Annotated in this window: 60 protein-coding genes and 1 tRNA gene (1 of these 61 cut by a window edge); 28 read left to right on the top strand and 33 right to left on the bottom strand. The window is 64.0% G+C overall.

What is annotated here, in order from left to right; genetic code table 11:
- Window positions 1–48: 48 nt before the first annotated feature.
- Window positions 49–1,953: a PGF-CTERM sorting domain-containing protein gene (locus tag RBH26_RS09475; RefSeq protein WP_306757983.1), complete on the top strand. Its 1,905-nt coding sequence runs from the start codon at window positions 49–51 to the stop codon at window positions 1,951–1,953.
- A 114-nt stretch (window positions 1,954–2,067) separates the two neighbouring features.
- Here RBH26_RS09475 and RBH26_RS09470 read toward each other — a convergent pair whose 3' ends face one another.
- Window positions 2,068–3,309 carry a digeranylgeranylglycerophospholipid reductase gene (locus tag RBH26_RS09470; protein ID WP_306757982.1) on the bottom strand — a complete coding sequence of 414 codons (1,242 nt, stop codon included), beginning with the start codon at window positions 3,307–3,309 and terminating at the stop codon, window positions 2,068–2,070.
- Between the two features lie 156 nt (window positions 3,310–3,465).
- Window positions 3,466–3,882, bottom strand: a complete 417-nt coding sequence (locus RBH26_RS09465) for a universal stress protein (RefSeq protein WP_306757981.1) — start codon at window positions 3,880–3,882, stop codon at window positions 3,466–3,468.
- Window positions 3,883–4,074: 192 nt separating this feature from the next.
- On the opposite strand from RBH26_RS09465, the gene nrfD reads away from it, so the two are divergent.
- Window positions 4,075–5,424 carry an NrfD/PsrC family molybdoenzyme membrane anchor subunit gene (nrfD, locus tag RBH26_RS09460; protein ID WP_306757980.1) on the top strand — a complete coding sequence of 450 codons (1,350 nt, stop codon included), beginning with the start codon at window positions 4,075–4,077 and terminating at the stop codon, window positions 5,422–5,424.
- Window positions 5,425–5,443: 19 nt separating this feature from the next.
- Here nrfD and RBH26_RS09455 read toward each other — a convergent pair whose 3' ends face one another.
- Window positions 5,444–6,130 (bottom strand): triose-phosphate isomerase, encoded by a 687-nt coding sequence (locus tag RBH26_RS09455; protein ID WP_306757979.1) that lies wholly within the window; start codon window positions 6,128–6,130, stop codon window positions 5,444–5,446.
- Between the two features lie 9 nt (window positions 6,131–6,139).
- Entirely contained in the window at window positions 6,140–6,289 is a 150-nt protein-coding gene (locus RBH26_RS09450) for a hypothetical protein (protein ID WP_306757978.1), read from the bottom strand.
- A gap of 236 nt (window positions 6,290–6,525) precedes the next feature.
- Here RBH26_RS09450 and RBH26_RS09445 point away from each other — a divergent pair, with 236 nt between their 5' ends.
- The 3 genes from RBH26_RS09445 (at window position 6,526) to RBH26_RS09435 (ending at window position 9,021) form a co-directional block, all read left to right on the top strand.
- Entirely contained in the window at window positions 6,526–6,765 is a 240-nt protein-coding gene (locus RBH26_RS09445; RefSeq protein WP_306757977.1) for a hypothetical protein, read from the top strand.
- A gap of 364 nt (window positions 6,766–7,129) precedes the next feature.
- The gene (locus RBH26_RS09440) at window positions 7,130–7,564 is read left to right on the top strand and encodes a plastocyanin/azurin family copper-binding protein (protein ID WP_306757976.1); all 435 of its coding nucleotides are present in this window, start codon (window positions 7,130–7,132) and stop codon (window positions 7,562–7,564) included.
- Window positions 7,565–7,569: 5 nt separating this feature from the next.
- Entirely contained in the window at window positions 7,570–9,021 is a 1,452-nt protein-coding gene (locus RBH26_RS09435) for a sulfite oxidase (protein ID WP_306757975.1), read from the top strand.
- Window positions 9,022–9,115: 94 nt separating this feature from the next.
- Here RBH26_RS09435 and RBH26_RS09430 read toward each other — a convergent pair whose 3' ends face one another.
- Together RBH26_RS09430 and RBH26_RS09425 are read right to left on the bottom strand one after the other, a co-directional pair.
- Window positions 9,116–9,640 carry an FKBP-type peptidyl-prolyl cis-trans isomerase gene (locus RBH26_RS09430; RefSeq protein WP_306757974.1) on the bottom strand — a complete coding sequence of 175 codons (525 nt, stop codon included), beginning with the start codon at window positions 9,638–9,640 and terminating at the stop codon, window positions 9,116–9,118.
- Between the two features lie 183 nt (window positions 9,641–9,823).
- Complete coding sequence (locus RBH26_RS09425; RefSeq protein WP_306757972.1) at window positions 9,824–10,600, bottom strand: hypothetical protein; 777 nt, start codon at window positions 10,598–10,600, stop codon at window positions 9,824–9,826.
- Window positions 10,601–10,702: 102 nt separating this feature from the next.
- Here RBH26_RS09425 and RBH26_RS09420 point away from each other — a divergent pair, with 102 nt between their 5' ends.
- Window positions 10,703–11,824, top strand: coding sequence for an aminotransferase class V-fold PLP-dependent enzyme (locus RBH26_RS09420; protein ID WP_306757971.1), 1,122 nt, complete (start codon window positions 10,703–10,705; stop codon window positions 11,822–11,824).
- Window positions 11,825–11,899: 75 nt separating this feature from the next.
- Complete coding sequence (locus RBH26_RS09415) at window positions 11,900–12,727, top strand: universal stress protein (RefSeq protein ID WP_306757970.1); 828 nt, start codon at window positions 11,900–11,902, stop codon at window positions 12,725–12,727.
- Between the two features lie 49 nt (window positions 12,728–12,776).
- Here RBH26_RS09415 and RBH26_RS09410 read toward each other — a convergent pair whose 3' ends face one another.
- Window positions 12,777–14,816, bottom strand: coding sequence for a PAS domain S-box protein (locus RBH26_RS09410; protein ID WP_306757969.1), 2,040 nt, complete (start codon window positions 14,814–14,816; stop codon window positions 12,777–12,779).
- Between the two features lie 155 nt (window positions 14,817–14,971).
- A complete protein-coding gene (locus RBH26_RS09405) occupies window positions 14,972–15,478 on the bottom strand; it encodes a hypothetical protein (RefSeq protein WP_306757968.1) in 507 nt (168 codons plus the stop codon).
- A gap of 423 nt (window positions 15,479–15,901) precedes the next feature.
- Here RBH26_RS09405 and uvrA point away from each other — a divergent pair, with 423 nt between their 5' ends.
- The 4 genes from uvrA to RBH26_RS09385 all read left to right on the top strand — a co-directional run bounded on the left by uvrA (window position 15,902) and on the right by RBH26_RS09385 (window position 20,807).
- Entirely contained in the window at window positions 15,902–18,865 is a 2,964-nt protein-coding gene (uvrA, locus tag RBH26_RS09400) for an excinuclease ABC subunit UvrA (RefSeq protein WP_306757967.1), read from the top strand.
- Between the two features lie 100 nt (window positions 18,866–18,965).
- On the top strand, window positions 18,966–19,382 hold the full coding sequence (locus tag RBH26_RS09395) for a hypothetical protein (protein ID WP_306757966.1): 417 nt from the start codon (window positions 18,966–18,968) through the stop codon (window positions 19,380–19,382).
- A gap of 237 nt (window positions 19,383–19,619) precedes the next feature.
- The gene (locus RBH26_RS09390; RefSeq protein WP_306757965.1) at window positions 19,620–20,162 is read left to right on the top strand and encodes a GNAT family N-acetyltransferase; all 543 of its coding nucleotides are present in this window, start codon (window positions 19,620–19,622) and stop codon (window positions 20,160–20,162) included.
- Window positions 20,163–20,294: 132 nt separating this feature from the next.
- Window positions 20,295–20,807, top strand: coding sequence for a GNAT family N-acetyltransferase (locus tag RBH26_RS09385; protein WP_306757964.1), 513 nt, complete (start codon window positions 20,295–20,297; stop codon window positions 20,805–20,807).
- Window positions 20,808–20,844: 37 nt separating this feature from the next.
- Here RBH26_RS09385 and RBH26_RS09380 read toward each other — a convergent pair whose 3' ends face one another.
- Window positions 20,845–21,498, bottom strand: a complete 654-nt coding sequence (locus tag RBH26_RS09380; protein WP_306757963.1) for a helix-turn-helix domain-containing protein — start codon at window positions 21,496–21,498, stop codon at window positions 20,845–20,847.
- A gap of 80 nt (window positions 21,499–21,578) precedes the next feature.
- On the opposite strand from RBH26_RS09380, the gene RBH26_RS09375 reads away from it, so the two are divergent.
- The gene (locus tag RBH26_RS09375) at window positions 21,579–21,962 is read left to right on the top strand and encodes a cytochrome P450 (protein WP_306757962.1); all 384 of its coding nucleotides are present in this window, start codon (window positions 21,579–21,581) and stop codon (window positions 21,960–21,962) included.
- Window positions 21,963–21,978: 16 nt separating this feature from the next.
- Entirely contained in the window at window positions 21,979–22,410 is a 432-nt protein-coding gene (locus RBH26_RS09370) for a cytochrome P450 (RefSeq protein ID WP_306757961.1), read from the top strand.
- 23 nt (window positions 22,411–22,433) lie between these two features.
- Here the strand turns inward: RBH26_RS09370 and RBH26_RS09365 are convergent, their stop codons facing one another.
- Together RBH26_RS09365 and RBH26_RS09360 are read right to left on the bottom strand one after the other, a co-directional pair.
- Window positions 22,434–23,732: a ribonuclease R family protein gene (locus tag RBH26_RS09365; RefSeq protein ID WP_306757959.1), complete on the bottom strand. Its 1,299-nt coding sequence runs from the start codon at window positions 23,730–23,732 to the stop codon at window positions 22,434–22,436.
- A 233-nt stretch (window positions 23,733–23,965) separates the two neighbouring features.
- A complete protein-coding gene (locus tag RBH26_RS09360) occupies window positions 23,966–24,259 on the bottom strand; it encodes a hypothetical protein (RefSeq protein ID WP_306757958.1) in 294 nt (97 codons plus the stop codon).
- Between the two features lie 122 nt (window positions 24,260–24,381).
- On the opposite strand from RBH26_RS09360, the gene RBH26_RS09355 reads away from it, so the two are divergent.
- On the top strand, window positions 24,382–24,861 hold the full coding sequence (locus RBH26_RS09355; RefSeq protein ID WP_306757957.1) for an RNA-binding protein: 480 nt from the start codon (window positions 24,382–24,384) through the stop codon (window positions 24,859–24,861).
- Window positions 24,862–24,920: 59 nt separating this feature from the next.
- A complete protein-coding gene (locus tag RBH26_RS09350) occupies window positions 24,921–25,463 on the top strand; it encodes a hypothetical protein (RefSeq protein WP_306757955.1) in 543 nt (180 codons plus the stop codon).
- 174 nt (window positions 25,464–25,637) lie between these two features.
- On the opposite strand, the gene RBH26_RS09345 is transcribed toward RBH26_RS09350, so the two are convergent.
- The 3 genes from RBH26_RS09345 to RBH26_RS09335 form a co-directional block, all read right to left on the bottom strand.
- Window positions 25,638–26,612, bottom strand: a complete 975-nt coding sequence (locus RBH26_RS09345; protein ID WP_306757954.1) for a TIGR03560 family F420-dependent LLM class oxidoreductase — start codon at window positions 26,610–26,612, stop codon at window positions 25,638–25,640.
- Window positions 26,609–27,970 carry a bifunctional hydroxymethylpyrimidine kinase/phosphomethylpyrimidine kinase gene (gene thiD, locus RBH26_RS09340; RefSeq protein WP_306757953.1) on the bottom strand — a complete coding sequence of 454 codons (1,362 nt, stop codon included), beginning with the start codon at window positions 27,968–27,970 and terminating at the stop codon, window positions 26,609–26,611. Before thiD ends, RBH26_RS09345 begins: the two co-directional genes overlap by 4 nt.
- Before the next feature lie 122 nt (window positions 27,971–28,092).
- Entirely contained in the window at window positions 28,093–29,157 is a 1,065-nt protein-coding gene (locus RBH26_RS09335; RefSeq protein ID WP_306757952.1) for an AIR synthase family protein, read from the bottom strand.
- Between the two features lie 123 nt (window positions 29,158–29,280).
- On the opposite strand from RBH26_RS09335, the gene RBH26_RS09330 reads away from it, so the two are divergent.
- From RBH26_RS09330 to RBH26_RS09320, 3 genes are all read left to right on the top strand, one after another.
- Window positions 29,281–30,177: a dihydrodipicolinate synthase family protein gene (locus tag RBH26_RS09330; protein ID WP_306757951.1), complete on the top strand. Its 897-nt coding sequence runs from the start codon at window positions 29,281–29,283 to the stop codon at window positions 30,175–30,177.
- A gap of 106 nt (window positions 30,178–30,283) precedes the next feature.
- On the top strand, window positions 30,284–31,387 hold the full coding sequence (locus tag RBH26_RS09325; protein ID WP_306757950.1) for a putative sulfate/molybdate transporter: 1,104 nt from the start codon (window positions 30,284–30,286) through the stop codon (window positions 31,385–31,387).
- A gap of 259 nt (window positions 31,388–31,646) precedes the next feature.
- The gene (locus RBH26_RS09320; RefSeq protein ID WP_306757949.1) at window positions 31,647–32,120 is read left to right on the top strand and encodes a hypothetical protein; all 474 of its coding nucleotides are present in this window, start codon (window positions 31,647–31,649) and stop codon (window positions 32,118–32,120) included.
- Between the two features lie 216 nt (window positions 32,121–32,336).
- Here the strand turns inward: RBH26_RS09320 and RBH26_RS09315 are convergent, their stop codons facing one another.
- Complete coding sequence (locus RBH26_RS09315) at window positions 32,337–32,888, bottom strand: XTP/dITP diphosphatase (protein ID WP_306757948.1); 552 nt, start codon at window positions 32,886–32,888, stop codon at window positions 32,337–32,339.
- Window positions 32,889–32,993: 105 nt separating this feature from the next.
- A complete protein-coding gene (locus RBH26_RS09310; protein ID WP_306757946.1) occupies window positions 32,994–33,284 on the bottom strand; it encodes a DUF5808 domain-containing protein in 291 nt (96 codons plus the stop codon).
- A gap of 168 nt (window positions 33,285–33,452) precedes the next feature.
- Here RBH26_RS09310 and RBH26_RS09305 point away from each other — a divergent pair, with 168 nt between their 5' ends.
- On the top strand, window positions 33,453–33,686 hold the full coding sequence (locus RBH26_RS09305) for a DUF2892 domain-containing protein (RefSeq protein WP_306757945.1): 234 nt from the start codon (window positions 33,453–33,455) through the stop codon (window positions 33,684–33,686).
- Window positions 33,687–33,702: 16 nt separating this feature from the next.
- On the opposite strand, the gene RBH26_RS09300 is transcribed toward RBH26_RS09305, so the two are convergent.
- The 3 genes from RBH26_RS09300 to RBH26_RS09290 form a co-directional block, all read right to left on the bottom strand.
- Window positions 33,703–35,331, bottom strand: coding sequence for a bifunctional N(6)-L-threonylcarbamoyladenine synthase/serine/threonine protein kinase (locus RBH26_RS09300; RefSeq protein WP_306757944.1), 1,629 nt, complete (start codon window positions 35,329–35,331; stop codon window positions 33,703–33,705).
- A gap of 126 nt (window positions 35,332–35,457) precedes the next feature.
- Window positions 35,458–35,592 (bottom strand): 30S ribosomal protein S27ae, encoded by a 135-nt coding sequence (locus tag RBH26_RS09295; protein ID WP_306757943.1) that lies wholly within the window; start codon window positions 35,590–35,592, stop codon window positions 35,458–35,460.
- 1 nt (window position 35,593) lies between these two features.
- The gene (locus RBH26_RS09290) at window positions 35,594–35,911 is read right to left on the bottom strand and encodes a 30S ribosomal protein S24e (RefSeq protein ID WP_306757942.1); all 318 of its coding nucleotides are present in this window, start codon (window positions 35,909–35,911) and stop codon (window positions 35,594–35,596) included.
- Between the two features lie 156 nt (window positions 35,912–36,067).
- On the opposite strand from RBH26_RS09290, the gene RBH26_RS09285 reads away from it, so the two are divergent.
- Together RBH26_RS09285 and RBH26_RS09280 are read left to right on the top strand one after the other, a co-directional pair.
- Window positions 36,068–37,345, top strand: a complete 1,278-nt coding sequence (locus RBH26_RS09285) for a PQQ-binding-like beta-propeller repeat protein (protein WP_306757941.1) — start codon at window positions 36,068–36,070, stop codon at window positions 37,343–37,345.
- Between the two features lie 2 nt (window positions 37,346–37,347).
- Entirely contained in the window at window positions 37,348–38,142 is a 795-nt protein-coding gene (locus RBH26_RS09280; protein ID WP_306757940.1) for a hypothetical protein, read from the top strand.
- Window positions 38,143–38,279: 137 nt separating this feature from the next.
- On the opposite strand, the gene RBH26_RS09275 is transcribed toward RBH26_RS09280, so the two are convergent.
- On the bottom strand, window positions 38,280–39,308 hold the full coding sequence (locus tag RBH26_RS09275) for a hypothetical protein (RefSeq protein WP_306757939.1): 1,029 nt from the start codon (window positions 39,306–39,308) through the stop codon (window positions 38,280–38,282).
- Window positions 39,309–39,521: 213 nt separating this feature from the next.
- Here RBH26_RS09275 and RBH26_RS09270 point away from each other — a divergent pair, with 213 nt between their 5' ends.
- The 3 genes from RBH26_RS09270 to RBH26_RS09260 all read left to right on the top strand — a co-directional run bounded on the left by RBH26_RS09270 (window position 39,522) and on the right by RBH26_RS09260 (window position 41,130).
- On the top strand, window positions 39,522–39,764 hold the full coding sequence (locus RBH26_RS09270) for a hypothetical protein (protein WP_306757938.1): 243 nt from the start codon (window positions 39,522–39,524) through the stop codon (window positions 39,762–39,764).
- 428 nt (window positions 39,765–40,192) lie between these two features.
- Window positions 40,193–40,330: a hypothetical protein gene (locus tag RBH26_RS09265; protein ID WP_306757936.1), complete on the top strand. Its 138-nt coding sequence runs from the start codon at window positions 40,193–40,195 to the stop codon at window positions 40,328–40,330.
- Window positions 40,331–40,584: 254 nt separating this feature from the next.
- Window positions 40,585–41,130, top strand: a complete 546-nt coding sequence (locus tag RBH26_RS09260) for a hypothetical protein (protein WP_306757935.1) — start codon at window positions 40,585–40,587, stop codon at window positions 41,128–41,130.
- Window positions 41,131–41,520: 390 nt separating this feature from the next.
- Here RBH26_RS09260 and RBH26_RS09255 read toward each other — a convergent pair.
- The 11 genes from RBH26_RS09255 to RBH26_RS09205 form a co-directional block, all read right to left on the bottom strand.
- Window positions 41,521–41,592, bottom strand: a tRNA-Ala gene (locus tag RBH26_RS09255).
- Between the two features lie 83 nt (window positions 41,593–41,675).
- On the bottom strand, window positions 41,676–42,032 hold the full coding sequence (locus RBH26_RS09250) for a hypothetical protein (protein ID WP_306757934.1): 357 nt from the start codon (window positions 42,030–42,032) through the stop codon (window positions 41,676–41,678).
- Between the two features lie 140 nt (window positions 42,033–42,172).
- On the bottom strand, window positions 42,173–42,865 hold the full coding sequence (locus RBH26_RS09245) for a rhomboid family intramembrane serine protease (protein WP_306757933.1): 693 nt from the start codon (window positions 42,863–42,865) through the stop codon (window positions 42,173–42,175).
- Window positions 42,866–42,997: 132 nt separating this feature from the next.
- A complete protein-coding gene (gene rpsJ, locus RBH26_RS09240) occupies window positions 42,998–43,306 on the bottom strand; it encodes a 30S ribosomal protein S10 (RefSeq protein ID WP_004215311.1) in 309 nt (102 codons plus the stop codon).
- The gene (gene tuf / locus RBH26_RS09235; RefSeq protein ID WP_306757924.1) at window positions 43,307–44,569 is read right to left on the bottom strand and encodes a translation elongation factor EF-1 subunit alpha; all 1,263 of its coding nucleotides are present in this window, start codon (window positions 44,567–44,569) and stop codon (window positions 43,307–43,309) included.
- Window positions 44,570–44,807: 238 nt separating this feature from the next.
- The gene (locus RBH26_RS09230) at window positions 44,808–45,755 is read right to left on the bottom strand and encodes a homoserine dehydrogenase (RefSeq protein WP_306757923.1); all 948 of its coding nucleotides are present in this window, start codon (window positions 45,753–45,755) and stop codon (window positions 44,808–44,810) included.
- The gene (locus RBH26_RS09225) at window positions 45,752–46,339 is read right to left on the bottom strand and encodes an amino acid-binding protein (RefSeq protein ID WP_306757922.1); all 588 of its coding nucleotides are present in this window, start codon (window positions 46,337–46,339) and stop codon (window positions 45,752–45,754) included. The genes RBH26_RS09230 and RBH26_RS09225 overlap by 4 nt, the downstream gene beginning before the upstream one ends.
- Window positions 46,340–46,546: 207 nt before the next feature.
- Window positions 46,547–46,936, bottom strand: coding sequence for a NifU family protein (locus RBH26_RS09220; RefSeq protein WP_306757921.1), 390 nt, complete (start codon window positions 46,934–46,936; stop codon window positions 46,547–46,549).
- A gap of 55 nt (window positions 46,937–46,991) precedes the next feature.
- Window positions 46,992–48,236: a hypothetical protein gene (locus RBH26_RS09215; protein WP_306757920.1), complete on the bottom strand. Its 1,245-nt coding sequence runs from the start codon at window positions 48,234–48,236 to the stop codon at window positions 46,992–46,994.
- A 557-nt stretch (window positions 48,237–48,793) separates the two neighbouring features.
- Entirely contained in the window at window positions 48,794–48,991 is a 198-nt protein-coding gene (locus RBH26_RS09210) for a hypothetical protein (protein WP_306757919.1), read from the bottom strand.
- Between the two features lie 149 nt (window positions 48,992–49,140).
- A complete protein-coding gene (locus RBH26_RS09205; protein ID WP_306757918.1) occupies window positions 49,141–50,118 on the bottom strand; it encodes an ROK family protein in 978 nt (325 codons plus the stop codon).
- Between the two features lie 142 nt (window positions 50,119–50,260).
- Here RBH26_RS09205 and RBH26_RS09200 point away from each other — a divergent pair, with 142 nt between their 5' ends.
- A complete protein-coding gene (locus RBH26_RS09200) occupies window positions 50,261–50,719 on the top strand; it encodes a hypothetical protein (protein WP_306757917.1) in 459 nt (152 codons plus the stop codon).
- 129 nt (window positions 50,720–50,848) lie between these two features.
- Here RBH26_RS09200 and RBH26_RS09195 read toward each other — a convergent pair whose 3' ends face one another.
- Both RBH26_RS09195 and RBH26_RS09190 read right to left on the bottom strand, forming a co-directional pair.
- Complete coding sequence (locus tag RBH26_RS09195) at window positions 50,849–51,313, bottom strand: universal stress protein (protein ID WP_306757916.1); 465 nt, start codon at window positions 51,311–51,313, stop codon at window positions 50,849–50,851.
- 168 nt (window positions 51,314–51,481) lie between these two features.
- Entirely contained in the window at window positions 51,482–51,946 is a 465-nt protein-coding gene (locus tag RBH26_RS09190) for a universal stress protein (protein ID WP_306757915.1), read from the bottom strand.
- Between the two features lie 100 nt (window positions 51,947–52,046).
- On the opposite strand from RBH26_RS09190, the gene RBH26_RS09185 reads away from it, so the two are divergent.
- From RBH26_RS09185 to RBH26_RS09175, 3 genes are all read left to right on the top strand, one after another.
- Complete coding sequence (locus RBH26_RS09185) at window positions 52,047–52,787, top strand: SDR family oxidoreductase (protein WP_306757914.1); 741 nt, start codon at window positions 52,047–52,049, stop codon at window positions 52,785–52,787.
- 58 nt (window positions 52,788–52,845) lie between these two features.
- A complete protein-coding gene (locus tag RBH26_RS09180; RefSeq protein WP_306757913.1) occupies window positions 52,846–53,538 on the top strand; it encodes a DUF2071 domain-containing protein in 693 nt (230 codons plus the stop codon).
- Window positions 53,539–53,680: 142 nt separating this feature from the next.
- Window positions 53,681–53,799: the 5' portion of a YqcI/YcgG family protein gene (locus tag RBH26_RS09175; RefSeq protein ID WP_306757912.1), read on the top strand. It continues 679 nt past the right edge of the window; the window shows 119 of its 798 coding nt (coding positions 1–119); it begins with the start codon at window positions 53,681–53,683; its stop codon lies off the right edge, out of view.

The following is a 53,799-nucleotide window of genomic DNA, read 5'->3' as shown; positions in this document are numbered from 1 at the left end:
GAATGTTAGGAAAAGCTATAAATTGATGCGCTCGCCACTAGTCGACCGATGTTAGATAAACCTCCGCGTCACGCGACCAAGCAGTTGCTTACTGTCGTGATGGCGCTCGTACTGGTAACGTCGATGTTTGCCGGCGTTGCCGTCGCACAGGAATCGCCGCCCGAAGACGAAATCGCGGACGAAGTCTACGTCAACGACGAGGGTGACGCCGTCCTCGTCTACGAGGACGACGCAACTGGGACCGGAACCGGTGAGTTCGGCGTCGACGTCGCCGAAGGCGTCGTGTATATGATGCTCACCGACGAGATCGAGGACGACGTGTCGGCTGCGTTCGATCTGTGGGTCGATACCGACAGCGTCGAGGGATCGACCGACGTCGCCGTCGACCGACCCGACGAGATCGAGGAGTTCTCGATGGACGCTTCGGGCGTTCAGACCGACGAAGAGTCGACATTCGATGCCGACCTCGATCTAACCGTCGACGTCGAGGACGATCCGGAAGCCCAGTCCTTCGAGAAAGCGACGACCCAAGGGACGATCGAGTCGAGCGTCGATCGCTTCTCGACGAGCGGTGAGTACGCCCTCGAGACGGATGTCCCACACGAGATGCCGACGGAACGGACCGACGTCTCGCTGGCCGGCACGAGCGGTGACTACACCCTCAAGGTCCACGACGAGCGAGCGCTCATGCCGTTCGAGGTCGACCAGTGGGAAACCGAGACGGACGCACAGGAGACCCTCGAGCAACAGTTCGGCTCGATCGCCGCCGAGCTCGGCGGTGAGGCGGACGTGACGATTCACGAGCACAGCCTCGAGGAGGCCGCCAGCGGCGAACAGATCCTCGACGTCGACTACACGATCGAGTACGAGGGCCTCGACGAACTCGACCAGGAACTCGCGACCGAACTCGCGAACGATCCTGAAGCCGATCTCACGCAGGCCGAGGCCGAAGCGTTCGTCGATTCCGTCTTCGACCTCGAGTTCGATCCGATCGAACTGCGCCACGTCGACGACGGCGGAACGATCGACGGCGAGTGGGACGTCGATATCGGCAACATGGCCCCACTCACCGAGCAGTCGGTCGCGCTCATGGAAGCCAGCGACGACGGCGAACTCGAAGAGACTGGTGTTCTCGACGACCTCCGTGCACAGATCGAGGCACAGGCAGAAGCCGACCTCGTCCAGACCAGCGAGTGGGACGGTGAACTCAAACAGGACGGCCCCGAGACGATGACGTTCACTGCGACGATCAGCAGTGACGCCGACAACTGGGAGGTGTACGTCGACGAACTCGAGGATCGTGGCGTCGAACAGGAGTTCGATCTCACCTTCGAGGGCCACGGTGAGACGGTCGGTGACGATATCGAACTCGAATTCGAACTCGAAGTCGGTCAGGACGACCTCTTCGATTCCGCACTCACGGCGATTACACAGGACCTCGAGGACGACCCGACCGTCGGTGACTCCGAACTCGAGTTCTGGGAGGCGTTCGACGATGCCGGCTTCGAGGTCGCTGGACTCGACGTCGATGCGACCGACGGGACGATGACGGTGACCGCCGGCGCGGAGTTCGACGATCTCGACGCGTTCCAGGAGGCACTCGAAGACGAGTTCTACGGACTGTCAGTCAACCATATCTACGGTGAAGCATCCGAGGAGACCGAAAGCACCTACCTCTACGTCGACGGTATGGTCGACAGCGAGCCGACCGAGGCCGACGTCGAGGCGATCGAACTCGTCGACGACGAGACGGCGATCCACCTCGATGCGACGCTGGACGATCACCCGCGACTCGACAGCGACGCTGCAGCGGAGTTCCTCGGCACCGACGAAGACGAGGAGGAACGTGCCGATGACGACGAAGACGAAGCCGACGACACGATCCCAGGCTTCGGTGTGGCGGTCGCAGTCCTTGCGTTACTTACGGCCGCGTTGATGCAGCGCCGGAACTGATACTGTTGGACAGCACTATTCGATGATCGGTCGCGAGTTCGCGACCGACGGCTCACTGACTGTTGTCCGACAGTATGACAGGGTCAATATTTTCCGAATACCGCAAAGCGGCGACTACAGGAAGCGAGAGAGGTCCAGTTGCTGTTTTGCAAACTGGGCGAGCATCGGCAGATCGCCAGGTTCGAACAGCCTTACGAGAGCGGGGATGTTACCGCGATTGGCCTTGGCCAGGACCTCCTCGTCGAGTCGCTCGAGGTCGCGCATGAACTGATCGTAGCGCTCGTTCGGTGCGAGATACAGCAGTTGGGTCATCAGCAGGCGCTTTCGCTGGTTCGGCGCGACGTCGCGGTGCCAGAGTGTGTCGTAGATTTCGAGGTTCTCGGCGGTCGGCTCGATGCCGTGTTTCAGACAGCTATCGGCCGCGACGGCAGCGACGCGGCCGGACTGCATGCACTTGTTGATCCCTTCACCCCAGAGCGGATCGACCGTCGGGACGGTGTCGCCGATGGCCATGAACCGGTCGGTGTGCATCTGCCCCGGCATCTGGACGTGGGCCGAACCGCGGTGCATCTTCCCCTCGAGTCGCTTGGCGTCGGCGAACCGCGGATCCGTCTCGAGCCAGTGCTCGAGGTAGTCGTCGACCGTGTAGCCGTCTTTGGCGTATCGCTCGTGGTACTGGTTTTGGATGTAACAGAGTCCGACCTTCGCCGTGTCCTCGCCGGTGTGGAAGATCCACGAGTAGCCACCGGGCGCGATTTCGTGGTCGAGGCGGAGCATCATCGCGTCGCTTACGTCCGCGAACCCGGGACGGTCGACGTCGACGCCTTCGAACTCGTACTCGATTCCGATCGCGTGATTCTTGCGTTTCAGATCGACGACGCCGAGTTTCTTCGCCAGCGGTGCGGACGGCCCGGTCGCATCGATCACGATGTCGGCGTAGATCTCCTCGCTGCCGTTGTACTCGACGCCGACGATCTCGCCGTTCTCCATGATCGGTCCCGTGACGCGGGCGTCGAACCGATACTCCGCGCCGTCGGCGCGGCTGTCCTCGACGAGGAACCGCTTGAAGTCGCCGAACTCGAGGACTGCACCGGCGTGTTCTTTCACGTAGTGGTTCATCGGCGACTCGAGGACGACTTTCTCGGTGTACTGCATCACGACCTCGTCGGGGATGCCAAAGGAGGCCATCATGGAGTGGAACGTCCCCGCGGTCGACTTGTTGCTCTGGCGCGGGAACTCCTCTTCCGACTCGGTCTCGAGGACGACGACGTCGTAGCCCCGGCTCGCGAGGTCACGCGCACACTGGCCACCCGCCGGGCCAGCACCGGCAATCACTACATCGTAGCGGTCGTTCATACCGTCGAAACTGTTTCGGAGCCTCATTAGTTTGTTCAGTCGCGGTTGAGTCTCTACTTTCGAACAAATATTATATATTATATGTCAGCAGAGAGTTATAGAACCGAACGGTGAGCGACGGCTTTCTCGAGTCGAAACGCTTGCCGCTCCTCGGTGTTACCGGACGATCGTCACTGGCACCGGCGACCGACGGGCGATCCGCTCGGCCACGCTGCCGAGTAGGACCCGCGAGACGCCTGATCGGCCGTGGCTGCCGACGACGACCCGATCGACGTCGCGTTCGCTTGCGTACTCGACGACGGCGGCCGCGGGCTGTCCGGTCAGTAGTTCCGTCCCGATCTCGACGTCGTGTTCTGCTCCACGTCGACGAGCCCGTTCGAACAGTTCGGTCGCGCGCTTGCGGCGCCGATCACGGATCGTCTCACTGCCGAGATGTGCAGCCTCGCCGTAACCGCTCTCGCTCGGATCGACGACGTGGACGACGACGATGTCGGCCTCGGGATGTTCCGTGAGTGCGTACTCGAGGGCCGCCCAGCTGGGTGCCGATTCGTCGAGACCGACCAGGAGTTCCATATCGACAGTTCGCGGAGCGAACACTTTAGTGTGGTGTGTTACCAAATGTCAATATACGGCGGACGAGAACTGAAATACCCGAGAACGCCCGGTGTAAACCACCGTCCGTTGGGGAACTGAGCCGTCGTGCTTGCAAGGCCAACGGATGGACTAATGCACGTCGCCGGAATACCCTTGTGAAGCCCTGACACGATGAGTACGAAAACGCCACGAAAGGCCGACATCCTGCGGCCGATACAGAACACGTCGTCGAAATACTTCATCCTGACCGGCGTTGCGGGGCTCGCGTTCGCCCTCTTCCTGGTCGGTTGGCTCTACCAGCTCTACCAGGGGATGGTTGTGACCGGCCTCTCGGACTGGGGGACCGGCGGCGGCGTGACCTGGGGACTGTACATCGGTGCGTTCATCTGGTGGGTCGGAATCGCTCACGGCGGGATCATCCTCTCCGCGGCGGTTCGACTGCTCGGCATGGAACGGTACATGCCAGTCGCTCGACTGGCCGAGTTGCTGACGCTCGCCGGTCTCTCCGCGGCCGGCTTCTACGTGATCGTTCACATGGGTCGTCCCGATCGGATGGTCACGAGCGTCCTCGGCCACTACCACATCACGGTCCACAATTCACCGCTGGTGTGGGACGTGACCGTCATCACGGCCTACTTCGTGCTGACGGCGACCTACCTCGCACTGACGATCCGATACGACGTCACCCGACTGCGCGACCAACTCCCCGACCGATTCGAACCGCTTTACAAACTGATGACGATCGGCTACACCGAGAAGGAAGACCAGATCGTCCAGCGGATGGTCTGGTGGCTCGCGCTGGCGATCATCATCATGGCGCCGCTGTTGCTCCACGGCGGTGTCATTCCGTGGCTGTTCGCCGTGATCCCGACCATGCCTGGCTGGTTCGGCGCCGTGCAGGGACCGCAGTTCCTTACCATCGCACTCACGTCGGCGATCAGCGGTGTGATCCTCCTCTCGTATGCCTTCCGCTGGGCGTACGACTGGGATCACATCATCACGGACGACATCTTCCGCGGACTCACGCTTTGGCTTGGCTTCTTCAGCCTGCTGTTCCTCTGGCTGCAGCTCCAGCAGATGACTACCGGCACCTTCGCCGCCCCGATCGACGCGACTCAGATCACGATCGCGACGCTGACCCATCCGATCTACATCCTCTCGATGGGACTCGTCGGCATCGTGTTGGCTTACATCTTCGCTCAGACGATCCGTCCGGCGCTGTTTACGAGGATGCGAGCCGTCGCCTGCGGCGTCGCCGTCCTCACTGCGACGCTGCTCGAGAAGATCCTCTTCGTCGTCGAGGGCTTTATGTACCCGACGATGGACGTCTACGGCGCAACCCCCGGTGAGTACTTCCCGAGTCTCATCGAGTTCGCGTCGATCCTCGGGACGATCGGCATGGTGGTGTTGTTCTTCCTCAGTATCGCCAAAGTCATCCCCGTCGTCGAACTCCACGCGATAGAGCACCTCCAGGAGAAACAGGAACACGGGCGGGAACACGAACCGGCGAGACACGACTGAGTTCGTCTCTCGCCGTCGTCTACTCCAGTTTATCCGGGACAGCGTCTGCGATCGACCGCAGCCACGCCTCGAGATCGTCGGCCGCAAGCGCCGCCGAGGCCGCGCCCGTCGCGTCGACCCCACAGTCGAACGCCCGCTCGACGTCGTCGGCGGTTCGAACGCCGCCGCCGACGAACACCCGTGTTCGCGACCCCTCGCGTTCGACCATCTCGACGAACGCCTCGAGTCGGTCGGGATGGGTTCGGATCAACCCCTCCTCGCTGGCGATGTCGTCGGGGCGTTCGAACAGGAGACAGTCGGGATCGTACGCCAGCGCGGCCCGTCCCTGTTCGCGGCTGTTCACGCAGACGATCGATTCGAGACTACACTCGCGACAGCGATCGATCAGCCGTGGGACGTCGCCGAACGTGGCCTCGTTTTGTGGGTGGTTGACGAAGACAGCGTCTGCACCAGCGGCGGCGACAGCCTCGAGGGTCGGCGTTCCGAGCGCGGCGTCCTCGCCGTGTCGTGCCGACTGGGCGACGACCGGCAGGTCGGTCCGGTCGGCGACGAGACGGACGTCGGTCGGCTGTGGGGCGATGGCAAAGCGCGTTCCGGTGGCCGCACCGACGCGTTCGATCGTCTGTGCGAACGCCAGCCCGTCCTCACCGACCGTCTCGGCGGCCGTCTTGAAGTTGATCAGAAAAAAGGGGTACTCGAGTGCCATCGCTGGCGGTCACTCCGAGTAGCCTTCTTGTAAGAACGCTCCCTCGGTCTCGTAGATCGTAAGCAGTTCCTCGAGGAACTCCTCGTAGGATTCGCCCTCCTCGCAGTGGTTGTCGAGTCGTTCCCTCATGTCGTCGCTGATCTCGATGGTATGTGGCATGGATGAGAACTGAACCTCCACCCGTACCGTCGGTGGCAGATACCATATAGTCCGGGGTCGGGTCCGCAGTCGAGGGGGTGATACGAACTGCTGTCCCGATGTCCCGCCGATCGCCAGGCCGTCGGCAATTGGCGGTCAGTGACGACAGGAGACCGTATGAGAGGGTGCCGTCGGCCGGACGTTGGCCGGCACAGGACGGCCGGAACGGTATCACGGTCGTCGTGATACCACCGACTATGACGGCACCACTAACCGACGACGAGGTCGGCAAGACGGTCGTCGACGCAGAAGGGAAGGAACTCGGAATCGTCGCGAAAGTCGAGGATCGACGCGCCTACGTCGACCCCAACCCCTCGATCGCCGAACAGCTCTTGGCGTCGCTGGGCGTCGAAGGCGACGAGGAGGAGGACTACGTCGTCACGGAGGACATGCTCGAGTCGGTCGGCGACGAGATCAGGTTGCGCGGCGACCTCTGATACGGGTTGCTGTAACGATGTACCGGCGCAACCCCAGCCCGGGTCGCGGTTACGCCGGCAATGACGTACAGTAACCCGTATGAGACGGGCCGCGTACTCTTTTTTCGGAGGCCCACAAACGGGTAGTCGTCTGTACGAGTTCTCGTCTCGAGGACGATACCCAAACGCTCCCACTCGAGATCAGTCTCGCATATCGAGTGTCATAGCTTCAGGTAAAATTATCCACTACTTCGGAGATCCATAACCAGAATAAGTTACATAAGAGAGAATATCGAACGAAATCGCTTATCTACAAGATTTTGTTGCCGCTATCTGTGGTTTGATCTTCGAATGCAAGGTAAGGGTATGTGGTATCGTGTCACACATGTTCGGTCGCAGACGGTTTTTAGCGGGTACCACCGCGATCGGTGTTGCCACACTCGCAGGGTGTAGCGGGGACGAAACGGAAGACGACGGCGAAGAGAACGGCGGTGACGACAACGACGAGAATCGGGTCATCGTCGCACCGGACGGAGACTGGCGATTCGAGCCGGAGGAGTTGACGATTTCGGTCGGCGAAACCGTAACCTGGTACTTCGATGCACCGGGCCACAACGTCACGTCACACCCGGACGCGTCGGACCAGAACGAAAACCCGGACGACGCGGAACCGTTTGCCTCCTACGAGGGAGACAGCCACTCTTCACTAGACGAGGAGGGGACCGAGTTCGAACACACGTTCGAGACGCCGGGTGAGTACGTGTACGTTTGTGAACCACACGACGGGAGTATGATCGGCACGATTATCGTCGAGGAATAACGCTCATGTCTACGGAACATACACCGAACGAGCGAGCGAACGGATCGGGCACCGAAAACGGATCAACGACGGATACGAAACGATTCCTGAAGCGACGACGGTTCATGGCGACGGCGGGTGCCGTCGCCGGCGTCGCCCTCGCGGGCTGTTCAGCCGACGAGGACGGGGAGGCCGACGCGGACGAAAACGGCGACGACGACGGTGACGACGACGACGAGGCACTCGAGCGAGGGACGACGGAGTACTTGGAGGACGCGTATCCGGGACTCACGGTACACTCCGCAGATCCGGAGAACGGGGAAGCCGCCGAGCGGGAGACGTATATGAACTACATCACGCCGGCAGAAGAACACTTCATCAGGAACCGCTATCTCTCGCCGGATATCGACGAGGACGACCACGAGGTCGAACTCAGACTCGGCGACGAAACAGTCGAACTCTCGATGGAGGAGATCAAACACAGCTATTCCACCGAGTCGGTCGCTCACACGATGCAGTGTACCGGAAACGGGCGCTCGTATTTCGAGCCCGAAGTCGGCGGCAACCCGTGGGCGTTCGGCGCGGTCGGCAACGCCATCTGGACGGGGACACCGGTCAGCGAGATCTTAGCGGAGTACGACGCGGACACCAGCGACGGGATGTGGCTGATGGCCGCCGGCGACGACGTCCCAAGCGAAGACGATCAAGTGTTCGCCCGGTCGATCCCGATGCAGAAGGTGATGGAAGACTGTCTCCTCGCCTACCAGATGAACGGGCAGGACCTGACTATCGAACACGGCCATCCGGTCCGACTCCTCGTTCCTGGCTGGTACGGCTGTAACAACATCAAGTGGCTCTCCGAACTGGAGGTCATGGACATGATGATGTACGGCGACGAGTGGGAGCGCTACTACAACTGGCAGCAAAACTCCTACCGGATGGAAACCGGCGGCCGAGACGCCGAACACCACGAGGAAATCGAGGAGTTCGACACGAGAGAGCAGATGGACCTCGCCGCTGAAGATGCCCATCCGCTGGCGTACGCGTACGATCAGCTCGTAAAGTCCGTAATCGGCTATCCGGGCGAGGATGCGACCGTCTCCCCGCGAGCAGCGGACGGCCGGGTCGAAATCGTCGGCGTCGCGTGGGCCGGCGACGACGCCGTCGAAGTGGTCGAGATCTCGACCGATGGCGGCGAGACCTGGGAGAACGCCGAACTCTTCACACCCGAGATGTCCGGCGTCGACGACAGCGGCTCGTGGCAACAGTTCCGGTATCTGTGGAATCCCGAGGAAGACGGCGAGTACGTGATCTGCTCGCGTGCGACCGACGAACTCGGTCGCACACAGCCTCGAGAGGTCGCCCACGAGGACGACGAACTCGAGACGATCGAGAACGACGCGTTCCCGTGGGAAGCCGGCGGCTACGCAAACAACGCCTACTGGCCACACCGCGTAGAAGTCGACGTCGAACTCTAGTGGCGGCCCACGCCTGATATGCTGGGCCGAGCCATGTCGTGCGGGTCGGTTCGACCCAGCAGTCGACGGGTGGAACGGTACTAGCGTTCGGACGCTACTCGCGGCGGCGTCCGGCTTTCTTTTCCCAGTTTCTCGCCGACTCCTCGCCGGGCTTGCCGTGAACGTCGAGGAGATCGACGTCGATCTCGAGTCGTTTGCCCGCCAGTTCGTGGTTGAAATCGACGACGACGGTGTCGTCGGTGACGTCCGTGATCCAGCCCGACTGACCGTCGGCGGTCGTCACCAGCGTCTCGGATTCGATCGAACCGTCTGTACGCTCCTCGATTACGTCCCGCGGGAACGTCTCGACTTTCGACGCCGATCGCTCGCCGAACGCCTCCGCCGGATCCGCGAGAACCGTCGTCGAGTCGCCGGCTGCCTCGAGTTCGCGCACCGCGTCGGTGAGTGCCGGCACGACGTCGTCGTCGCCGACCCGGAACTCGAGCGGTTTGTAGTCACGATTGGCGTGATAGATCCCCTCGCGCCGTGCCGTGTCGACGTCGGTCGTATCCATGACCGTCCCGTCGTCTGCCAGCCGCGCCGTGTAGTGGACAACGGCGATCTGACCCGTTTCGACCATGTGCCACCTATTGTCGCTCCAACTGTAAATATTCGGTGTGTCAACATACCACCCGTCGTGTTCGCTCACGTCCGCTCGTCGCAGGGCGTGGCCGCGTGCGTCGAGAGACGGCTCGTCTCGAGTGAGCCCGGGCGTTCGCGCTCGAATCGGTACCGCCATCGGGATCGCTTCGCGGCTGGGACGCTACTCGAGAGACTGCTCGCGCCAGGTCGTCCAGTCGTAGAGACGCTCGAGTTCGCCGCCCTGCTGGCGGATGGCGACGGCGGTGTTGAACAGGAAGGCGGCGACCAGCGTCGTCCCGACGATCCAGGCGGCGTCGGCGAGTGCCCCGTAGCCGTCGACGTAACTCGTCACCAGATCGACACAGACAATACCGGCGACGACCACGATCGCCGGCAACAAGTGACGAGTCAGTGCAGCAAGCGTCGTTCCCTCGTGGACGCGGACGGTCTGGACGCCGTAGAAGATCGCCCACGCCGAGGTGAGGATCCAGCCGACCGTGACGACCGGTCGCGTCCAGTCGGTGTCGACGAGGAACGTCCCCCACCACGCGGCGACGAAGATCGCGATGACCGCGTAGTCGGCCCAGGCAGGCAACAGCCGCGAACGGTCACTCCCGGTCCGTTCGGCGTGGTACATCGCGCGGATTCCGACGGTTAGAAAGAGAATGAAAAACAACACGGCGCCTTCGACGAACAGCGAGAGCGGGTCGGGCTCGAGCAACAGGGTGCCGACGCCGGCGACGGCGTAGACGATCGCGGCACCGATACCGAGAAAGAGATACCACTGTGCGTCGGTGACGTCGGCCGCGAGGACGTCACGGACGTAGACGAACGTATAGTACAACAATACGATCGCTGCGATCCCGATCGCGAGGTACGCAAACAGCTGTCCGATCGCAACCGTCGTCGCGGGGTCGCTGGCGTCGAACGTGATTGACGGCACCGAGGCTGGTATCATCAGGTTCGAGTGACAAGCGGACCGAATAAAAGTCCACCCCTCAGTTACCGGTCGGCGAAAGCGCAAGTGTATATAACACGGTCGCCGACGAACGGCCACGCGATGACACCACTGGAACTCCGCGAGACGATTCCCGCCCTCGAGTCCGGAGCCTACCTCAACTGGGGGGCCGGCGGTCCGAGTCCGCGCCACGTCGTCGAAGCGGCCGAATCGACTCTCGAGCACCACGAGTACGACGCACCGACCGCCGAGGGACAGTATCCGGCCGCGTTCGACGCCTACGACGACGGTCGCGAGGCGGTCGCCGGACTGCTCGGCGCCACGCCGGCCGAGATCGCCCTCACGGAGAGTACGACCGACGGAATCAACCGCGTCGCTGGCGCACTCGAGTGGGACGAAACCGACGTCGTCGTTCGCACCGACCTCGAACACTCCGCGGGGATCCTTCCCTGGCAACGACTGGAGCGTGAACGCGGGGTCGACGTCCGCGTCCTCGAGACGGAACGCGGACGGCTCGATCTCGAGGCCGTGAAAGCGGTGGCCGACGACGCGACGCTGTTCTGTGTGAGTTCGCTCACGTGGACCCACGGCACCCGGCTGCCGATCTCGGAACTCGTCGAGATCGCCCACGACGCCGGCGCGCTCGTCCTGGTCGACGCCGTCCAGACCCCCGGCCAGCGACCGATCGACGTCAAGGAGTGGGGCGCCGACTTCGTCGCCGCTGCGGGCCACAAGTGGCTGGCTGGCCCCTTCGGCTCCGGGTTCCTCTACGTCCGCGAGGGTCTCGAGTGTGAACGGGCGCTCGTCCCGGCCGCGATCGGGTATCGCAGCGTCACCGCGGAGAACGCCGCCGAGTACGAACTCGAGGCCGGGGCGCGGCGCTTCGAGGTCGCGACCGCCAGTCCCGCCCCTCACGCCGGGCTGGCCGCAGCGATCGAGCGACTCGAGTCGATCGGGCTCGCAGCGATCGAAACACGGATCGAAACGCTGACCGACCGACTCAAAGGCGGGCTCGACGACGAGCAGCTACTGAGTCCACGCGAGTTCGAGTCAGGGCTCGTGACGATCGACGTCGACGATCCGGAGACGGCCGTCGAGCACCTCTCGGAACGGGGAATCGTCCTCCGATCGCTTCCCGGTCCCGACGCGATTCGGGCGTCGGTTCACGCGTTCAACACACGCGAGGACGTCGATGCGTTACTCGAGGCGCTTCGAACAGTCTGATACGATACGTTGCGTTGGAGTCTCTTGGAAGGCAAGAAGGGATAGTTGTAAGTCGCGTTGCCGTGATCGTAACGTATGTTCGATCGGATCCTCGTGCCAACAGACGGGAGCGGCCCGGCGAACGCGGCACTCGAGTACGCCGGCGAGATCGCGGCCAGGGAGCAGATAACGGTCCACGTGTTGTACGTGACCGATCCGGACGAGGATTCGGCCGTCGCCAGCGAGCAGCTGGCCGAGAGTCGCGAGTGGGCCGGCGACGATACCGCCCCGATCATCGACGACGTCGAGACCGGCGATCCACAGTCGGCGATCCTCGATTACGCGACCGACAACGACGTCGACGCGATCGTTATGGGGACACGAGGACGACAGGGCGTCGGTCGGCTGCTGCTTGGCAGCACGACCGAATCAGTCGTCCGCGAAGCGCCCGTCCCCGTCCTCGTCGTTCGGGGTGCTGCCGAAGTCAGACGCCGCTATCCTCTCGAGACGATCCTCGTGCCGACCGACGGCAGCCCCCACGCCGAGGCCGCACTCGAGCAGGCAGCGGTCGTGGGGAGACACCACGACGCGACCGTCCACCTGCTTTCGGTCGTCGACGTGAGCCCGGCCGCACTCGACGAGCGCGACGACCTCCGACTCGAGCGACTCGAGACTCACGCCGAAGACGTCGTCGACGAGGGAGTCGCGACGGTCGAAGAGATGGGTGCCGACGCGACGGGGGCCGTAAAACACGGCTCGACACACCGCGTGATCCGGTCTGCCGCGGACGACGTCGGCGCGGATCTCCTCGTGATGGGAACCCACGGCCGGAGCGGGCTCGATCGGCTCCTGCTCGGTAGCGTCACGGAGCGCGTGCTCCGACGGGCGCCGGCGCCGGTACTGACGGTCCGCCAGCGGGACTGATACGGACTGCTGCGCTCAACGATCGTCCGGCATCGGGAACCGACGCTCGTCACCGACCGTCGACGAACTCCGAGGCGATCTCGAACCGTGCACCGCCTTCTTCGCTGTCGGTGATCTCGAGCTCCCAGCCGTGGGAGTCGACGATCGTCGTCACGATCGAGAGACCAAGCCCGGTCCCGTCGGCCGTCGAGTAGCCTGTCTCGAGGACCCGTTCTCGCTCCGATTCGGGGATGCCGACGCCGGTGTCGGCGACGTAGAATCCGTCGTCGGTGACGCCGACTCGGACCGTCAGCTCGTCGGCCGCGGTCGTCTCCGCCGTCGGCTGTTGCGTACTCGTCGAACTCGAGCCATGCTCGACGGCATTCCGACGAGTGTGTGAGTCGGGGGTCGTCGAGCCGTGCTCGACGGAGTTTCGAAAGAGGTTCTCGAACAGCTGCTGGAGCCGCCCCGGATCGGCCAGTACGCGTCGATCACAGGCGAGTTCGAGCGACGCGCCCTGCGGGTCGACGTTCTCCCAGGCTGTCGCAGCGACGTCGGCCAGCGAGACCGGCCGTGGATCGTCGATCTCCCGGCCCTCGCGGGCGAGCCACAGCAGATCGTCGATGATCGTCGCCATCCGCTCGTGGGCCTGCACGACGGCGGCGAACGACTCTTCGTCGCCGGTCTCGCGGGCACGCTCGAGTTCGCCCATCGCGACCGTCAGCGGGTTTCGCAGATCGTGAGAGACGACGCTGGCGAACTCCTCGAAGCGCTCTTTCTGTCGCTCGAGTTCACGTTCACGGCCGATGCGATCGAAGGTCGCCTCGAGGCTCGAGGCGACGATCCGGACGAGCATGACGTCGGTTTCGTCGAACGCCGCCGTCGTCTCGGAGCCGACCAGCAAGACGCCGTGATCGCCGATCGGAAGGACGATCTCGCTGCGGATCGGCGTCTCGGCGTCGTAGACGTCCGGCGCCTCCCGGACGTCGTCGTAGATCGCCGCCTCACCGCGCTCGAAGACCCGCCAGGCGATGCCGTCGCCTGGGCTGAACCGGGGTACGGTCTCGAAGAGGTCGACAGCGGGATCGGAGAGGGCTGCCGGCCGGAGCCACTCGCTCGTCTCGTCGTAGAGGAAGACTCCGTTGAGTTCGATATCCAGGAGCTCCTCGAGGTGGGTCGTCGTCTGGATCGCGACCTGTTCACGGCTCGTCGCTTCGAGCCACTCGCCGACGGCCTCGTGGAGCCGGCGAAGCTGAGACTCGCGGCGCTTCTGTCTCGTGATATCGGCGTTGACGGCGACGAAGTTGACGATTTCGCCGTCCTCGTCCGTGATCGGCGCGATGGTCTGGTTGACGACGTACTCCGCGCCGCTTTTGTGCCGGTTGACGATCTGATTTTCCCAGACGCCGCCCTCGAGGATCGTCCCCCACAGCTCGGCGTAGAACGCTCGGTCGTGGACGCCGGATTTGAGCAGTCGTGGCGTCTCGCCGATCGCTTCGGCGGCGCTGTAGCCGGAGACGTCCTCGAAGGCAGGGTTGACGTACTGGATCGTTCCGTCGGGATCGGTGATGTAGATCGAGTGGCCCGCCTGCTCGACGGCCTGGCGGAAACTCCGGAGCCGCTGAAGCCGCCGCTTTCGCTCGGTCACGTCGACGACGGAGCCGTCGGCTGGATCGTAGACCGCAATGGCGTCGTCTAACGCGTCGAGAATCTCATAGCAGTCGCCGTCCAGACGCGTCGACGTCGATTCGAGTGCCCGCTCGAGGCGTTCGACGAGTGTCTCGTGACCGTCGGCCCGTCGCACGTAGTCAGTGGCTCCCACCCCCAGCGCGTCGCTTGCGAGTCTTTCCGATCCCTCCGTCGGGAAGACGACGATGGGAAGCGACGGACACCGATCGCGGATGCGTTCGATCGCGGCGACCGCGTCGAGGCCCGGTTCGGCGTGGCCGACGACGACGCCGTCGACCGCAGTCGACTCGAGTGTCGAAAGCGCCTCCTCGAGGTCCGACACCGACGTGACCGCCCGATCGGGAAACGCACGGGAGAGCACAACGGCGACGTCGTCAGGTCGCGTCTCCGCGGCGACGAGACGGAGCAGCCGACCCGTCATCGATCGGCCTGGATCTCCGTCGACTCGAGGGCGTCGAGTGCGGTCGCCACACTGAGCGGCTGATCCATGTTCGATACGCTAGTCACTGGAGTGATGGGTAATAACGGTTGTTGCCAACGACGATCGAAGCGCACTCGCCGGTGGCGGGGCGACGCCTACTCGTCGGCAGACTCCGAGTTGGTGGCAGCCTCGACCATCGTCTCCCGTTCCTCGAAGTACGCCGGCGCGTCGCGGTCGGCCTCGAACTCCACGACACGAGTCAGTGCCTCGTCGCCGTCGTCGACCTCGGTCTGTAGCTCCGCGGCGAGTTCCGTGTAGTCCGCAGCCAGGTCCTGGAACGCCTGCATTCGCGTTTGTTTCGCCTGAACGAGCAGTTGTTTCTCCTTGACCTCACGCTCCCGGTCCTCGAACGTATCGAGATCGAGCCCGTTTTCGCCCCCGTCGGGTCCCGCCGGCGTCGAAGGGCCGTCCGTTCCGGGCGTCGCGTTTGCGTGATCCTCGAGTTGCCCGCGGAGCTCGGCCATCTCCTCGTCGATTTCGGCCAGTAGGGCGTCGGCTTCCTCTCGCATCGTCTCGACGCGTCCCGAGAGCAAACCGGCCTGCGTGTGACAGTAGTCGACGACGTCGTCGACCGGCAGCTCGGACCCAGTGTCGTCGGTCATACACGACCGTTCGGGCTTCCGACCGAAGTCAGTTTGGTCCGATCGCACCGAGTCCCGATACACGGTTTCGCTATGGCTACCATCGTTTCCGGTCCTCGCGTCCGGTGTGACGATCGAGCTGTGGCTGATACTGTCGGACAGCAGTCACTGAAGAGAATTCGCCGGACGGAAGCGGCAAATTCTCACAATAGTTCTGTCCGACAGTATGATCGGTCGCCGCGGCGGATCGGGAGAGGGATCGCGGCCCGCCGCGAGTGACTGACCGCCTCGCCTGCGCGCGATGGGACGTTGGTGCAGAGATTTGCTAGCAGAGAGCACGCTATTCGGTTTTCAGACCCGTTAAGTCGTTCCGGCCACTGACTCAGTCACAGTGAATCGAGTACCGCGTCGCGCAACCACCCGATCACGATTCATCACCAAATCATGAGCAAAGACACCATCGAGGTACGAGGTGCGGAGGAACACAACCTCAAGGACCTCGACGTCACTATTCCCCGCGAGGAGTTCACCGTCGTCACCGGTCTGTCGGGGTCGGGGAAGTCGTCGCTGGCGTTCGAGACGGTCTACGCCGAAGGCCAACGACGCTACATCGAGAGCCTCTCGGCCTACGCCCGGAACTTCCTGGGCCAGATGGACAAACCACAAGTCGAGACCGTCGAGGGACTCTCGCCGGCGATCTCGATCGATCAGAAAAACGCCGCGAACAACCCCCGCTCGACGGTGGGGACCGTCACGGAACTCCACGACTATCTTCGTCTCCTCTATGCCCGCGTCGGTACACCCCACTGTCCCGACTGTGGCCGCGAAGTCGGCGAACAGTCGGCCCAGAACATGGTCGAGCGTATTCTCGAGCTCCCCGAGGGGACGAAAGTCAAGCTGGCCGCGCCGGTCGTCCGCGACCAGAAGGGCGCCTTCGAGGACCTGTTCGAGGAACTCGTCTCGGAGGGGTACGCCCGCGTCGAGATCGACGGCGAGGAACACGATCTCACGCTCGATGACCCCGACCTGGACGAGAACTTCGATCATACGATCGACGTCGTCGTCGACCGCGTGAAGGTCTCGGCCGAGGACCGGCCACGAATCATCGACAGCGTCGAGACCGCCCTCGAGGAGGCCGACGGCGTCCTGAAGGTCATCCTGCCCGATCCCCCGGCAGAGGCTGCCGAAGACCTCGGCGCGGAGGCCCGCCGGACGGGTGCGCTGGGCGACGAGATCGACGAGGACGACCGCTTCGTCGCCGAGTTCTCGAAGGACCTGGCCTGTACACACTGTGGGATCGACGTCCCCGAGATCGAGACGCGCTCCTTTTCGTTTAACTCGCCCCACGGCGCCTGTCCCGAATGTGAGGGCCTGGGAGAGACCAAGGAGGTCGACGAAGACCTCGTCATCCAGGACGAGTCCAAGCCGCTCAAACACGTCTTCGAAGCCTGGAGCTACAACCGCTCGTACTATCAGACCCGACTCGACGCCGTCGCCGAGCACTTCGACGTCTCGCTGTCGACGCCGTTCGAGGACCTCGATACAGAGATCCAGCAGGCGTTTCTCTACGGCACCGACGAGGAAGTCGTCTTCAAGCGACAGACGAAAAACGGCACCCGTCGCAAGAAGAAGCGATTCGAGGGCGTTATACCGAACCTCGAGCGGCGCTACCTCGAGACCGACTCGGACTCGACCCGCGAGCATATCGAGGACTACATGTCGGTCACGGAGTGTCCGGCCTGTGATGGGACGCGTCTGAAACCCGCCTCCCGCGCAGTGCTCGTCGACGACACCTCGATCACCGAAATCAACGCGATGAGCATCGGCGACGCCTTAGCGCACTTCGAGTCGCTCGAGGCGGACCTGACCGAGCGCGAGAAGGTGATCGCCGAGGAGATCTTAAAAGAGATCCGGGCCCGTCTCGGATTCATGGTCGAGGTCGGCCTCGAGTACCTCACGCTCGATCGGGAAGCGTCGACGCTGTCGGGCGGGGAGAGCCAGCGCATCCGGCTGGCGACCCAGATCGGCTCCGGACTGGTCGGCGTCCTCTACGTGTTAGACGAGCCCTCGATCGGACTCCACCAGCGGGACAACGACCGTCTGCTCGACACCCTCGAGGAACTCCGCGACCTGGGCAACACGTTGCTGGTCGTCGAGCACGACGAGGAGACGATGCGCCGGGCGGACAACGTCATCGACATGGGTCCCGGTCCCGGCAAACGGGGCGGCGAGGTCGTCGTCAACGGGCCCGTCGAGGAGGTCAAAGCCTGCGAGGAGTCGATCACCGGCGACTACCTCTCCGGGCGCAAGCAGATCCCGGTCCCCGACGAGCGCCGCGATCCCGACGGGACGCTCACGATTCGGGGTGCTCGCCAACACAACTTAACGGAGTTAGACGTCGACATCCCGCTTGGCTGTTTCACCGCGATCACGGGCGTTTCGGGCTCCGGGAAGTCCACGCTCATGCACGAGGTCCTCTACAAGGGCCTCGCTCGTGAGATGAACGACAACACTTCGGTCATCCCGGGCGACCACGACGCCCTCGAGGGACTCGAGGAGATCGAGACCGTCCGCCTGATCGACCAGTCGCCGATCGGACGAACGCCCCGTTCGAACCCGGCGACGTACACCGGTGTCTTCGACTACATCCGCGAGCTGTTCGCCCAGACCAAACTCGCGAAACAGCGCGGTTACGAGAAGGGAAGGTTCTCGTTTAACGTCAAAGGTGGCCGCTGCGAGGAGTGTGGCGGGCAGGGAACGGTCAAAATCGAGATGAACTTCCTCTCGGACGTCTACGTCCCCTGTGAGGAGTGTGACGGCGCTCGCTACAACGACGCCACGCTGGACGTCACCTACAAGGGGAAGACGATCGCCGACGTCCTCGAGATGAGCGTCGAGGAAGCCTACGACTTCTTCGAGTCCTCGAGCCGGATCCGCCGTCGTCTCGAGTTGCTGAAAGACGTCGGGCTCGATTACATGAAACTCGGCCAGCCCTCCACGACGCTGTCGGGCGGTGAGGCCCAGCGGATCAAACTCGCCGAGGAGCTCGGGAAGAAAGACTCGGGCGAGACGCTCTACTTGCTCGACGAGCCCACAACCGGACTCCACAGCGAGGACGAACGGAAGCTCATCGACGTCCTCCACCGGCTAACCGACGAGGGCAACAGCGTCGTCGTCATCGAACACGAACTCGACCTCGTGAAAAACGCCGACCACATCATCGATCTCGGCCCCGAAGGCGGCGAGCACGGCGGCGAGATCGTCGCTACCGGGACCCCCGAGGAGGTCGCACGGCTCGAGGACTCCCACACCGGTCGCTACCTCCGCGATCTGCTCCCGAAAGTGGATCTCGAGGGGCCACGCGGGGAGCGCGTCGAGCCCGTGACGGCGCCGATGGACGACGACTGAGACGGACCCGAGAGCCCCGATCGGGCTCGAGCCACCGGGTTGCAACGGGACGATTCTCGTATCCGAACGATTAGGTCACACGCGTCGAAAGGAACGGTCGATGGGTGCACAGAAAACCGTCGTTCGTCGCGGACTCGCCGGTGGGGGCGTCGCCACGTTGCTGTTGGCAGTCGCGTTCGTCGTCGCCCTCGGCGTGGGGTCGCCGTCGACGGTCGGTGTCGTGGCGTGGCTCGTCGCCGTCGGTGCCGGAATGCTCGCTGCCGGCCGCCGGGAACGGGTCACGATCGGCTCGAGGACGATCGGCTGGCCCCGCGTCGCCGCGGTCACGATCGCCGTACTCGCGGTCGGCTGGGGCGTCATCAGCGCCGTCAGCCTCCTCACCGGCGACGGTATCACCGGTCTGGGCCCGCTCGAGGCTGTCCTCACTGTCGGTATCGTGGCCTACTTCGCCTGGTTCGCCCACGAGTGCTGGGTCGGCGGTGCCCGAATCGACGAGGAGACGTTTACCGTCGAGTAGCACTCGCGGACGAACCCTGCGACCGTCATCGTCGACTGGCCGCTTCGGATCGACTCCGGCAACCACCGAACGTTTCGAGATGCAGACAACATGTGAGTTGTATCCGATCGCCATATTCCGCGATCGATAGGCGTTCATCGTCGGTTTCGAAACAGTCCGCCACAGACGTATCAGAACCCGTACAACCAATCAACGGCTGGCCAGGGACTTTTGCTTGCGGGCCGATTATGTCCTACTGTGACCCGCGAGGTCCGGTCGGCGACGACCGACGACGTCTGGGCGATCCACGAGACGGCACGCGAGAGCTGGCACGCCGCCTACGACGACCTGCTCGGTTCCGACCGCGTCGACGAAATCGTCGACGACTGGTATGCGATCGGCGATCTCGAGTCGGCGATCACGGCCGCGAGCGAGCGCGAAACCGTCGTCTTTCTCGTCGCCGTTCCCGATTCGGACGCCGACCTCGAGTCGGAGCACGGGTTCGACGGCGAGTGTCATGGGTTCGCCCACGTCGTGCCGTGGCCGGAAGACGACTCGGTAGCCTACCTCGCACGGCTCTACGTCCACCCCGACCGATGGGGCGACGGTATCGGCACCACGCTGGTCTCTCGTCTCGAGGACGAGCTCGTGGCGTCGTTCGATCGCCTCCGCCTGGCCGTCCTCGCGGACAACGACGGCGGGATCGCCTTCTGTGAGGCCATGGGATTCGATCGACTCGCGACGCGACCGAACGATCTGGCGCCCGGTCTCGAGGAGTACGTCTACGAGAAACCGCTTTGATGGGGGTTCCTGTACGATCCCCCGACACAGTCACAGCCGAGTCGCGGCCCTGCTGGGGGTGACGGACAGGGAGACGTATGAGAGGCGGTCTCTACCCCTCATCATTTCGTTCGAGGGAGGAGATGTTCAGATATGGGCTGGACCGTCCGTCGGGCAACCCCCGACGTAGCACCGGCCGTTCGCGACGTCGCCCGTGAAAGCTGGCACGCCGCCTACGACGACGTGCTCGGACGTCGGACCGTCGCCGCGACGATCGAGCGCTGGTACGACGTGACCAAACTCAGGGATTCGATCGTCGAAGCACGCAACCGCAACGACGCCGTCTTCCTCGTCGCTGCGGACGAAGACGACGGGGAAATCGTCGGCTTCGCACAGGCAGGGCCTCATCGAGAACATTCCACAGTGGCGTCGCTGTACCGACTCTACGTCCACCCGGACCGATGGGGAGAGGGGATCGGGACGGCCTTACTCGAGCGACTCGAGGACGATCTCTCGACGGAGTACGATCGGCTGTGGCTCGCCGTCCTGGCGGACAACGACGTGGGAGTCTCGTTCTACGAGTCGACTGGCTTCGAACGGGTCGGAACCCAAGAGAGCGATCTCAAGGCAGGCCTCGAGGAGTACGTCTACGAGAAACAGCTGTGAGACTCGTTCCCCAGCGGCGTCGGTAACGACGTCGAATTCACTGACCGAGCGCAGCGGTTACGAGTTCGTTCTCAGCCTCCCGGAGAAGCGTCGAGGCCGCACTCTCCGAGCAGTTCAGGCCATCGGCGACATCCGCCAGCGACGCCGTTCGGGGAACGTCGTAATATCCCATGTCACTCGCCGTCTCCAGGGCCTCGAACTGACGCATCGTCAATCTGCCGGCGAGCGTCTCGGCCCGGTGGCGGTGTTCGCTCACACGTTCGACCTCGACACCGACGCCGTCCGGAATCCGCTCTAGGAGATCCGTTAGTGCGGCCGGTTCACCAAGGACGCTGAGCAGGACCCTCTTCCGTCTGGTGTAGACAATCGGTGGCACGATCACAAGGTCGAGGTCGTCGAAGACGCCCATAATCGTCGCATCGACGTCTCTGAGGTCCATCACCGCATACCCGTAGTATCTCCCGTCATCGACAGGAGTGAGTTCGTACCGGCGGACGATCTCGAGGTCGGCGGCGGCCTCTCTGGCCGCTTCGGGGTCGCCGACGAACAGCGAGAGAAAGCGCATCGTCCCCTCGTCGGAGTCGATCTCCCAGGAGAGCAGTTCTTCCCGGAAGACGTCGTCGTCGTCCAGTTCGGGGGACGGGAGTTGCATCGATCGTGGGAGGCGAAAGAGCAGGTCCGCCGATTGCATACCGATCTTTCGGTACCCGTAATAATGAAGTTCAGTGCTTCGAAGAAACGCCGACAGTCGTAGCGGGCCATCCCTCGAGTATGAGCGACACACCAGGAGCGGTCGACACGAAACATACTGATACAGAGACTCCCCCTCGAATCGATGGGCTTCCCGTCGTCGGAAGTTCGATATCGATTATACGTGACGCACTGGAGTTCGCCGAGACAGCGCGCGAGCACGGCGATGTCGTCGCCTACGAGGCGTTCGGTACCGACATGGTCGCTGTCTTCGATCCCGGCATCGTCGAACAGGTGCTCGTCTCCCGCAACAATGGGTTCAGAAAAGGCGAACTGGACAGGAAGTTCGGCGCCCTCATCGCCCCCGAGGGTGTTGTGTTCACCGAAGGCGAGCAGTGGCGTCGACAGCGAACTGTACTCCAGTCGTGGTTTACGCCGGCGCGAACTCGAGACCGTCCTCGGTGACCGCGATCCGACGTTCTTGGACCTCTCCGACCTCGAGTACGTCGAGGCGATCGTCGACGAGACGCTCCGCCTGTACCCGCCGCTGACGGACGTCTATCGTGAGGCCGTCGAGACGACGACACTCGGTGGCTATCGGATCTCCGCAGGCACGACACTCCAGCTCTCGGCGTACGGAATCCACCGCGATGGCCGGTGGTGGGACGCTCCCGAGGAGTTTCGGCCCGAACGGTGGCTCGAGGACCGCGATCGTCCCGAGTACGCGTACTTCCCGTTCAGCGGGGGGCCACGTCACTGTCTGGGGATGCGCTTTGCGACGGCTGAACTGAAACTCGCGCTCGCGACGATTGCCCGTCGACTCGAGTTCCAGCGGGACACCGACTCGCTGTCGCTTTCGGCAGACCTCACGCTCGATCCCGGACCGGTCGAGTTACGGATACGAAAACGGTAGACGGACGGTTCAAAACCAGCAGGTCACAGCGTCTTCTCGGCTTCTTCCTCGTCTACGATCTCGATTCCGCGGTTGTTGACCGCCATCGGATCGAGACCGACCTCCTGGAGGAACTGCTTGTACTCGCGTTCGCACTGCTCGGCGTCTTTTTGCTTGTCACTCGCCCGATCACAGAGTTCGACGAGGTTCTCGGGGACGTCGTTTTTGTAGACGATCCAGTGGTTGATCAGGTCCGACAGCCGGCGGATTGGGCTGGTGAAGTGACCGTAGATCTCGAAGTTCAACGCGTGGTGGCCGCCGAAGGGGTCGTTCATGTACTTCGCGCGTGGCATGACTTTCATGACGGCCCACTGAATCTTGTCGAGTTGGCGGTCGGGAGCCTCCTCGAGCGTCGCGTTGACCGCTTTTCGGGGATCGTCCCACGTGTCACCGGGGATCGAGACGCCGTCTAAGTCCTGAATCTCGCGGAGGGCCTCGGACCACTCGTCGGGGCTTGGCTGTGGGTGGACTCGATACATCGCCTCGACGCCGCGGTCCCACATCAGGGTGTGCGTAACGGCCTTGTTGGCCTTTAGCATACACTCCTCGATGATCGTGTGGGCGCGGTCCCGGGCCGGGTTCAGGACGAGCGAGCCGTCCTCCTTGCGCTGTTCGTGCATCCGATTTGCGAGGTCGTGAACCAGCTTGTTCTCCTCGTGTAGCGGCGCGTCCGGATCGTCCAGTCGGTTTTCAGCCTGCGTGTAGGTCAGGCGCTCGTCGGACTCGATGACGGACTTGTAGATCTCGATGTTTTCGTAGCCCAGATTCTCCTTGTCCAGGTGCATCTCGACGGTGTGGGCAAAGCGTTCCTCGTTGGGAACGAGCGAGCAGACCGACTCCGCGAGGATCGGCGGGAGCATGTGGATCGTGTAGCCGGGCAGATAGACCGTATTCGAACGCTCGACGGCCTCGTCCCACATCGCCGTCTCGGGGTTGACGTAGTGGGTGACGTCGGCGATGTGGACCCAGAGGACGTACTCGTCGTCACGTTCTTCGATCGAGAGCGCGTCGTCGAAGTCCTGGGCGTCGATCGGGTCCGTGGTCCACGTCGTCAGGTCCCGGAGATCCCGCCGCTCGTCGATCTCCTCGTCGATGTCCTCCTGGACATCGCCCGTCAGTTCCTCGGCTTCCTCGAGCACCGCTTCCGGGAACTCGTCGCGGATCTCGAACTTCTCGAAGAGTTCCTCGCGTTTGTTCTCGAGGTGTCGTGCCAGGTCCTCGCTGATTTCGACGGGACCCTGGCCTTCGGCCGTACCGGCCTCGGCCTGTGCGTTGTCACTCATACCGGGGCCTACGGACGACGGAGTGAAAGTCGTGTCGGGACGGACGGCGCCGCGTGTCAACGGCTCTCGGGTACCGCAAGTCAACACGCGTCAGCCTCCGAGTCGACCGAAATCGAACGGAACCGAACGACCACGCGTATGCGCTCACTCGAGTCAGACGGACGGCTGTACGTCAGCTCCAGTGCGCTCCCAGGCCAGGGATACGGATGACCGAAAACGGGGACAACAGTCGATCAGGACTCTTCCTCGAGTGTTCCGTACCGCTCTTCGACGGTCTCTAAATACCGCGAGAGAAACGCCTCCCGTGAGGTTTTGCCGGCCTCGCTTTCGACGAGTACCTCCTCGAGTTCGTCCCGTGGATAGTGACAGAGATCGTCGTGACAGGATTTGCATACGTGTTCGAACTCCTTGTCGTTGCGGTCCCAGCGATCGCCGTGTTTGTCGTACTCGCGGGCCAGCGACCGGGTTACCTGGTCTCCACAGGCGAGACACGTCACCGTCTCAGTGCGGTTCCGGGAGGGCCACATGGTACATACGAAGTCATGCTATTACTTAGCAATTGTCACATTTATCATCGGCTTCGACTCTCATCCCGTCCGATCGGTCGCCGAACGGGCCTTTTATCTCCCGACCGGTCGTTGAGCCGGATATGCAGGTCAAGTCCCGACACCATCTCCGTAGCGATGCCGTCTCGGACGTCGAGACGGCCCTCGAGGAGCAACTCGGCGTGACGCCCGACGGGGACGCCTACGAGCTCGTCGAGTTCGAAAACACCGATTGGGAAGTCGTCCTCATCGACGGCGAACCACAGGTCGCGTACTTCGACGACGAGCCGTTCCTGACGGTGCGTGGCGCAAACGCCTACGACCCAGACCGGCGGATCGTCACCGTCGACGCCGGTGCGATCTCGTTCGTCAGCGACGGCGCAGACGTGATGCGGCCGGGAATCACCGAGGCCACTGACGACATCTCGCCGGACGATCTGGTGCTCATCGCCGAAGAATCTCACGGCAAGGTGCTGGCCGTCGGTCGCGCCCGCGTCGAGAGCGAGGACATGGCCGGCGACGAAGGGAAAGTCGTCGACTCGCTGCACCACGTCGGCGACGATCTCTACGAGTTTTCGGGCTAGCTCCTCGTTTCTCTTCCGTGATGAGTTCGTCCCGGACTCGAGTACGACGGTCCATCTAGATGGACCTCGCCGTCGTATCGAACCCACACATGGCGACCGGTCACGACGCGAGCGTCCCGGTTCGACTGGCGATAGAACTCGAGAAACGGGTCGTAAATCCCCTCGTAGAGCGGCTTCTTCGATCCCGGTTCCACTGGCTCCTGAGTCGGCACCTCGCCGTGTTGTCGTACGACGGCCGAATCTCGGGGACTCGAGTGACGACACCGCTGCTGTACGAACGGGACGGCGAGGCATTCGTCGTCACGACGGGACGAGACGAAGTCACCTGGTGGAAGAACTTCCGGGAGGGCTATCCGGCGACGCTCCGAATCGCCGGCGAGCCCATCGCGGTAACCGGCCGGGCGATCACCGATCCGGATCGTCTCGTCCCGTGGCTCGCCGAACTGGTCGATCGGTCCCGTCTGTGGCGGTTCCTCCTTCGGCGGTACGCCGATAGGACCGGAACGGAGTGGTCGGAACGAGCGCTCACGGCGGCGGCCGAGAACCTCGTCGCCGTCCGGTTTCGTCGACGTGGAGCCACTCACGAGGACGCGTCCTGGTGACGGTGACTAGTACCGTTCCACCCGTCGACTGCTGGGTCGAACCCTGTCGTGCGGGTCGGTTCGACCCAGCAGTTCAGGCGTGGACCGCCACTAGTGGCGTCCCCAGCCTGCAGTGATGGGTACAACCGATAGCGGTCGGCTGTGTGTACGCATCACTCGACGCTGGGGACGGTACTAGTCGAACAGCTCCTCGGCCAGCAACCCCAGACTCGCGTCGCCGTCGTCGGCCGCGTCCGGAACTGAAAGCATGACCGTCTCGATCCCGACGTCGGCGTACTCCTCGAGTCGCTTGCGGATCTCCGTCGGCGTTCCCGTCGGCGCCGTCTCCACGTATCCCGAGAGGAAAAACTCCCGTGGCGCCGACGGCTCGGTCGGGAGGTAGGCGTCCCGGAACCGCTCCCGTTTACGTTCGGCCTCGTCGGTCGTCTCGCCGACGAAGACGAACAGTTCGGCGGACTTGCGGATCTCGTCGTACCGTTGCTCGCTCTCGCAGTGGTCGCGCAACACCTCGAGTTTCTCCGCGAAGCCCTCGGGCTCGAGGGTGCCGTAGTTCCAGCCGTCGGCGAGGTCAGCGGTGTACCGTAGCGTGAACTGTTCGCCGCCGCCACCGATCCAGATCGGCGGGTGTGGGTCCTGGACCGGCTGTGGCTTACAGAACGCTCCCTCGAGGTCGACGTCGAGGTGAGCGCCCTCGTGGCTGTAGCGCTCGTTCGTCCACAGTCCCTGCAGGATCTCGACCGTCTCGGCGAGCCGTCGGAGCCGTTCGGCAGGCGGATCCCGGAACTCGTAGCCAAACCGGTCGTACTCGGCTTCGTACCACCCCCCGCCGAGGCCGAGCTCGAGGCGGCCGTCGCTGATCCGGTCGACCTGTGTGGCCATCTTTGCGAGCAAGGCGGGGTGACGGTACGATTGGCTCGTCACGAGCGTCCCAACTCGCACCGTCTCGGTCGCCTCGGCGACGGCACTAAGCGTCGTCCAGCACTCGTGGGTCTCCCGGCGTGGCTCGCCGATCCACGACTGGAAGTGGTCCTCGAGCCAGACCGCCTCGTAGCCGAGCGATTCGGCCTCGAGTGCGGTCTCGCGGACCGTCTCGACGCTGGTGCCGTACTGCGGCAGAACGAGGCCGACCTCGAGGTCGGTGGCGCTCATCGAGACACCTCGCTGTCGAGTTCGAGCAGTCGGTCGACCAGCCTCTCGGGATCGCTCGCGACGAGTTTCGTCATCGGTTCCTTGCCGACATCGTCGCGGTCGATTACGGCCGCCGGCGGCGTCTCGCGGTCGTCGAAGGCCTGCCGGGCACCCCACCCCATCGTACTCGACTCCGTCTCCGCGACGGCTGCGGGTTCCTCGCCGCGGTCGTATTCGGCGACCGTCCACTCGAGGGTCTCGAGTGCGTCCTCGACGGCCGGGTCGAACCGACAGTTCGCCGCGAATCGCAGGTCGGGGTGGAACTCGCGAGCCGACAGCAGGAACCGAGCGACGTGACTCGAGGCGGCGAAACGGACGCCGCGGTTTGGCTGCACCCCCGAGAGCGTCCGCGTGATCCGCCCCTCGACGGCTGCCGTCTCCGCGACCGTTTCGGCGTAGGGCGTCGCGCCGACGACGTTCATCCCGACTTCGGGGACGAGCCCGGAGACGTCGGCGTCGACGAGCCGTTCGACGATCGCCTGGACGGCTTCGGCGGTCGGTCCGCGCTCGGCTTCGTTGCGCAGTTCGACGAGATGGTTGACCGCGCCGTGTCCCTGTCCGACGTCGTAGTAGTACCGCACCGCACGCGCAAGGAAGTCCGTCGCGCCCTCGACGGCGGTCTCGAGAGGCTCGCCCTTGGCGAGTCGAGCGGCGATCGCTGCGGCGAGCGTACAGCCCGAGCCGTGGGTTGCATCGGTCCCGACGCGGGGGTGTTCGAACGTCTTGACGTCCTCGCTCGTGACGAGGATGTCCCGAACCGTCTCCCCGGGAACGTGGCCGCCCTTGAGGAGGACCGCATCGACGCCGGTCTCGAGGATCGCCTCGCCGGCCTCGCGGGCGCTTTCCGTGTCGGCAACCGCGATATCGGTCAGCACCTCTGCCTCGTCGGCGTTGGGCGTCGCCAGCGTCGCCTCGCCCAGCAGATCCTCGTAGGCGCGTTCGGCCTCGCGCTCGAGTAGCCGGTCACCAGTGGTTGCGACCATCACGGGGTCGACGACCAGTGGGAAATCAAACCCCGCCGCGCGGTCGGCAACGGTCCGAACGGTTTCGGTCGTCGCGAGCATCCCCGTCTTCGCCGCCCCGACCTCGAAGTCGTCGGTGACGGCCTCGAGTTGCGCTTCGATCTCCTCGACGGGGAGGACGTGTGAGGACTCGACGCCGCGGGTGTGCTGTGCGGTGACGGCGGTGATCGCCGACATACCGAAGACGCCGTGGGCAGCCATCGTCGCGAGGTCGGCCTGGATCCCGGCGCCGCCGCCGGAGTCGCTACCGGCGATCGTCAGTGCGACCGGGCGCGCATCGGGTGCTGGCGTTCTCATGGCGGTATCTATAGCCCAGTTATACTAAGCGGTAATGGTCTCGAGTCCTGAGAGTCAGTTCGATTACGACGAAGCGCTGTAGTAGCCACTGCAAGTCATTGCACACCTGATCGCCAGACGGATCAGCGATCAGTGTGTAAACCGTTGCAGTTGTTACTATAGTCGTGCGCTCGGTCGGCCAGCTCGGCGTAGGCCCGCCACGAAGGATCGGCGTCGGGATGCTCGAGTCGGTCGCCGTCGACGATCACCTCGCCGTCCCCACTGTGTGTGGCTTCGACACGTCCAATCTCGGCGACGACAGTGTCCCGATCCTCGAGAGCCGCGATCACGTCCTCGACACCACCCGGCTCGACCGCGAGCAACAGGGACCCGCTGCTGGTCGCCGCCCAGGGATCGATCTCGAGGAACTCACACACCGCTCTGACGCCGGGGCGCATCGGGACGGCGTCGCCATCGATCGCGAACCGAGCGCCGGCGCCGGCGGCCATCTCGTTCAGTGCGCCCGCGAGTCCACCCTCGGTCACGTCGTGCATCGCCGTCACGGGACCTGCCGCGGCTGCCGTGAGGGCATCCCGGACGCAGTAGACTTCCTCGAGTCGGGCCTGGGCGTCGACGACGACATCTTCGGAGAGCTCGAGCTGGTCGCCGAACAGCGTACTGAGGAGCCCGACCGACTCGACGGCGGGGCCGGTCGTCAGGAGCAGCCGATCGCCCGCGCTGGCGCCGTCGGGACGGACGATCTCGTCGTGGTCGCCGACGCCCAGCACGGTCGCGGCGCCGACCCACGGGTGAGAGGCGTCCGTATACCGGGCCGTATGGCCAGTCACGACGGCCACACCGAGATCAGCACACTCCTCGTGGATCGTCCCCCAGACTGTCGCGAACTCGTCGTCGGTCATCGACTCGGGCAACGTAAAACAGATCGAGAGATGCGACGGGGGAATGCCGCTGACGGCGACGTCCGCGAGGATCAAATCGAGGGCGAAGCGGGCTGCGCGCTCGAGTCCCAGCTGGGGCATGATCGAGAGGGGATCGGTCGCCGTCACGAGGGCCTGCCCGCCGACGTCGATCACGCCGAAATCGACGCCGTGGCGCGGGCCGACGGTGACGTCGTCGCGGTCAGCGCCGAGATTCGGCGCGACGTGCCGGTCGAAGAACTGCCGATCGATCTTGCCGAGGTCGCTCACGCTCGAGGGATCCGAGCGAGCCGTCTTAGCGGTGATGATCCCCGTCGACGAGCCATCGCTATCGGCTCGAGTCTCGAGATCGAACGACCTATCCTTTTAACGGGTCCCGATATACCGTCTTTCATGGACAATGATGCGTTCCACGGGACCGGCGCTCCGATCGTGACACCGTTCGACGACACTGGTGCCGTCGACCGCGACCGACTCGCCTCGATCGCCGACTGGCTCACCTCGGAGGGCGTCGACTTCCTGGTTCCCTGCGGGTCGACCGGCGAAGCGCCGCTTTTGACGACCGACGAACGCATCGCGGTCGTCGAGACTATCGCCGAGACGACCGACTGTCCCATCCTCGCCGGGACCGGCCAAGAGGGGTACGAACCGACTCTCGAGACCACCGAACGCGCCGCCGAAGCGGGCGCCGACGCGGCGCTCGTGGTTACCCCCTCCTACTACGGTGCCGACGACGACACACTCGAGTCGTACTACCGCGACCTCGCCGACGAGTCCCCGGTTCCGATCGTTCTGTATAGCGTTCCGAAGTTTACCGACCAGCAACTCGCCCCCGAGACGGCCGCATCGCTCGCTGCCCACGACAACGTCGTCGGTATCAAGGACTCGAGTGGCAGTCTCGAGTCGATCCAACGTCTCGTCGAGCTGACCGCCGACGAGGCGTTTTCAGTGCTGGTCGGGAGCGGCAGCACCTATGCAGCGGGACTTGCTGTCGGCGCCGACGGCGGCGTCCTCGCGCTTGGCAACGTCGCGCCCGCTCGCGCGAGCGAGATCTATCGCCTCCAGGAGACGGGCCGGACCGCCGACGCACGCGAGCGAAATGCCGCGCTCGTCGAACTCAACCGCGCCATCACGTCAGAGTACGGCGTTCCCGGCGTCAAGACGGCCCTCGAGATGCGTGGCCAACCGGCCGGCACCCTCCGACGACCGTTACGGCCACTCGACGCCGAGGACCGGGCGACACTCGAGTCAGTGCTTCAGGCCACCCTGGAGTCGACGACCACGTCGTAGTCGGTCAGCCGGACCCCGTAACCGTACGACCCAACAAATAACGGGCTCAGGAACCGGAAACGGTTACTGAAAACAATGAAGTGAGCACCGGCTTAAACTCCCGTTAGTGGCGCACTCGTACAGTTTCACGTCTGATTCCGAACTCGAGTTCTCGATATCTGAACTGACGGGTGCGCTAGGGGATTCGGTTACGGTACTTCCCCTGTTGGTCGCACTGGCGGCGACGACCAGCGTCTCCCTGCCTCACGTCTTGGTTGGCTTCGGTGTCTTCCAGATCGTTTGGGGGCTGTACTACGGAATGCCGTTATCGGTCGAGCCGATGAAGGCACTGATCGGTCTGGCGATCGTCGGCTCGCTGTCCTATCCCGAATTCGCCGCGGCGGGCCTACTCGCAGGCGGGGTCTTGCTCGTCGTCGGACGACTGGGACTGATCGGTCGGCTCCAGCGTATCGTCGGTGAACCCGTGATCCGTGGCGTCCAGTTTGCCGTCGCCTTGCTGTTGCTCGAGGCAGCCGTCGGCCTCTCGACTGGCAACCTCCCGGTAGCCGTCGCCGGTCTGGCGATCGTCGGACTGTTGGCGATGGTCGGCTATCGACAGGCAAGCGTTCTGGTCGTCCTCGGTCTGGGAGGGATCGCAGCCGTCGCGACGGCGGGTGTCCCGACGCCTCGAGCGCCCGAATTCGCCCTCTTTCCCGCTGGAACACCGTCGCTATCCGGGGCGGCCATAGAAGGGACCGTCGCACAGTTGGGAATGACGATCGGGAACGCGGCGATCGCGACCGCGTTGCTCTGTGGCGATCTCTACGATCGGGACGTCTCGCCGGACGAACTGTCGAGCAGTATGGGTGCGACCTGTCTCGCGGCGATCCCGATCGGCGGCGTCCCGATGTGTCACGGCAGTGGCGGACTCGCGGGCAAGTACGCCTTCGGCGCTCGAACCGGCGGTGCGAACGTCCTGTTGGGGATCGGCTACCTCGCGCTCGCGCTCGTGGCTACCGGCGCCTTACTCGCCGCCTTCCCGCTTGCCGTCCTCGGCGTCCTGCTCGTGGTCGTCTCCATCGAGTTGGCCCGCGCGGCGTTCGAACCCGTCTCCGGCCATCGTTCGCTCGCGGTCGTCCTCGGCGTCGGGGTCGTCGGCCTCGCGGTCAACGTCGGCGTCGCGTTCGTCCTCGGCACCGTCGCGTTCTGGCTGCTCTCGCGTCGGGCATAGCTCGAGATGGCGCTTGTCGGGCGGTGTGTCACGAACGAGCGAACCGACGAATCGGGTATCGTGATCCTGAATGTACCGATTATCGCTATACGAAATTCGCTCAATACCGGAGACACGCCGTTTTTCTTCCCGGCCATCGAAGAGCCGCTGATGACAGCGAGCTGGGCCGAACTCTTCGAACGCGGGGCAGCGTACGACGTCGACCTCGAGGCCATCCGGAGGGCAGCAGACGGCTTACCGGAGAACACGGAGGAAGACGATGGCTGAGCAGCCAAACCCCGCACGCGTCGTCGCCGACAGCGAGGTGCTCGCGGCCGACCTGCTCGTCGGTGGCGACGCACGCGACGCCCTCGATCACGTCCGTCGCCACTCCTGGGTCGAGCTGGTCGCAAGCGAGGAGTTGCTCGATCGAACGGAACGGCTGGTCACGGAACTCGCCGACGCCGACCTCGCGGCTGCTCACCGACGGCGACTCGGGGACGAACGGGTCGCCGTCGAGCACCCCGAGGACGACCACCCGGCGCTGGCGTCGGCCTACCGGGGGCAGGCAGCCCACGTCCTCTCTTACGACGAGGCACTCGGCTCCGCACAGGCCGGACTCTCATTGCAGCCACGCGTGTCGGTCAGCGTCCGTCCGCCGGATGCGTTCACGAAGCTGTTCGATGCCGAGAGCCTCTACGAGGCGGCCGAAGGCGGCGAGTACCCTGGACCGGACCAGGATCCCCGTACGTGAGACGGTCCCCGGCGTCGACCTCCGGACGACCCCACAGGCTGGTCGTGGTGTCGCCGACACCGACTGATAGCGGTCTCTACGAGAACCACAGGTGATACTACCGGACAGCAGTCAGTAACACGTCGGTCGCGAACTCGCGGCCGTCACCCGTTGGGACGGCCGCAGTATCGCGACCGATCGTTGAATAGTTCTGTCCGGCAGTATGAGTCGGGAGAACTACGCCTCGCGGTCGGCGTACCACTCCGCGAACGCGGCGAGGGCGCGTCCACGGTGGGAGATGGCGTTTTTCTCTTCGGTGTCCATCTCGGCCAGTGTCTGCCCGTTGTACTCGAAGATCGGGTCGTAGCCGAAGCCACCTTCACCGCGGGGAGCGACGAGGGTTCCGGCGACCGACCCCGTAAACGTCTCCGTGCCGGTTTCGTCGGCGTAGGCGAGCACGGTCGTGAAACGGGCCCGTTTGTCCTCCTCTTCGCTTGCGAGTCGCCAGAGCCGGTCGACCCCGACGGTGTCCTCGACGTACGCCGAGTACGGTCCCGGAAACCCCCCCAGTGCGTCGACGAACAGTCCCGTGTCGTCGACGATCACCGGGTCGTCGTCCTCGAGTGCGTCGAACGTTTCGCGAGCGCCGTGGGTGGCGATCTCCTCGAGCGAGTCGCTCTGGATCTCCGTGTAGTCGTACTGGACCTGTTCGACGGGCTCGATATCGGCGAGATACTCCCGTGCCTCACGGACTTTCCCTTCGTTGCTCGTGACGAATCGGATGGCCATGTGCGGGAGACGTCGCGGCGACGGGAAAGCGTCGTCGATCCCGCGTGATCGACTGATCACTCTCGTCGATACCAGAACCCGTCGAAAACGGCGTGTCCGAAAGGGTTAGTCAGCCGACTCGTCGTCGTCGACGATGACCTCTACGGGTTCGTCCTCGGGCTCTTGCTCTCCGCTCGAGGAACGCTGTTCCTGGTGCCAGAGGAGCGCACCGGCGACGAGCACGACGACCCACGAGCGCCAGTTTGCGAGGTTCAGCGTGTAGCCAACGCCGAAGGGCTTCTCGACGAGCATCCCTTCGCCGGGCTGCCAGTACGCGGAGATCATGCGGCCCAGGCTGGGTCGTTCGAAGTTATACGGTACCCCGAGAATCTCTCCGGAGGTCGGTTTGTCTGCCATGGGCGACCGTACGGTCTCCCATGATATGAGTATTTGGTGCTCGTCTTCGGAACTGAAATCGACACCCGAAACGGGATCGAGGACAGTCACGGCGAACGCCACTCGACGCCGTCGCTATCGTATCGATGGCATTATAGCTTTTTTACCCAGTCAGTCGTCGGTTCGCGTATGCAACGAAACGTCGGTGGTATCGACCGAATCGTGCGCGGGGTACTCGGAATCTGGCTGCTGGTGATGGCAGCCGCAGCGTACTGGGACGATCGGCCCGAGCGCGCCGCGGTCGCCGGCATCGCCGGCGCAGGACTCCTCTGGAACGCGGTAACCTGTTTCTGCGGCGGCAACTATCTGCTCGGAGTCGATACGACCGGGAGCACCCACACCCGTTCGGGAGACTCGAGTTGAGTGCCTCGAGAACGGCTTACGCCTCTCCGTCGACGTATCGACCGCGTCCCTCTACGTCCCGCAGGCGCTCGAGAACGGCCTCGTCGCCGACCTCGCGATACCCCGCTCGGAGCGCCCGTCGTAACGGCTCGGGATCGGAAGCGGTCCCGACGAGGCTCTGATCGAAGACGTGGAGGTCCATCGCGTAGTCCTCGACGTGGTCGGTGTGATAGCCCAGTCCGAAGTCGATGAGATACGTCCGCTCCGCGTTCACGCGCACGTTTCGCGTCGTCGGGTCTCCGTGGACGAAGCCCGCCCGGTGCAGTCGCGCGAGATGCCGTCCGACGTCGCGGACGCGGTCGGCAGTCAACGCCGCCCGGAGATCCGTCTCACCGACGTACTCGAGTTCCAGGCGGGCCTCGAGAGGATCGACGTCGACGAGCACCGGCGTCGGGACGCCTTCACGGCGGGCGAGGCTGGTCAGCCGGGCCTCGAGGGTCGTTCGTTCGCGGCGGAGTCGCTCGTCCAGTTCCGGATGGCGATAGCTCTTCGACGCCCGGTGTTTCGTGACGCCGCCGGCTTCGGGCTCGAGGTCGACGATCGCCTCTGCGCCCTGGACGGTTCCGTCGTCGCGGCCGAGCTCGAGGTCCGGTTCGTCGGAGCGCCACGTCACGGGGACCTGATCGGGGCGGTAGTTCGGATCGACGTGCGACTCGGAAAGCGCCAGCGTGTCGCCGGCATCGTACATCTTCGCACCCAGTACGGCGATCATCCCCGCGTTGTCGCGCAGGAACCGAGGCTCGGGGGCGTGGAAGTCGGCACCACGCTGGGTGCACATCTCCGCGAGCATCTCACGTAAGCGTTCGTTCTGTCCGACACCACCGCCGAGGACGAGTTCGTCGCTGCCCGTAAGCGAGAGCGCACGCTCTGTGACTTCGGTGAGCATGCCGAAGACGTTCTCCTGCAGGGAAAAGCAAATATCTTCGACAGGTGTGCCATCGTCGTATGCCTGCTTCGCGGCGCTCATAATCCCCGAAAACGAGAAGTCCATCCCTTTGACGACGTAGGGAAGGTCGACGTACTCGCCGTCCTCGGCGGCCGCCTCGACCTTCGGCCCGCCGGGGTGAGACCAGCCGACGTGGCGGGTAAACTTATCGATCGCGTTGCCGACGCCGGTGTCCATCGTCTCGCCAAGCACCCGATAGCGACCGTTGCGATAGGCGAGTAGATGGGCATTGGCGCCGCTTGCGTTCAGACAGACCGGCGAGTCGAAGTCGGCGGTGTGGCGCCCGATCTCGAGGTGGGCGACCATGTGGTTGACGCCGACGAGGGGAACCGAAAGCGACTGGGCGAGCGCCCGCGCCGCGGTTCCGACGATGCGCAGGCAGGGTCCAAGTCCCGGCCCCCGCGAGAAGGCGACCGCGTCTACCGGTGGCTCCGACCGAGGGCCGTCGTGGGTCTCGCGGGCGTACTCGAGTGCGGTCTCGACGACGCGAGGGATCGCGTCGTGCATGTGCTCGGCGGCCTCACGCGGGTGAATACCGCCGCTTTCGGGCTGGTAGGCGTCGCTCTCGATGACGACGTCGTCGGTCCCGGCGTCGTACACCGCCGCACTCGCCGCCCAGGCGGTGCCTTCGATTCCGAGGATTCGGGTGTGGGAACTCACGTGTACTGATCGTCGTGTCCGCACGATCGAACGACGGCGGACAGCAAAACGGTGATTGTTATTCGTTCACGGGGCAGTTCGGTCCCCGCGTCCGTGTGTCGATACCTCGCTCCGCTCGACCCATCGCTACTCCAACTCGGTGTAGCTGCACTTGCCACAGTGCTTTCGGTCGCCGTGGTCGGCGAGGAAGGCGTCCCCACAGCGAGGACACTGTTCGCGCTCCGTGTCGCCGTCGTCGCTGTAGAGTTCGTGTCGGCTCATGTTATGCCTCCTCCGCCTCGGCGTCCGCGTCGGCCTCGTCGGCGCCGATCTTGTTGCGCTCGAGCATGTGGTCCTGTTCGACGTCGCGGGCGGCGTCGGCGCTGTCGTAGACTTTGGCCTCGCCGACGGTCTTTCGCATCCCGAACTTGGTGTCGAGCTTGCGGACGACGACCTCGTCGGCGTCTTTGTTCAGCTTCGCCGCGAGGCTGTCACGCACCTGCAGGCGCTCTGGCGTGGCGTCCTCGTGGGTCAGTTCGAAGGTGACGTCCGTGCGATGCAACATGGGGTTCTCCTTTTCGGAGATGATGTCGACGTCCATGATATCACTCAGTTACCCTACTATGCCCGTGTCGCGACTAAAAGGATTTCGAAGCCGCCACCCGTCGCTCGCGGCCTGTCGTTCGGTCGTCGACATTTCGTCTCCGGACAGTGAGTGATAAAAGGGTTTACACGACCGTTACGAGAGGTCGAATAGATGCCCTCCAGACGCCGCGTACTCGCCGGCGGCGGCCTCGGACTTGCAGGAGTCGTCGGTAGTGTTCGCTTCGTCGAACGGCCGATACCGCTCGATCACGAAGTCGAATCCGCCATCGACTGGCCGATGCCCCGTTACGACCCCGCCGGAACCGGCGCCAACCCGGACGCGACGGGGCCGAGAGAGGATCCGACGATCCGCTGGGAACGAGACCTCAGGGACTTGCAGGGACCGATGCCTGCACCGCCGACGCTGTACGGCGACGCCGTCTTTGTCGTCGGCCGCAGTTCTCTGTACGCCCTCGAGCGTGAGGACGGCCGCATTCGGTTCGAGCGCACCGGCTACTCGTATCTCTCGTCGCCGACGGTCGCGTCGGCCGACGCCTACCGGAGCCCGACACTCGCTGTCAGAGGAAACGAAGGCGTCCTCGGGTTGAGCGCCAGCGGCGGATATGCCCTCGCTGGCCGCGGAATCGGCCTCGAGCGCTGGTACGGACCCGGCGAGGAGCCCCCGACCCGAACGTTTGCGAACCCAGTTCCTCCCTCGCCGGTCGCGGCAGACGGAACCGTCTACGCCGCCCTGCCGGACCTCGATCGACTCGTCGCCGTCGACGCCAGCAGTGGCCGTCTCGAGTGGAGCTACGAACCCGACCTCGTCTGGCCGGGCGAGCCGAACCGGCCGGCGGTTCGCGACGGGACGGTCTACGCCACTTTCCGGCCCGACGTCGTCGCAGCGATCGACGCCGGGACCGGTGACGTCCACTGGGAGATCGAACTCGAGCCCGCGGAACCGGAAGACGAACACGACTACCGCGAACTCGTCGCACCGACGGCGACTGAGGCGGGCCTCGTCGTTCCAAGTCGCCGAGCCGTCTCCCTGCTTGACCCCGCCGACGGGAGCCGCATCTGGGAGTACGAACACGGCGGCCGCGTGACCGACGGCAGCGTCGCCGTGGCCGACGGCACCGTCTTCGCTCCCGACGGGAGAGACGACCTCCACGCGATCGACCTCGAGACCGGACAGGAAGTGTGGACGACCGAGTACGGGCTCGACGCCCATCCTGTGGTCGCAGGCGACGTCATCTACCTCACCTACTCGTGGCTCGACGACCTGATCGCCGTAGACGTCGAAAACGGCGAGCGGCTGTGGGAACGAGAGATAGGCGCCGGCCCGTCGCAGCCGATCGTCGGCGACGGCGTGCTCTACTTCGCCGGCCACGAAGGCGTCACCGCACTCGAGGACGGTGGGGACGGCGGGGACGGCGAAGGGGGTGAGTGAGCGTGGCCGGGAATCCGTCACCGCCCGATTCGGGCGATCCGAACCCGCTTACGGCCGCGATCGGCCGCCTGCGACGCGATCCGTCCCTCCTCGTCCCGTACCTCGCGGTCGGGTTCCTCTTTGCAGTGCTGGACTGGGTGCGTCGCCGCGATCCGCTCCCGGCCCTCGAGTTCGAATCCCTGGGTGCGAACAACGGGATCAGCGTCACCGTCGAGTTCGTCGGCTACCCGACCGGCGTCCCGCAGACGTCCGTCCTGCTCGAGTCGTTCGTCGGGCTTCGCCTCGGCTACCTGGCGTGGGGGATCGTTTCCTACGTCCTCCCGCTGCTGGCGGTTGCCGGCGCAGGCGCGTACGTGCTCGACCGAGCGATCGGGGTCGACCGCCGATCCGAGACCGACTCGTGGGTCGGTTCGATCACTCCGCTGTTCGGGTTCGTCCTCGCGATGGACCTGCTCCAGCGCCTGCTGGGGTCGATCGAACTCCTGCAAAGCTTGCTGTTCGGACTCCTCGCCCTCGTGATCTATTTCTTCGTCCTGATCCGACTCTTCGCGGTCCCGGGCCTGCTAGTCGCCGGCTACGCGCCGGGCGAGGCCCTGCGGGTGAGCAATCGGCTAACGCACGGCCGCGGGTGGCGGCTGTTCGGCGTCGTGCTCGTTCTCGGCCTCGCGGCGTGGCTACTGGCGAGCGTTCCGGCACCCGTCGTCGGAACGGTACTCAGTACAGCGCTCGTCGCGCCCGTTCACGCCGTCGCGATCGCAGTCGTTCTCCGACCGCTCGAGCAGCATCGCGGCCGGTGATACTGTCGGACAGCAGTCAGTGAGCCGTCGGTCGCGAACGCGCGGCCGTCACCCGCGGGATGGCCGCAGTCGCGCGACCGATCGTCGAATCGTGCTGTCCAACAGTATGAGTCTCGACGGGACGGCGGTCCGTTCATCTATCTCGGCAACGCGAGTACCCCTCGAGGAGTCTGTGCCTCGAGGCTCTCGTCCCACTCGATCCCGACACACTCCCACGAGTCGCCGAAGTCGTCGGTGACGAACAGACCGCGGTTGTTCACGGCGTAGACGACGCCGTCTTCGTCGGTCGTGTCGAAGACCGCGCGGACGACGCCCTCGCCCGTCGGGAGCCCGCCACGTTCGAGCCGGTCCCAGGACTCGTCGTCCGTTCGGCGGTAGACGTACGACTCGGCCCGCTCGGCCGTGTGGGCCCTTGAGGCGCCGCTGGCGCTCGAGACGATGACTGACTCGGGATCGGCAGGATCGACGGCCAGTCCCCAGCAGTAGGTGTGCTCGAGTCCGCGCTGAGGGAGGTCCCAGTGCTCGCCACCGTCGTCGCTTACAGCGTAGCCGTCGCCCGCAGCAGTGTAGACGCGACCTTCGCGGTCGGGATGTGTCGCGAGCGTGTGGTTGTCCCGGCGCGATCCGTCGGGGCGTTCGTGCCACGTCTCGCCGCCGTCGTCGCTGTAGACGAACGCGCCGGCCTCGATCCCCACGTAGAGTCGATCCGGATCGCCGGGATCGACCGCGAGACAGCGGACGTGGTGGGTGTGGGGTCGCGGCGGGAACGCCCACTCTTCGGCGGACGGGAGGTCGGTCAGTCCCGTGAGCTGACGCCAGGAGTCGCCCCCGTCGGTCGAGCGATAGACGCGACTCGGCTCCGTCCCGGCGTAGACGACGTCCGGATCGTGTGGACTGACCGCCACCGCCGTCACGGCCTCGCTGACGAAGTCGGTCTCGAGACGTTCGACGGTCAGATCGGACGGTTTCCGTCCGCGAACCCGAAACAGGCCGTCCTCGAACGTGCCGACGAACACTCGTTTCTGTTCCGGACGTGTTGCCGTCCCGGCGAGACATTCGAGATCGCACCCCTCGAGCCGGGTCGTCGTCCGGCTCGAGTCGGCACCGTCTCGGGAACTCGAGGACGCGAGCAGCCGATCCCGCAGCGCCACGTAGACGGTATCCATACGCTTGCATACGGGAGCCAGCCTCTAAGACTCGGGGCAAGGGACGATCCTCGCTAGTAGGTGACCGACGATGTCGATAGTCACGGGGATCGGAGTTCCACCAGAACTAATACGGGTCAACTTCCAACCACTGGCTCGACGATGTCCGAACAGCCGCCGTCCCCACCTACCCCCTCCAGTGTCTCACAGCCAGTCGACGACGAGCGAATCCGTGTGACTACGTCCCAGCTCGTCGGCCACATCGAAAAGACACTCGACTGTCGACTCGACGAAGACATTCTCGAAGCCCTCCTGCTCGAACTCGATCGTGGCGACTACGTCGAGTGGGTGACCGTCACCCGCGACGGCGAGTACGTCTGGGATCTCACCGAGTCGCCCGACCGGATCGCCGACGCCGTCGCCGAGGCCGCCGTCGAGCGGCTCGTGACGTGGCTCGAGCGCGACCGATCCACGTAATGGGGCACCGTCACCGGCTCTCGAGTCGGGTGCGACCGGTCACACGACTCTACTCCTGACTCGAGAGTGAAACGGTGTCGGCTTCGAGAAATCGACCGACGGGCTTCCTCTGCGAGGCGTTCGAGTTACTCGTACGTGACGCCGAAGTGGCTCCCACACGAACACGTAAGTTCGACCAGATTTTGTTTGCCCCGAAGCCCCGTCCGATACGACTGTGTTACCTCTTTCACGTCGGTCTGGTCGGGGAGCGACGCCGTGTTTTCGGCTCCACAGTATGGACAGGAAACGGCTGCTGACACCATACGAGAACGGTTGACTTCCGAGACAATAACTCCACGGCTTCGTGTCGAACGGGCGGCTGTGACACTACCAGGGCCGACGGTCGGCGTAACAGTACGTATTTGCTCTCGGAACTACTACCGTCGACTATGGCCACACCTCCGATCCTGTCTCTGGCTGTTGGAGTGCTTGCCGGCGCCTCTCCGTGGCTCTACCTCGCGATTGGAGTGCTCGCGGTGGTCGTGATCGTCGCAGTCGCACTGTCACTCGCGGTTCTGCTCGAGTGAGGGGATCTGTCGACCGTCGGTCGAACCGGCTGGTTTCGTAAACATGCTGGGCTGTGAGGGTAATACTGTCCGGCAGTCTCCTGCTATGCATCCGTGCGGCCCATCACCCACGAGAAGTTACAGACATCGAGGTCTCCCAACACATCTGAGCGCAACCCGGAATAGAAGCTACCAGTACTGATCCCCAATCGTAATTATCAAAACCGATACTCGGCGAAAGTATCAACACTCTCTAGTTGGATGGTTATCTGTCAATGCCTCCGAAGGAACATGCAGAGACGGTCAAACCACTTCTCGGAGAAAATGAAACTGCGATTGAAATGGTGTCAACCGGCCACGAAAGTCATTTTCTAACTGATAAGCGGTTTTTCTCGATCAAAACGCAAGGGAGGAGTGGAGAAAAGACGGTCGTCGATACGCTTCAGCTACCGCTTGTTGGCGGCACGAAGATCAGGCACGAGCGATCACCTGATTACGACGAAGACACGGTCATATCCGGAGCGATATCGCTTCTCGTTGCACTTTTCGCTCTAGGGATATCGGCCTTTGTCGATGGTGCAGTACTGGGATTGACCGTACTCGTAGGTCTCGGCGTTGGGATCATGGGCCTAATTCTGCTAATTGAGGGCTACAATCCTGAAAGCGGGAATGTCACTCTCGAATTGCAACACGAATCCGGATCGGTAATTAAGAAAATCGAACTCGAAGAGGACCAACTCGAGTTCGCGGAGACAGTCTCGAGGGTTGTCAGCACCACAATTGCGCGACCAGAACAGGTACCACGCACAGTGGGGAATTAACATCCCCTCTTGTTCGGCTACATATCGGTTTCTGCTATCGATAGAATGACTTCACTTCACCTACGCAGACGAGGCATGTGCCTTCACCGATGCGCTACACCTCCAGCGAAATCACGGGAAACGTCCACTCAACGCTGTTGAGACCACTCGCTAATACTTCGACCCGTTTCAGCATAGTGGACTCGCCGGGAGTCACGCGAGCGAAGCGAGTGTGACTACGGCGAGTCCACGACTGAACGAGTGAAGCGACGTGAAGAAGTGGACTCGCCGGGATTTGAACCGTTGGAAGACGGTCGCACGCTTCGCTCGCGCTGCGACTTCCAGGGGTTCAAATCCGGGCTTCGACGACGATTCGCGTCGCTCGCGGATTTGCTCGCGACGCAGAAATCATGGACTCGCCGGGATTTGAACCCGGGGCCTCTTCCTTGCGAAGGAAGCGATCTGCCACTGATCTACGAGCCCTCGCTCGTTTATAACCGCGAGATCTATTTGTAGCTTGTGTTTCGTTGTCGGGACGACAGCGACCACCACGGGAACGGCTTACGTCACAGCTCGAGTTCGCCACGGAGATCCTGGACCCCGAGTGCGGCCAACGTTCCGGCAGCCAACAGCAGGAGGAACGTCGCGAGACCGCCACCGACTGCGGAAAACAGCAACGCGAAGTGGACACACAACAGCGCCCACAGGAACCAGATGCCACTCCACTGCCGAATGCGGTCGACGGCAAGAGCGACGACAGCGGCGGTGTAGCCGACGAGTCGGACGATCTCACCGACCGATGCAGTTCCCTCGAGGAGCAACGTAACCGCGATCGCGCCGACGATGACGGCGACGATCGTCCACGAGAAGTGTAGTTCCTCGTCGAGACGGGCGACCGCGTGCTGGAGCTGTGACGGGGCCATACGATCCGTTCGAACGAGTCAGGAGAATATGGTTTCGGTCCCGGAAGGACGTCTCGAGTCGGATGGGTTTGTACGTTACCCGATGTCCCGGCACGACTGCAGCCGGGTTGTGAGTGTATCAGAACTGACAGAGGGGAGTCTCACGGCCGCGCAGATCGGGATCCGACCTGCAAGAGGCGTACGCGGCCGGCGACCAGTCCGAGGAGGAAGCCGGTAAAGTGAGCCAGCAGCGCGACGCCCGGTGCGGCCGTCGCCAGCGTGACGGCGACGGCGAGGGCGAGAAAGACCAGCGCCGAGAGCCACTGCGGGACCTCGACGAAGGAGGCCAGGCTGGCCGACAGCCGGTTCGAGGCGATCAGGTAGCCGAGCAGGGCGAAGACGGCACCACTGGCACCGATTACACCCTCCGTCGGGGCGACGCCAACCAGCGGCATCGCGGCGGCCGCGTTCGTAAAGACGATCTGTGAGACGCCAGCGATCGCACCCGTCACGAGGAAGAAGACGTGAAACCGCAGCCGCGTCGTCGCCCGTGCGACGGGCCAGCCGAAGACGATCAACGCGAGGCTATTCGAGAGCAGGTGGCCGAGGCCGCCGTGAGCGTAGACGCTCGTCACGATCGTCCACGGGTTCGTCGACAGCGGCGGTGCGAGGACGAACAGCCCGGCCATGAGCCCGACGCCGATCAGTGCCGTTACCCACTGGAGAGCGTAGACGGCGACGAAGACGACGAGCAACTCGACGATGGGACTGCTCGAGCCGTCGTCGGCCGACTGCGGCCCGGCACCAGACGGCGACCGCGTCCCAAACTCCGACCGTGACGAGCGATCGACCATACCGGTTAGTCGGCTGGCGACGACAAAAAGTCCACCCGCTGACGACGGGCGACGGGATCGAAACCTACAGTGACGGTGCTATCGAGCGATTCCAAGAAAACGAAAAACGCACCGCAACCGCAAACCGGATCGTCAGTCCTCGAGGACGATCTCGATCGAGACGTCGTTTGGCACCTGAATGCGCATGAGCTGACGGAGTGCGCGTTCGTCGGCGTCCAGATCGATCAGGCGCTTGTGGACGCGCATCTCCCAGTGCTCCCACGTCGCGGTGCCTTCGCCGTCAGGCGACTTCCGGGTCGGCACCTCGAGGGTCTTCGTCGGCAGCGGGATCGGACCGCTGAGGTTGACGCCGGTGTTGTTCGCGATCTCGCGGACGTCGTCGCAGATGTCGTCCAAGTCGTCTGGACTCGTGCCCGCGAGTCGAACGCGTGCCTGCTGCATTTATTTCTCGTTGACCTCGAGAACCTTGCCGGCCGCGATGGTCTGACCCATGTCGCGGATGGCGAAGCTCCCGAGCTCGGGAATCTCGCTGGACGGCTCGATGCTGAGGGGCTTCTGCGGTCGGATGGTGACCACAGCAGCGTCGCCCGACTGGATGAAGTCGGGGTCTTCCTCGGCGACCTCGCCGCTGGATGGGTCCATCTTCTTGTCGATGGATTCGATCGTACAGGCGACCTGTGCCGTGTGGGCGTGGAAGACCGGCGTGTAACCCGCGGTGATGACCGAGGGGTGCTGCATGACGACGACCTGTGCCTGGAAGGTCTCGGCGACCTTCGGCGGGTTGTCGGCGGGGCCACAGACGTCACCGCGTCGGATGTCGTCCTTACCGATGCCGCGGACGTTGAATCCGACGTTGTCGCCGGGTTCGGCCTTGGGCACCTCTTCGTGGTGCATCTCGATGGTCTTGACCTCGCCACCGACGTCCGAGGGCTGGAAGACGACGTCGTCGCCGACGTTCATGATACCGGTCTCGATACGTCCGACAGGGACGGTACCGATACCCGAGATCGTGTAGACGTCCTGGATCGGGAGTCGGAGCGACGCGTCCGTCGGCGGCTCCGGCTCCGGCAGGTCGTTCAGGGCCTCGAGCAGGGTCTCGCCGTCGTACCAGTCGGTGTTCTCGGAGGCGTCGGCGATGTTGTCGCCTTCGAACGCCGAGATCGGGATGAACGAGGCGTCGTCCGTGTTGAACTGGACCTGCTGGAGGAGCTGGTTGACTTCCTCGACGACCTCGTCGAACGTCGACTCCTTGTAGTCGACGACGTCCATCTTGTTGACGCCGATGATGAGTTCGTCGATACCCAGGGTGCGGGCCAGGAAGACGTGCTCCTGGGTCTGGGGTGCGACGCCGTCGTCAGCAGCGACGACGAGGACGGCGTTGTCGGCCTGGCTCGCGCCAGTGATCATGTTCTTGACGAAGTCGCGGTGACCAGGACAGTCGACGATGGTGAAGTCGTACTCGTCGGTGGAGAACTCCTGGTGGGCGATGTCGATGGTGACACCGCGCTCTCGCTCTTCGGCGAGGTTGTCCATGACGTAGGCGAACTCGAAGCCGCCCTTACCCTTCTCTTCGGCTTCCTCGCGGTGCTGTTCGATCACGTGCTCGGGTACGCTCCCCGTCTCGTAGAGGAGTCGTCCCACGAGCGTACTCTTCCCGTGGTCAACGTGGCCGATGATGGCCAGGTTCTGGTGTTGTTCGCTCATTGTTGTAGCTCACGCGCAGAGGCGCTTATATCGGTCTCTTTGGCTCGTTGCGGTTAAAACCATTTCGAAAGCGTATTCAGTCGAACCCGGCGCCTGCTTGCGGTTTGCTGAGTGTTCACACGAACTGGGTGTTCGATCGACCGGCCGGCGGGCGATCGGAATCGACGTGACTGGTATCGGCGAGTGACCGCCCGTGCGGTTCCCGAGAGCCCGATCGATCGCGATAAGAACGAGACGGCTACAGCGGTGGGAGTCGGCCGACGTCCGATAGCACGGCCGTCGCCGTCTCCGGACCGCCCGCACCGCGGCCACTCGAGTGCAGCGAGCCGGCGTTGCGAGTTTCGATCTGGACGATGTTTCGCGTGCCAGTCACGGCAAGCGGACCGTTTTCGGGGACGAGACGCGGTCCGACGCGAACGCCCTCACGGGTTGCCTCGCCGATCAGCCGAATCGTCCGGCCGTCCTCGGCCGCGAGATCGAGCGCACTGCCGGGAATACTCTGAATACCCTCGACGGTCGCATCCTCGAGGGCGAACCCGCCGTCGGCGAGGACGTTTGCGAGGATGACGAACTTGAGCGCGGCGTCGGTGCCGTCGACGTCGAAGGTGGGGTCGGCCTCGGCGACGCCCAGATCCTGGGCCTCCGCGAGGACGTGTTCGTAGTCTAATCCTTCGGCAGCCATCCGCGTGAGGATGAAGTTCGCGGTGCCGTTGAGCACACCGCGGACGGCGGTGACGGCCTGGGGCGTCTCGTCTTCGATCGTCGAGAGGATCGGAATAGCGCCGCCGACCGTCGCTTCGAATCGGACCGAACCCGCGCTGTCGGCCTCGAGTGCGCGGAGTTCTTCGTACCGTTCGGCGACGGGGCCTTTGTTCGCCAACACGGCGTGGCGGTCGTCCTCGAGGGCGCGTTCGACGTGTGAGAAGCCGGGCTCGGCGTCGCCGAGCGTCGTCGGGGTCGCCTCGACGAGGACGTCGTACTCCGTTTCGAAGACGGCTTCGGGGTCGTTCGACCCGACCGACTGGCCGCCGACTTTCCGTTCGAGGGCGCCGTCGACGTCGATCCCGTCTGGATCGACCGCGGCGGTCGTAGAGTCAGCGAGCGCGACGACATCGTGGCCGTAGTCGCCGGCGAGGTCGGCCACGGAGCGACCGACGTCCCCGGCACCGAGGATTGCGAGTTTCATGGGGCATCACCTCCGAGCAGTGGTTCGACGACTGTAAGCTCCTTTTTCGAACCGAGGGATCGAATCGCCTCGAGTGCCGCGTCGGCGTTGCCGGAATCGATCGCGAGTCGCACGCGTGCACTCGTGACGGCGTCGGTTCCGTCGGGCGCGGCCAACGAGAGGTCGCGGACGACGGCGTCGGCCTCGTCCTCGATTCGCGAAAGCGTATCCGAGAGATCGGTGTCGACGAGGTCGCCGACCAGGACGACGCTGACCTCTTCGCCGTAGTGTTCGGCGCCGGCCTGAATGACGTTCACGCCGGCGTCCCGAAGTGCGTCGACGATGTCGTCGAACCGGTCGGGCGGCGACTCGAGGTCGACCTCGACGGGGATATGTCCGCGAGGTGTGATGTTGCCGCGTTCGTGATGAATACTCAGGAGATTACCGCCGTTGTTCGCGATCGGTTCGAGCGCGCGGAGGAGTTCACCGGGCTCGTCGACGAGCTCGAGTCGGACGGTGTAGGCGCGAACACCGCCGTCCGTCTCGGCGTCCTCGTCTCCAGGCTCGTCACTCACTGTCGTCACCTCCCGCTTGCAGGCGTCCACACGTCATCATGGTGTACGACTCCGTAATGGGAGCGTAAAAGGATATAGGACTTCCCAAAACTCTCCGGCCCTGCTAGCGTTACGCACGGCTAGACGGGGATTCGAAGACAGACCGCGAGTGTGTAGGGCTGATACGGACTGCAACGATTACCGGCGTAACCGCCGCCCGGGTCGCGGTTACGCCGGCAATGACTACAGTAGACCGTATCAGAGGTGGTCTTTCCCCGGGTTCGAAGAGCCCCAGTCGCCGCGTCCACCTTCGGTGCGGTCGACGCCCATGATCGATTCGGCCTGGTCGGGGCCGCCGAGGCTCTCGCGGGCGTCGGGGACGCGGACGGTGACGTCGTCGATTTCGGGCCACTTGAGGAGTTCCGCCGTGATGTTTCCCGTCGTAACATCGCTGACCGAACAGCCTTTACAGCCCCCGCCGAGTTCGATGATTACCTCGCCGGTCTCGGGGTCTGCCTCCCGGACGGCGCTGGTCCCGCCGTGCATCTGGATGATCGGCATCTCTCGGCTGAGCCAGGTCTCGACGCGCTCTCGGAGCGACGACTCGCCCTCGGCGTCGGTGTCGGATACCGCGTCGGAGTCAGTCATTACTTGGTCTAGAAACCCGAGCGCTGAATAAGGTTTTGACGGCTGTTATCGTCTATCAGGATCGTTCCTGACGGTTCCGGTGAAACGTATAGAGTGCACCGTCGGTCTCGGCGTTTGGAACCTGCGGCGTAGAACTCGCGACGATCGTCTCGGGTCCGGCGATCCGTGCGGTCCAGAACGCTGCCGTCTCCGTATCCCGCCAGTGTGCGAGCTCTTCGGGATCGGCGGGGTCGCTCACGTCGTGGATCTTGACCCCGCCCTGGTACCACGAGGAGGAGAGCCGGCCGTCGCGCAACTCGAAGTTGTGTGCCGTCGTCCACTCGCCGCCCCGATAGCTGGCGTCGTCGGCTGCGGGTGCAGCGATCGACGCCGCCTTCTCGGGATCGGCGGGGTCGCTGACGTCGTAGAGATCGATTCCGCCCGGACCATCGGGTTCTTCACCGCCGGTCGCCCAGGCTTCTCGGCCTACCGCGAGGAGTTCACCGGTGTCGTCGACCGCCGAGTAGTGGTCGTTACCGGGCAGTCCCAGCTGTGCCTCCTCGCGCTCGAGGTCGTGGTGGGTCTCGAGTTCGGTCTCGCGCACGTGTGAAATGTATTGCGGGTCGGCAGGATCGCTCACGTCGAGCAGATAGGTGCCGGCGTTCCAGTGGGCGAGGGCAGCGACGTCGTCGTGGACGTAGACGTCGTGGAGATAGCGGACGAGCCAGTGAACTTCTCCCCACTCGGGTTCGCGGTCGATCAGCGACCAGCGACCGATCTCGGTCGGCCCGTCGCCGCTGACGTCGAAGACGACGAGTGGATTCTCCTCGTCCTGGTTGGCGACGACGTACAGCACGTCGCCGTCGAGAAAGCAGTTGTGGATGTGGTAGCCGGTCTCGTAGGGCTCGCCGACGGCGACCGGATCGGCGGGATCGCTGACGTCGTAGATGACGAAGCCGTGGAAGACGGGCGAGGCCGTCCGATCTGCCGGTCCGACGACGGCCAGTCGATCGCCGTCGACTTTCACGTCGAGGATGTGGTGAAACCGCTCGTCGTCGACCGAAAGTGGATATCGTTCCTCGAGAAGGGTCGGATCGGATGGATCAGCGATATCGACGGTCGCAAAGCCGTCGGTGGTAGCGAGATAGGCCGTCTCGCCGTCGTCGCCGACGACGGCCTCGGCGGCACCGGTAACCGGAACGCGGCCGAGCGGTTCGAACCCATCGCGGTCGGTCCCTGTTACGAGCGATCGCGTCGCCTGCGCGATGCCGATGGCGGCCCCGACGGCGCCTCCGGCCCGGAGAACTGCTCGCCGCTGCATAGTGGCCATTCGGACCGAGTGGCCATAGTAGCTACTGATACTGCCGGACAGCAGTCAGTAACACGTCGGTCGCGAACTCGCGGCCGTCACCCGCGGGACGGCCGCAGTAGCGCGACCGATCGGTGAATCGTTCTGTCCGGCAGTATGAACAGTACCGCACACCCGATCGCCAGCGGGCGTTGCGATCGGTGTGGGAATCGGTGCAGGAATAATACAGTGGCGGACGACGGGGCATGGCTACCAGCGGACACTCGAGTCGCCGTCGACTGATACGGATCCCTGTACCGATTTACCGGCGTAACCACCGCCCGGGTCGCGGTTACGCCGGCAATGACGTACAGGAGACCGTATGAGACAGGCGTCGAAACACGTCCCGGAGTCGTACCAATCGATCGCCTCGTCGTTACGGTCTGCCGTATCGACATTCCGGCGAACCCACAGACGGGTCGTAGGCTCGTCGGCACTGACGAACAACGGTTCGTAACGTCGGCGACGGCGCCACCGCTGTCCAACACAGGACTATCGAGTCGAGAAGTCGGGACGGTTTCCTCGCCACGTCACCGCAGTTCCTCACGCGAGCGGACCGCATCGGCGTCCATCGCGATCCAGGCCGTGGCGTTCTCGCGATCTCGAAAGACGACCTGTGACTCCGCCTCGTCGGCGACGACCGTCTCGAACTGCGGGTGCGGCGGCGTATCCGCCCCGTCGTCACGAGTAGTCACGACGTCGGTTACGGTGCTCGTGTTCGTGGCCATGGTCCTCACTCGGGTCTATGACCCCTCGAAACCTAAAGCAGGGACTGGATTCCCTCTCGGCGGGAACAGCATGTGTTTATATAGTGAACGGCGGAAAGAATCGGGCTCACGGGGCGAATTCGATATCGTGGCTGCGACGGCGGCCGGTCTCACTCGAGGAAGCGCTGGCGGTCGCCAGTTCCTTCCGTCAAGGCGCTGGCGAGTGCGCCCTCGAGGACGACGTCGTCACCGAGGTCCGTCACGCGAATCTCGGGGACGTTGGTCATCACCATCTCGGCGACACGCTCCCGGATCGGATCGACGACCAGTTCCTCGTTGTGCAACGAGACAGCACCGCCGAAGGAGACGACGATCGGCGCGAACGCGTGGATCACGTTCGTCACGCCGATGGCGTTCCAGTGGGCGAGTTGCTCGATCACGTAATCGGCCAGTTCGTCCTCGCCGGCGAGATCGAAGACGTCTTTCGCCGTGAAATCGGGCCCCTCGAGCGGCAGGTCCGTCGAAATCGTCGGGTCGTCCTCGGCGAGCAACCTGGCGTAGTCGGGAATGCCGTTGCCCGAACAGTAGGCCTCCCAGTGACCGTCGCGGCCACAGCCACAGGTCAGTCGGCCCGTCGGATCGACGACGTAGTGACCGACCTCGCCGGCGTTACCGTCCCAGCCGCTGACGATCTCGCCGTCACAGCAGACGCCGGCACCGATCCCCGAGGAGATCGTGATATAAACCATGTCGTCGGGATTGCGGTCGGCGTGGAACCGCTCGCCGATGACGCCGGCAGTCGTATCGTTGTGAAGGTAGACGTCGTCGCTGTCGATCAGTTTCTCGATCGGTCCCGTCAGGGGGATCCGGTCGATCGAATCCGGCAGGTTTGCGGGATCGATGACGGCCCCTTCCGCGAGATCGAACGGTCCGATGGAACCGATCCCTGCCGCGACGATATCTTCGGGGACGATACCGGCATCACCACACGCCTCGCGAAGCGTCCGCAGGACGCCTTCCGTGACGTCGATCCCCGTCGGCCCACGTGGGGTGGAGCGACGGCGGAGCCCGATCGTCGTCCCGTCGTCCTCAGCGACGACGGCACGAACGTTCGTCGCGCCGAGATCGACGCCCGCATAGTAGTCCATCCTTGTGGGAGAGACGACCGGCGTCGTACTTAACTACACAGATTGTACTCGACGACGAGTAGTATTTGTAATCAGTCTCGAAGACGGAAACGTGGCCCTACCCGTCGATGGAAGTATGACACTTGATAGCATAACATTGTGTATGGCAACCGATGAGACGTCCGGTGATACCACGCCGGAAGCGGTACCCGAACTCACCGAGTCGGAGTACGAAGCGCTTCACGAGGTCGAACTCGCCCTCGAGTGGTTCCAGCGCGCCCAGGGGCAACTGCTCGCGTTCCACCACGCGACGGGCCACGGGATGGATCACCTCCGTGACGCCGAGTCACGACTCAGAGCGGCCGGCCACGGGGACCTCGCCGATGCGATCCGGGACGATCTGTTACCCCACGGCGTCGTCGACGGCGATCGCTGGTCGTACGACGTCGTCGAGGATTTCCAGCGGAACTTCCTCACCGAATCGCGGGCGCTCGAGCGGCAGGTACGCGAGGAACTGGCCGACGGCGAGCGACACGTACAGGAACGACGCCAGGAACGGGTATGGAAGGATCGAGCCGAAAAACGGGATCGCACCACTGATACTATCGAAAGCAGTCAGTGACTTCCCGATTTCAGGACGCATCCCGCGCCCCCGTCGTGCGATCGGGTATGCAGTGGCGGGCAGTGGCTACTATAACGCAGACGCTGGGATGGAGTCGACACCACCAAAACGAAACACCCGATCGAGTCGTTACTCCATCACGTCGAGATCGCGGAAGTAGGTGACCGGACAGGGAGCCTGCAGGATGATCTCCTGGGAGACCGAGCCCAACACGGCCTTCTCTGCCGGCGAGCGCCGGCGCCCACCGACGACCATGCGGTCGGCGTCGACGTCGATCGCCATGTCGACGACCTTGCTGGCGACGTCGCCGAGTGCGCCGCGGACCTCGTAGTCGACGCCGGCCTCGGAGAAGCGCTTTTCGAGATCTCCAACCGGGGAGCGACGGGCAGCGACCTCGTCGGGATCGACTTCGTCGACGCGCTCGTCGAAGCCGAGATCAGCACGGATCTCTTCGTACTCGTCTTCGGTGAACGCGTGTCCGATCACGACGGTCGCATCGAGCGGTTCGGCGACCTCGAGAGCTGTTTCGGCCAACTCCTCGGCACGAACGGTATCCATCGGCCCGACGGCAAGCAGTATCGTATCGATCGCCATACGCACACAATGGTCGTGCCACCCGCTTAAGTATTCTCGTCGATCCGACAGTGTGGAAATCGTACCGTCAACGACACGGGTTACGGAGCCGAGGCGGTCGTGCGATCCTCAAACCGAGTTCCGGAGACAGTCCAGAGACGGCTCCCGGTTGTGCGACAGGAGACCGTATCAGTCACTGAACCCGTCGTTTCGGACGAAGGTTACTGGACAGGGTGCCGACAGCAGGACCTCCTGGGCCGTCGAGCCGAAGACCGCCTTCCCGGTCGGGGAGCGACGTCGGCCGCCGACGACGACACGATCGGCGTCGACGCTGCCCGCCAGATCGACGATCGTCGGTCCGTGTTCGCCGACCGCACCGCGGATCTCGTACCCGACGTCCTCCTCCTCGAGTGCCGCCTGGAGATCGAGGATCGTCGAGTGGCGCGCGGCGACGTCGTCGGGTTCGATCTCCGCCTCGGCGCGATCGAACTCGAGGCGCGTGAGGACGTCGTCGTACTCGCTGCGGGTAAAGACGTGTGCGAGGACGACGGTGGCGTCGGCCGGTTGCGCGACTTCGGCGACCGTCTCGGCTAACTCTTCGATGCGGTCGGCATCCCCGGGTCCGACGGCGAGCAACACGGTATCGAGCGTCATACTGTCGACTAAACCCGTGCAGTACCGTAAAGCCACTTCCGGCAGGCGACAGGTCGGTCGTTCCGGGCGTTTTTTCTCCGCCGTCGTCGACCGACGGCACATGGACGGACCGGACCTCTCGGATCGAACGGTACTCGTCACGGGAAGTGCGGCAGGCGTCGGTCGTGAACTCCTGCTCGCGACGGCCGACTGTGGCGCGAAGACGGCCGTACACTACCACACCAGCGCCGACGCGGCCCGCGAGGTCGTCGACGAGGCACTCGAGCGAGGAGCGAGCGACGCCATGCCGATCCAGGGCGACGTCACCGATCCCGAGAGCGTCGACGGGCTCTTTGCGGCCATCGAGTCGGAACTCGGGAGCGTCGACGTCCTCGTGAACAACGTCGGCGACTTCGCGCCGAGTCACTGGACCGACCTCGAGTTCGAGACCTGGAACCGAGTGCTCGAGACGAACGTCAACGGGACGTACCTCTGTTCGAAACGCGCGCTTCCAGCGATGCGAACGAGTGACTACGGCCGGATCGTCAACATCGGCTACGCCTCGAGCGAGAAGGGACTGGTCAACCCGACGAACTTCCCGTACTTCGTCGCGAAGGCCGGTGTGTTGATGTTCACTCGGATGCTCGCGGCCGACACACAGGATACGGACGTGACGGTCAACGCGATCTCCCCGTACGTCGTCGAGAACTCCGACGAGTTCCCCGACGAACTCCCCCGCGGTCGGCCCGCGAGTTTCGAAGACCTCGTCGGGCCGCTGTACTTCTTCCTCGATCCCGACTCCGAATACGTCAGCGGCGAAAACATCGAGGTCGACGGCGGCTGGCTGCCCGAGACAGTGTGACACACTTTCGGGCCGCGTTTGGCTCCAGTTTTTCAGGTTCGCAGCGCCTGGATATGGTATGGTCCTCCCGATCGCGATGGGGTGGCGACACCTGCTCTTTGCTAACTGGCCGGTCGATCCAGCGGTCGTTGCGGCTCGGCTCCCGGATGGACTCGTCGTCGAGACGTACGACGACCGGGCGTGGCTGTCGGTCGTGCCGTACGTAAACGTCGACGTTCGCCCGCGTTGGGTTCCAAGCGGCGTCGGGTTCGAGCTCCCCGAACTCAACCTCCGGACGTACGTCAGCCGGGACGGCGAGCCCGGGGTCTACTTCTTCAGCCTCGATGCCGAAGGCGTCCTCGGCGTCGTCGGTGCCCGCCTCTTTCACCGGCTCCCCTACTACCACGCCGACATCGAACTGCATCTGACCGATCACGGCATCGCGTTCACGAGCGAGCGCCGACATCCGGGTGCGGCTCCGGCCAGTTTCGCGGCCACGTACGATCCCGTCGGCGACGCCTTCGTCCCCGAACCCGACTCACTCGCGGCGTTTCTCACCGAGCGATACCGATACTATACGGCCGCTCGAGACGGAACGCTTCGCTACGCCGACATCGACCACGAACCGTGGTCGCTGCGGGAGGTAGCGGTCGACATCGAGACGAACACGCTCTTTGCCGCCAACGGGTTCGAGACGCCGACGGCGTCACCGATCTGTTACTACGGCGACGGGGTCGACATCACGTCCTCACGAAATCGTCGTTGGCGATAATCACCTGGCGAGACGGCACGAAGACGATCGATATACCTCGAGGGCGGCGTCCTGACCGTCGGCGATCGGATCGCGTAATCGACACAGGCGGTTCGAGAGCCGAACCTAAACCTACATTGCCCAGAAGTCCTAAGCGCCACCGATGAACGAGCCGGGCATCCAGTCGTTGATGGACCAGGAAACGCTCGATAGTCGCGTCCAGGCCGGCGAGACGCCGGCATGGGTCGCCGACCACTGGCGGACGTTCCAGGAGGGGCTGCT

It is taken from the genome of Natronolimnohabitans sp. A-GB9, from assembly GCF_030848565.1.
In the GTDB taxonomy this organism is placed as follows: domain Archaea; phylum Halobacteriota; class Halobacteria; order Halobacteriales; family Natrialbaceae; genus Natronolimnohabitans.
The sequence above is the reverse complement of the archived record's forward strand: the minus strand, read 5'-3'. Positions and strand labels throughout refer to the sequence as shown.

Bases quoted from the DNA above. Each gene is read 5' to 3' on its own strand.
- RBH26_RS09475 (WP_306757983.1), top strand. From the start codon at position 49: ATGTTAGATAAACCTCCGCGTCACGCGACCAAGCAGTTGCTTACTGTC.
- RBH26_RS09470 (WP_306757982.1), bottom strand. From the start codon at position 3,309: ATGAACGACCGCTACGATGTAGTGATTGCCGGTGCTGGCCCGGCGGGT.
- RBH26_RS09465 (WP_306757981.1), bottom strand. From the start codon at position 3,882: ATGGAACTCCTGGTCGGTCTCGACGAATCGGCACCCAGCTGGGCGGCC.
- nrfD (WP_306757980.1), top strand. From the start codon at position 4,075: ATGAGTACGAAAACGCCACGAAAGGCCGACATCCTGCGGCCGATACAG.
- RBH26_RS09455 (WP_306757979.1), bottom strand. From the start codon at position 6,130: ATGGCACTCGAGTACCCCTTTTTTCTGATCAACTTCAAGACGGCCGCC.
- RBH26_RS09450 (WP_306757978.1), bottom strand. From the start codon at position 6,289: ATGCCACATACCATCGAGATCAGCGACGACATGAGGGAACGACTCGAC.
- RBH26_RS09445 (WP_306757977.1), top strand. From the start codon at position 6,526: ATGACGGCACCACTAACCGACGACGAGGTCGGCAAGACGGTCGTCGAC.
- RBH26_RS09440 (WP_306757976.1), top strand. From the start codon at position 7,130: ATGTTCGGTCGCAGACGGTTTTTAGCGGGTACCACCGCGATCGGTGTT.
- RBH26_RS09435 (WP_306757975.1), top strand. From the start codon at position 7,570: ATGTCTACGGAACATACACCGAACGAGCGAGCGAACGGATCGGGCACC.
- RBH26_RS09430 (WP_306757974.1), bottom strand. From the start codon at position 9,640: ATGGTCGAAACGGGTCAGATCGCCGTTGTCCACTACACGGCGCGGCTG.
- RBH26_RS09425 (WP_306757972.1), bottom strand. From the start codon at position 10,600: ATGATACCAGCCTCGGTGCCGTCAATCACGTTCGACGCCAGCGACCCC.
- RBH26_RS09420 (WP_306757971.1), top strand. From the start codon at position 10,703: ATGACACCACTGGAACTCCGCGAGACGATTCCCGCCCTCGAGTCCGGA.
- RBH26_RS09415 (WP_306757970.1), top strand. From the start codon at position 11,900: ATGTTCGATCGGATCCTCGTGCCAACAGACGGGAGCGGCCCGGCGAAC.
- RBH26_RS09410 (WP_306757969.1), bottom strand. From the start codon at position 14,816: ATGACGGGTCGGCTGCTCCGTCTCGTCGCCGCGGAGACGCGACCTGAC.
- RBH26_RS09405 (WP_306757968.1), bottom strand. From the start codon at position 15,478: ATGACCGACGACACTGGGTCCGAGCTGCCGGTCGACGACGTCGTCGAC.
- uvrA (WP_306757967.1), top strand. From the start codon at position 15,902: ATGAGCAAAGACACCATCGAGGTACGAGGTGCGGAGGAACACAACCTC.
- RBH26_RS09395 (WP_306757966.1), top strand. From the start codon at position 18,966: ATGGGTGCACAGAAAACCGTCGTTCGTCGCGGACTCGCCGGTGGGGGC.
- RBH26_RS09385 (WP_306757964.1), top strand. From the start codon at position 20,295: ATGGGCTGGACCGTCCGTCGGGCAACCCCCGACGTAGCACCGGCCGTT.
- RBH26_RS09380 (WP_306757963.1), bottom strand. From the start codon at position 21,498: ATGCAATCGGCGGACCTGCTCTTTCGCCTCCCACGATCGATGCAACTC.
- RBH26_RS09375 (WP_306757962.1), top strand. From the start codon at position 21,579: ATGAGCGACACACCAGGAGCGGTCGACACGAAACATACTGATACAGAG.
- RBH26_RS09365 (WP_306757959.1), bottom strand. From the start codon at position 23,732: ATGAGTGACAACGCACAGGCCGAGGCCGGTACGGCCGAAGGCCAGGGT.
- RBH26_RS09360 (WP_306757958.1), bottom strand. From the start codon at position 24,259: ATGTGGCCCTCCCGGAACCGCACTGAGACGGTGACGTGTCTCGCCTGT.
- RBH26_RS09355 (WP_306757957.1), top strand. From the start codon at position 24,382: ATGCAGGTCAAGTCCCGACACCATCTCCGTAGCGATGCCGTCTCGGAC.
- RBH26_RS09350 (WP_306757955.1), top strand. From the start codon at position 24,921: ATGGACCTCGCCGTCGTATCGAACCCACACATGGCGACCGGTCACGAC.
- RBH26_RS09345 (WP_306757954.1), bottom strand. From the start codon at position 26,612: ATGAGCGCCACCGACCTCGAGGTCGGCCTCGTTCTGCCGCAGTACGGC.
- thiD (WP_306757953.1), bottom strand. From the start codon at position 27,970: ATGAGAACGCCAGCACCCGATGCGCGCCCGGTCGCACTGACGATCGCC.
- RBH26_RS09330 (WP_306757951.1), top strand. From the start codon at position 29,281: ATGGACAATGATGCGTTCCACGGGACCGGCGCTCCGATCGTGACACCG.
- RBH26_RS09320 (WP_306757949.1), top strand. From the start codon at position 31,647: ATGGCTGAGCAGCCAAACCCCGCACGCGTCGTCGCCGACAGCGAGGTG.
- RBH26_RS09315 (WP_306757948.1), bottom strand. From the start codon at position 32,888: ATGGCCATCCGATTCGTCACGAGCAACGAAGGGAAAGTCCGTGAGGCA.
- RBH26_RS09310 (WP_306757946.1), bottom strand. From the start codon at position 33,284: ATGGCAGACAAACCGACCTCCGGAGAGATTCTCGGGGTACCGTATAAC.
- RBH26_RS09305 (WP_306757945.1), top strand. From the start codon at position 33,453: ATGCAACGAAACGTCGGTGGTATCGACCGAATCGTGCGCGGGGTACTC.
- RBH26_RS09295 (WP_306757943.1), bottom strand. From the start codon at position 35,592: ATGAGCCGACACGAACTCTACAGCGACGACGGCGACACGGAGCGCGAA.
- RBH26_RS09290 (WP_306757942.1), bottom strand. From the start codon at position 35,911: ATGGACGTCGACATCATCTCCGAAAAGGAGAACCCCATGTTGCATCGC.
- RBH26_RS09285 (WP_306757941.1), top strand. From the start codon at position 36,068: ATGCCCTCCAGACGCCGCGTACTCGCCGGCGGCGGCCTCGGACTTGCA.
- RBH26_RS09275 (WP_306757939.1), bottom strand. From the start codon at position 39,308: ATGGATACCGTCTACGTGGCGCTGCGGGATCGGCTGCTCGCGTCCTCG.
- RBH26_RS09265 (WP_306757936.1), top strand. From the start codon at position 40,193: ATGGCCACACCTCCGATCCTGTCTCTGGCTGTTGGAGTGCTTGCCGGC.
- RBH26_RS09260 (WP_306757935.1), top strand. From the start codon at position 40,585: ATGCCTCCGAAGGAACATGCAGAGACGGTCAAACCACTTCTCGGAGAA.
- RBH26_RS09250 (WP_306757934.1), bottom strand. From the start codon at position 42,032: ATGGCCCCGTCACAGCTCCAGCACGCGGTCGCCCGTCTCGACGAGGAA.
- RBH26_RS09245 (WP_306757933.1), bottom strand. From the start codon at position 42,865: ATGGTCGATCGCTCGTCACGGTCGGAGTTTGGGACGCGGTCGCCGTCT.
- rpsJ (WP_004215311.1), bottom strand. From the start codon at position 43,306: ATGCAGCAGGCACGCGTTCGACTCGCGGGCACGAGTCCAGACGACTTG.
- tuf (WP_306757924.1), bottom strand. From the start codon at position 44,569: ATGAGCGAACAACACCAGAACCTGGCCATCATCGGCCACGTTGACCAC.
- RBH26_RS09230 (WP_306757923.1), bottom strand. From the start codon at position 45,755: ATGAAACTCGCAATCCTCGGTGCCGGGGACGTCGGTCGCTCCGTGGCC.
- RBH26_RS09220 (WP_306757921.1), bottom strand. From the start codon at position 46,936: ATGACTGACTCCGACGCGGTATCCGACACCGACGCCGAGGGCGAGTCG.
- RBH26_RS09215 (WP_306757920.1), bottom strand. From the start codon at position 48,236: ATGCAGCGGCGAGCAGTTCTCCGGGCCGGAGGCGCCGTCGGGGCCGCC.
- RBH26_RS09210 (WP_306757919.1), bottom strand. From the start codon at position 48,991: ATGGCCACGAACACGAGCACCGTAACCGACGTCGTGACTACTCGTGAC.
- RBH26_RS09205 (WP_306757918.1), bottom strand. From the start codon at position 50,118: ATGGACTACTATGCGGGCGTCGATCTCGGCGCGACGAACGTTCGTGCC.
- RBH26_RS09200 (WP_306757917.1), top strand. From the start codon at position 50,261: ATGGCAACCGATGAGACGTCCGGTGATACCACGCCGGAAGCGGTACCC.
- RBH26_RS09195 (WP_306757916.1), bottom strand. From the start codon at position 51,313: ATGGCGATCGATACGATACTGCTTGCCGTCGGGCCGATGGATACCGTT.
- RBH26_RS09190 (WP_306757915.1), bottom strand. From the start codon at position 51,946: ATGACGCTCGATACCGTGTTGCTCGCCGTCGGACCCGGGGATGCCGAC.
- RBH26_RS09185 (WP_306757914.1), top strand. From the start codon at position 52,047: ATGGACGGACCGGACCTCTCGGATCGAACGGTACTCGTCACGGGAAGT.
- RBH26_RS09180 (WP_306757913.1), top strand. From the start codon at position 52,846: ATGGTCCTCCCGATCGCGATGGGGTGGCGACACCTGCTCTTTGCTAAC.